This window comes from Streptomyces flavofungini (assembly GCF_014650815.1).
GTDB classification, from domain to species: domain Bacteria; phylum Actinomycetota; class Actinomycetes; order Streptomycetales; family Streptomycetaceae; genus Streptomyces; species Streptomyces flavofungini.
In genome coordinates, this window is sequence record NZ_BMVR01000006.1 from 287,418 (window position 1) to 344,159 (window position 56,742).

Genomic DNA, 56,742 nt, shown 5'->3' on the forward strand with positions numbered 1-56,742 from the left:
CCGGCCGAGCGGGGGCCGCGCGCCGACGGGGACGACGCGGACGTTGTCGAAGCGCACGCGGGCGTCCCCGGCGACGGCGCGCAGGGCGAGCCGGACGGGGCCGCCGCCTTCGGGGACAGTGAAGTACGTGAACAGGCGCTGGAAGCGGGTGCCGTGCTTGCGGTCGGCGGCGACGTGGTTGCCCGCGGTGGAGGTGTGCGTCCAGTTGGCGGCGGTGACGCCGTCGGCGGTGCGGACCTCCAGGGCGGCGCGGCGCCGCTGTCCGGCCTTCTCCCCCACCTCGACCTGCGCGGAGGCGGCGTAGGTGCCGGGCTTGAGGCGGCGCAGGCGCTGGCTGACGGAGGCCGCGGCGCCCGCGGCGAGGACGAGTTCGTAGTCGCCGAGCTTGCTGCGTTCGACCGACGCGGGGCCGCTGACCTGCCAGGCGTCCAGGTCGCCCGCGTGGAAGCCGGGGTCGCGCAGGGCGGTGCCCTGGCCCCAGTCGGGGTCGGGGGCGGCGCGGCGGACGCGGGTGCAGTGGACGACGTAGGGCTGCTTGGCGGCGGCGTCGAGGGTGATCTTCCCGGCGCGTACGGGGACGTCGGCGACGAAGACGCGGCCCTGGTCGGTGAGGCGGTACAGGGCGACCTTGCGGGCGCCGGACCAGCCGCGGGGCAGGGCCCAACTGGTCTTTCCGCCAACGGGGTTGAAGTGGTAGAGCTTCGTGGGGTCGGTGGCCCGGCGCGGCTCCCAGGGCAGCAGATAGCTGCCGCCGTCGTAGACGAGGCGGCCGTCGGTGGTGATGCGGCGCGTGCCGCCGTCGGCGTCGGAGACGGAGGTGGCGCCGGGGCCGAAGAACGTGATCTCGTGCTCGCCCCAGGTCTTGATGGGCTGCGCCTGGAGGTACTTGGCAGGCAGGGCGTGCGTCCAGATCAGTTCGTAGAACTTCGTCCAGTCGGTCTTGCCGGTCCAGCCGGTGAAGTTGCCCATGCGGGCGATGCCGAGCAGCGTGGGCCACTTGTCGGCGAAGACGTCCTTCTGGTGGTGCCGGATGAAGCGGATGAGCTGGGAGTTGATGCCGCGCGAGGTGTCGGGGCCGTAGTCGGTCTCGGTGGCCCAGTGCGACCACAGGGCCGAGCGTTCGAAGCCGTGGCCCCATTCGCTGGTGATCATCCAGCCCTGGTCGCGGAAGGTGCGCTGGAGGCGGTCGGAGGTCCAGCCGGACTCGCGGAACACGTCGATGTAGAGGGTGTTGAGGGCCGGGTGGGCGTCGCGGCGCAGGTCGGCGAAGCGGCGCACGATGTCGCCGGAGACCAGGTCGCGGCGCTGGTCGATGCGGTAGCTCTGGTCGAGCCAGTCCCACTGCTCGTTCTTCTTGTCGACGAGCGTGTCGGAGAAGGCGTTGGCCACGGGGTACGACTCGGTGGCGTTGACGTGGACGCCGAAGTCGCTGTTCCACTTCGAGCCCTCGCGGACCAGGGTGTTGAGGTCTTTGATGCCGCCCGCGCGCTGGTTGTAGTTGCCCGCGTAGTCCGGGTGCGCGGAGTCGTGGCCCTCGGACTGGTAGCCCTTGAGGAGCGTGTACTGGCGCAGGCCGTCGGTGGCCAGGTGGATCCGCTTGACGTCGTCGAGCGTGGTGAGGAACGGGTTGGTGGCCTGCGAGGCGAAGTTGAACGGGATGTGCGGGACGACCCGGAGGTGCTGCTCGTCGGCGCCGAGCGGGGTGACCATGATGTCCCGGAAGGCGATCGCTGCGTCCTGCCAGTCGACCTTGCCGTCGCCGTTGCGGTCGCCGGTGACGACGACGGTCGCGTACGGCAGGGGCTCGGTGGCGCCGACCGGGGAGGTGGCGGCGCGGTGGGTCCACTGGCCGGGGGTGAGGCGGGCCTCGACGTGACCGTCCTTGCGCACGGTCTGGCGCCACAGGCGGCCGTTCTCCCAGTTGGTCTCCGCGGTGGGCTTGTCGTAGACGGTGTTGGTCTCGACGGCGCCGCCCAGTTCGTCGTGCGCGAGCACCGCGTACGCGCAGCCGCCGGCCGCCTCCGCGGGGGTGTCCGGCGTGAGCCGCACCAGGGTGTCGCCGCTCTTGGCCTTGTCGAGCTGCACCTTCGCGGCGAGCAGCGCGGCGCCGGGCTGGTCGCTGCGGACGGAGAGCAGGGCGAGGCCGGGGACGCGCAGGGTGCCGACGCGCAGGGCGGCGGTGTCGGCGATCTTCGTGACGCGCCAGTGCACCTGGCGGCCCTTGACCGCGATCTCCACGTCGATGCGGGTGCCGCCGTCGAGGGTCAGGGTGTACGCGGCCCGGTCGCCGCGCACGTCCGCGGTGACCTTCGGCGTGTGCTCCTTGTCGTCGATGAGGAGCGTGGTGACCGGGTCGGGCTGGCCGTGCAGGACGGCGCGGCTCTTGCGGTCGGTGTACGACACGACGCGCGGGAAGCCGGTGGCGACGCGCACTTCGAGGGCGGCCGAGCGCAGGATCGCCTCGTCCGCCGCGGCGGCGGCGGACGAGGCGGGCGGGGCCGCGTGCGCGGAGCCGGTGCCGACTCCGACAGCGGCCCCTATCCCGGCGATCGCTCCCGAGGCGACCACGGCTCTGCGGCTCGGCCCGGACCCGGACCCGGACGTCTGTGACGGCAGCATGAACGCACCCCTCCGTGGGACGGAACTCGTGACGGAACGGAATTCGCGACGGGACGGATTCCGTGACGTGAATTCGTGACGGTCACGATGCGCCGCACGGGACGAGGGCGCCCATGGACAAAGGAGGGAGAGGTGTTGGACTAACGTCCCGGGGCGGCCGGGCGGGGCGGGCCCGCATGGTCGGCCCGGTCGGCCCGGGTCGGCGCCACCATCGCCGTGACAGCCCCGCTACCCCGCCCCCTTCGCCGCGGCAGCCCCCGCTACCCCGCCGCTCCCTGCCCGTACGGCAGCACGGCCCGCACCTCCCACCCGCCCTCCGTGCCGGGCCCCGCGGTCAGCGTCCCGCCGAGCGCCGTGACCCGCTCCTCAAGGCCGACGAGCCCGAACCCGCCCCGCTCGCCCGGGCCCCGGGCCGCGCCCGCCTCGGGCTCCGGCACCGGCCCGCCCGCCCCGCGCCGCCCCCCGTCGTCCGCCACCCGCACCTCCACGCCGCCCTCGACGACCCGCACGCCGACCCGCACCGCCGAGACGCCGGTGGCGTGTTTGCGTACGTTCGTCAGTGCCTCGCGGACGATGTGGTGTGCGGTGGCCGCGAGATCGGCCGGAAGCCGCTCCTGAAGGCCGCGTTCCACCTGCACCGTGACCGGCGGGCCCGTGACGGTGAACGCCTCGGACAACTCGCGCAGTTCGGCCAGACCGGCCACGGGCACGGTGCGGGCCTCGCCTTCGCGCAGGACCCGCACCAGGCGCCGCATCGCGCCGAGCGCCTCGTCGCCCGCGTCCGCGATCCGCACGAAAGTGCTGGTGGCGGCGTCGGCGCCGACTTCGGTGAAGGACGCGGCACGGGCCTGCACGACGATTCCGGTGACGTGGTGGGCGACCAGATCGTGCAGTTCCCTGGCGAGTTCGAGCCGTTCGGCGGCGCGCACGGCCTCGATGTCGCGGACGCGCTGCGCCTGCTGGGCGCGTAGGAGCAGTGAGAAGGCGCTCACCACGGCGGCCAGCGCGGAGAACAGGAGCGTGAACCGGCCCGGAGAGGCGTCGCGCACCGGCGCGGCCACGCAGGCGAGCGCCAGGAGCGGCCCGAGGACGGCGGCCCGGCGGGCGGGCAGTCGCAGCAGGACGCCGGTGAGCAGCACCAGCAGGGCGATGGCCTCGCCCATGCCCCAGACGAGCTGCGGCCGGGCGCTGACGAACACGTACAGGGTGGCCGCCCAGGAGACGCAGGCGGCGAGCCACGCGCGGGTGGCGAGGGCCGGGCGGCCCCAGGGGACGGCGCACAGGCAGCAGAGGATGCCCGCCGTCCAGATGGCGGCGCGGGGCCCGGTGGGCTGTCGGGCCAGGGTCAGGCCCTCGACGGTGACGAGCAGGACGAGGACGGCGGCGAGCAGCAGGCGGGCGGCGGTGCGGCGGGCGGGGTGCCGGTCGAGGAGGCGCGCGTACCGGTCGAGGATCTCGGTGGTCACGGCGTGCGGGTGGCGAGGCCGGACTCCCAGGCCCAGGCGGCGATCTCGACGCGGTTGCGGGCGTCCAGTTTGGCCTGGACGTTGGCGAGGTGGGACTTGACCGTGGACAGGGAGACGAAGAGTTCGGCGGCGATCTCGTTGTTGGTGCGGCCGCGGGCGAGCGCACGGACGACGTCCTGCTCGCGCTGGGTGAGGGGTTCGGAGGGGGCGGGGGTGCCGGTGTCCGTGGCGGCTCCGGCTGCCAGTTCCCGCAGCAGTCGTACGGTGATCGCGGGCGAGACGAGCGCGTCGCCGACGGCCGCCGCGCGCACCGCCTCCACCAGCATGGCGGGGCTCGCGTTCTTCAGCAGGAAGCCGCTGGCGCCGGCGCCCAGGGCCGCGTGCACGTACTCGTCAAGGTCGAAGGTGGTGACGATGACGATGCGGGGGCGGACCCCGGCGCGGGCGGCCAGGCGGCGGGTGACTTCGAGGCCGTCGAGGCGCGGCATGCGGATGTCGAGGAGCAGCACGTCGGGGTCGTGGCGGGCGACGGCGGCGAGCGCGGCCTCGCCGTCGGTGACGTCGGCGAGGACCTCGATGTCGGGCTGGCTCTCCAGGATCATGCGGAAGCCGGTGCGGACCATGTCCTGGTCGTCCGCGATGACCACCGTGATCGCCATGTGCCGTCGTCCGCCCTTGCCGCGCCTGTCACGTACGCCCCCGAGTGTCCCATATATGGGCATACGAAGCGGGGGCGGGGCAGGCGGGCGCGGCCGGGCGCGGGCACGAGGCCGGGCCGGGCGCGAGCGCGAGCGCGGAAACGGGACCGGGTCGTCGTGACCCGGCCCCGCGGCTCAGCCGTTCACCGCACGGGCGCCCGGGGCGCCCGGGGTGTCAGAGCTGGCCCGCGTACTTGGTTATGTCGGCCGCGAAGGTCGACACCTCGGTGTAGACACCGGGGAACTTCGGGCGGGCGCAGCCGTTGCCCCAGCTGACGATGCCGACCTGGATGTACTGACCGGCCTCGTCCTTGCGGAACATGGGGCCGCCGGAGTCGCCCTGGCAGGTGTCGACGCCACCCACGTTGAGCTTGCCGGCGCAGATCTCCTCGCCGGGGATGATGTCGCCGCTGTAGGCGGACTGGCAGTCGGCGTCGCTCACGAAGGGCACGGTGGCCTTGAGCAGGTAGCGCTGCTGCGCGCCGCCCTCGCGGTCGGCACCCCAGCCCGCGACGGTGAAGTCGCCGTTGTTGTACTTGTTCGTGGTGGCGATCTTCAGCGTGGGCTGGTTGATCGGCTTGGCGAGCTTGATCAGCGCCCAGTCCTTGCCCTTGCCGTTGTAGCCGGGGGCCTGCAGGACCTTGGTGGACTTGACCTTGACCGCGCTGGAGCTCTGCAGGTCGACGACGCCACCGGTGGCGGTGATGGAGGTGTTGTTGCCCGAGCCGTCGACACAGTGTGCCGCGGTCAGGACGACGTCCTTCTTGAGCAGGGAGCCGCCACAGCCCATGGAGAGCCGGACCATGAACGGGAATTCACCCTGCTTGGCCTTCACGCCGCCGACGACGCGCTCGCCCGGGTTCGGGCCGGGGTGCGGGGCCGCCTGGGCGGCGATGGGCTGCAGGCTGGCGAACCCGAGGACGACGGACCCGAGGACCGCGGCTCTCTTGACTCCACTGAACTTCTTCAACGTCTTGCCCCTTCGTGGGAGTTGTGGGGGGTTGCGCACGCGGCGGGCCCATGCCGCACGTGCCAGAGACACACTGCGTGGCATGAGCCCGCCAAGCGTTGTTGGATTATGAGGAGGGCCGCGCGGGGGCGACAAGGGGCGGTTTTCGGCCAGGCGTTGGCGCCCGGGCTGGTTACCGGTGCGAACAACCCCCGTACAGTGGGGACGAATCGGACGGTGCGCGAGGGGTGAGGGCGTGGCGAACGGCGGCCCGGTGGAGCACGGCTATCCGCATCTGGAGACGGTGCACGCGGCCATCACCGCGCTCTACCGACGGCTCTCGTACGACACCGTGCACACCTTCGACACCAGCGTCGCCCCGGCCGACGTGGCCTTCTGCGACCAGGACGATCTGTATCTGGGCGCACAGCGCGTCGCCCGGGAAATGGTGCGGCAGCTGCGGCTTCCGGACGCCCGGATGATCGTGTCGTTCCGGGAGATGCAGCACGCGGCGTCCGTCGAACTGGCCGCGGGCCCCGAGTACTTCATCGAGCTCAACGACCGTTTCCGCACGCACCGCAGGGACATCGGCGCGGCCCTCGCGCACGAGGTGATGCACGTGTATCTGCACCGCCTCGGCCTGTCGTTCCCGGGCACGCGCGCCAACGAGATCCTGACCGACACGGCGACGACGTACCTGGGCGCGGGCTGGCTGCTCCTGGACGCCTACCGCGAGGACCGCGCCTCGTCGCAGAAGCTCGGCTACCTGACGCCGGAGGAGTTCGGGTACGTCCTCGCCAAGCGGGCGATCGCGTTCGGCGAGGCCCCCGAGACGTGGTTCACCAGCCCGCAGGCGTACACGGCGTATACGAAGGGCCTCGCCCGCGCCCGGCAGGACGAGCAGCAGCCCCCGCTGACGGCGGCGGGCTGGGCGGGCCGGCGGCGGTACGCCAAGGACCGGCGCTACGCCCAGGACCACGGCACGGCGACGGGGCCCCGGCCCGGTGGCCCGTACGCCTTCTCGCCCGCGGACGGCACCGGGCCGCTGCGGGTGTCGTTCCCGTGCCCGACCTGCCACCAGCGCATCCGGGTGCCCGCGCGGGGGCGGATGCGGGCGCGGTGCGGGCTGTGCCGGACGGTGCTCGACTGCGACACGTGAAACGCGCGCGTGCCGCGTGGGACGGCTGCGCTTGCCGGGACACGACGGCGATACGCGAAACGGCGTGGGCTCGCGCCCACGCCGTTTCGCGTCATTCGGCTGCCCCTGGGTGTCAGGCGGCGTTGCGGCTCCGGCCGCCCCCGCGGCCACGGCCGCCGCGACGGCGGGCACCGCCACCGGCGCCACCCGCTCCCCCGGCTCCGGCGCCCGCGGCCCGGCGCTGCGCGGGGGCCTTGCGCTGCGCCACGACCTGCACGGGCGGCGCGATGACGACCGGCACGCCGGAGGGCTCGCGCGCCCCGGTGATGGTGACGAGTTCCGCTGAGGACGAGCGGACGGCGACGGCCTCCGGCTTGATGCCCGCGTCGGACATCAGGCGGGCCACCTCGCGCTTCTCCTCGGGCAGGACGAGCGTGACGACGCGCCCGGACTCCCCGGCGCGGGCGGTGCGGCCGCCGCGGTGCAGGTAGTCCTTGTGGTCGGCGGGCGGGTCGACGTTCACGACCAGGTCGAGGTCGTCGACGTGGATGCCGCGGGCGGCCACGTTGGTGGCGACGAGCGCGGTGACCTCGCCGCTCTTGAACTGCTCCAGGGTGCGGTTGCGCTGCGGCTGCGAACGGCCGCCGTGCAGGCCGGAGGCGCGCACGCCGTTGGCGAGGAGCCGCTTGGTGAAGCGGTCCACGGCACGCTTGGTGTGCAGGAACAGGATGACGTTGCCGTCGCGGGCGGCGATGCGCAGGGCGACGGCCTTCTTGTCGGTCTCGTCGGCCACGTACAGGACGTGGTGCTCCATCGTGGTCACCGCGCCCGCGGAGGGGTCGACGGAGTGCACGACGGGGTCGCTCAGGTAGCCGCGGACGAGCCGGTCGACGTTGCGGTCCAGGGTCGCCGAGAACAGCATCGTCTGGCCGCCCGGCGCCACCTGCCCGAGCAGCGCGGTGACCTGCGGCAGGAAGCCCATGTCGGCCATCTGGTCGGCCTCGTCGAGGACGGTGACGCGGACCTGGCCGAGGGCACAGTCGCCGCGCTCGATGAGGTCCTTCAGACGGCCCGGCGTGGCCACCAGGACCTCGACGCCGCGGCGCAGCGTCGCGGCCTGCTTGTTGATCGACATGCCGCCGACGACGGCCGCGACGCGCAGGTTCACGGACGTGGCGTACGGCGCGAGGGCGTCGGTGACCTGCTGCGCCAGCTCGCGCGTGGGTACGAGGACCAGGGCGAGCGGCTTGCCGGGCTCGGCGCGACGGCCAGCGGTGCGGCCGAGCAGCGCCAGGCCGAAGGCGAGGGTCTTGCCGGAGCCGGTGCGGCCGCGGCCGAGCACGTCGCGTCCGGCGAGGGAGTTCGGCAGGGTCGCGGCCTGGATCGGGAAGGGGGTGGTGACGCCCTGCGCGGCGAGGGTCTTCAGCAGCGCCTCGGGCATGTCGAGGTCTTCGAACCCCTCGACTGCGGGCAGTGCGGGGGTGGTGCTCTCGGGCAGCGCGAAGTCGGCGGGCGCGGTGCGCGCGGGGGCGGGGCGGGCGGACTTGCGGCCGCCTCGGCCGCCGCCGTTCGCGGGGCGCTTGCCGCCGTCGGCGGTGCTCTTCGCGTTGCGCGTGCCGTTGGAGTTGGCGCCGCGGGTGCCGTTGGAGCTGGCGCCGCGTGTGCCGCTCGCGTTCCGGGTGCCGTTGGTGCCGCCCGTGGTGGCGCCGCTCTTCCGACCGGCGTCGCCCGTGGCCTGCCCGCGGGTGGCCGAGCCGGCACCGCCGCGGGTGGTCTGGCCTGCCGAGCCGCGGGTGGCCGAGCCTGCCGTGCGGTCATTCGATGAGCGCCGACGGGCGGGGCGCGCGGGACGGTCGGGGCGATTCATGGGGCAAGCCTTCCTGGCCGGTGACAGCACACAAGCCGGGACCCGCACCGTGGTGGTGCGGGCCCCGGCTGCGAGGTTCGCGAGAAGCGACGATCAGGCGGGAACGATGTTCTCGGCCTGCAGGCCCTTCTGGCCCTGGGTCACCTCGAAGGAGACCTTCTGGCCCTCCACGAGCTCACGGAAGCCGGAGCTGGCGATGTTGGAGTAGTGGGCGAAGACGTCGGGGCCGCCGCCGTCCTGCTCGATGAAGCCGAAGCCCTTTTCCGAGTTGAACCACTTCACGGTTCCAGTTGCCATGTCAATCTCCTCAACAGGGGCAGATTAAGGAGAGCCACGGAATTGTGGTTCTCCCAAGCGCTGCAAGGACCCCCATCCGGAGAGACCGGGGTCCGGCCCGCAAAAGAGCCGGAAAAACAAAATAATGCGCCCTCGGAAGCGTTCCGTCAGGCGCACATAAAGTTCATGGGTACCAAAACTGCAACGGTTAACCTTAACATGCGCCCGGCTCCCGCAAGCAGGAGCCTTCCGGGAACCGGGCAGCGAGGGCGGCGTACGCCTCATTCGGGCCGCTCCACCGCCCGCCCCGGCAGCGCCGGACACAGCAGCGCGCAGAGCGCGAAGGCGGCCACCACCCACGGCATCGCGGCACCGAGCGCGTCGGTGAGCCCCGTCGCCGCACCCGCGGCGCCGTGCGCGCCGGACGGTCCCGACGCCCCGGACGGTCCAGCCGATCCAGCCGATCCAGCCGATCCAGCCGCGACATGGTTGAAGAACACGGTCCCGATGATCGCCGCGCCCAGCGCCCCGCCGAACTGCTGGGCCGTGGCGAAGATCCCGGACGCCCCGCCCGCGAGGTCGCCGGGCACGGCCGAAAGGACCACGTTCACCAGCGGTACGACCAGCAGGCCGAGCCCCGCGCCCGCCACGACCAGGCCCGGCACCAGCGGCCACGCCCCGGTGTGCCCGGGGCCCGCGTCCGCCACCGCCGACCACACCCAGGCGAAGCCGCCCGCCATCAGGAGCGACCCGGCGGCGAGCACGAGCCGTCCGAAGCGCAGGGCGAGCGCGTCCGCGGCGGGCGCGGTCAGGAAGCCGCCGACGGAGAACGCGACGGTGACGAGTCCGGCCTGCGTCGGCGTGTAGCCCTCGCCGCCCTGCAGCCAGATCGCGAAGACCAGGAAGAAGCCCTGCATGCCGACGGAGAAGAGGAGCTGCACGAGGACGCCCACGGAGAACGCGGGCAGCTTGAAGGCGCGGGCGGGCAGCAGGGGTACGACGCGACGGGAGGGGTGCGAGCGGCGCCGCCCTTCGGCCACGCCGAGCCCGGCGAGCGCGGCGACCCCGGCGCCCAGGCACACCCAGCCCCACACCGGCCAGCCGTTGGCGCGGCCCTGGGCGAGCGGCAGTACGACGGCGACGAGCGCCCCGGCGAGGACCAGGCTGCCGAGCACGTCGGGCCGTCCGGCGGAGCGCTCCCGGGTGGCCGGTACGAGGACGGCCCCGGCGACGAGGGTGGCGGCGGCCACGGGGATGTTCACCAGGAACACCGAGCGCCAGCCCCAGCCGAACAGGTCGGCGTCGGTGAGCACCCCGCCGAGGAGCAGCCCGATCGCGGACGCGAACCCGGCGACGGCCCCGTACATCCCGAAGGCCGCACCGCGCTCCTTGCCCCGGAACAGGGTGCGGAACGAGCCGAGGACCTGCGGCATCAGGAGCGCGGCCATGACGCCCTGCACGGCGCGCGCGGCCACCAGCTGTCCCGGCGTCTGCGCGATCCCGCAGGCCAGGCTCGCCAGGCCGAAGCCGCCGGTACCGGTCAGGAACAGGACCTTGCGGCCGTACCGGTCGCCGAGGTGCCCGGCGACGATCAGGGTGGCGGCGAAGCCGAGCAGATAGGCGGAGACGATCCACTGCAGCGCGCTCTCGGACGCGCCGAGGTCCCGCCCCATCGACGGGATCGCGACGTTCACGATCGTCACGTCGAGCAGGTCCATGAGGGCGGCGACCATCATCACGACGGCGGCCGCCCAGCGCCGGGGGTGCGGGGCCGCGGCGTCGGCTCGCGGCGTGGTCAGGTTGGCGGTCATGTCGGGCTCCCGGGCTCCTCGGATTTATTTCGTTCGGACGAACGAAAGAGTTGCACGGGGCGACCACCCTCCACAAGTCTTTCGTTCGACCGAACGAACTTTTTGCTAGGCTCGGGCCATGCCGAAGAGCCGTACGCAGCAGGACCAGTCGCCGGAGGCGGGGCGGGAGCGGACGCCGGAGCGCGCCGATGTCGTCGCCCGGCTCTCCGCCGCGGGCCGGGCCAACAGCGCGGTCACCGTGATGTTCCACTCGGCCGTCGCCGCCCGGCAGGGCCTGAACGCCACCGAGAGCAAGACCCTCGACCTGCTCATGCGCAAGGGCCCGCTCACCGCCAAGGACCTCGCGGCCGAGACAGGCCTCGCACCCGCGTCCGTGACGGGCCTCGTCGACCGCCTGGAGTCCAAGGGCTTCGCCCGCCGGGTGAAGCACCCCACCGACAAGCGCCGGGTCCTCGTGGAGTTCCGCACCGAGAAGATGGCGGGCCTGTCGGAGGTCTTCGCGGACTGGGCGCGCGAAGTGGAGGCGCTCTGCGAGGAGTTCACGGTCGAGGAGCTGGAGACGGTGATCCGCTTCCTGGACGGCGCGGCGGACCGCCAGCGCCGGGCGGCGGCGCGGCTCGCCCAGTAGGCACCCCCGCCCCCACCCGCCCCGCACCACCTCCCCCGTATTGACGCTCCGTCAAATAACCTTCGTACGCGCCTTCCCCCTTCGACGGGCCGCCGTTACCGTCCCACCCGATCCCGGCCAAACAATTGTTTGGCCGGACGGCGACAGGTACGGAAAGGCGGCCCGATGCGCAGCACTCGCACCCGTACGGCGGCCACGGTCGCGGTCCTCACGCTCGTCCTCGGCACCGCACCGACGCTGACGGCGCACGCCGCGCCGACGGCACCCCGGCCCTCGTACACGCACCCCCACACCTCCGAATCACCCCGGCAGATCCCGCTCCGGGGGGCCGTCAACGTCCGTGACGTGGGCGGCTACCGCACCTATGACGGCGAGCGGGTGCGGCACGGCCGGGTCTTCCGCGCGGACGCGCTCAGCAAGCTCACGGACGGGGACGTCGCGACGCTGGCCGGGCTGCGGCTGCGGAAGGTGGTGGACTTCCGGGTCGCGGAGGAGGTCCGCCACGACGGCCCGGACCGGCTGCCCGCCGGGCTCGCGGTGACGGCGCGGCCCGTCACCGACAACGGCCTGTTCCAGCAGCTCATGACCGTGATCGGCTCGCGGGACCCGGTCCGGCAGGAGGAGCTGCTGGGTGGCGGGAAGGCCGAGGCGTTCATGCGGGACGTGTACCGCACGTTCGTCACGGACGCCACGGACCGCGCGCAGTTCGGCGCGACGCTGCGCGACATCGCGGCGGGCGGCTCGGCCGCGCCGCTCCTCTACCACTGCACGTCGGGCAAGGACCGCACGGGCTGGACGACGTACGTCCTGCTGCGCGCCGTGGGGGTGCCCGAACGCACCGCCGTTGACGACTACTTGGCGTCCAACACCTTCCGTGCGGCGTACGACGCGAAACTGCGCGAGACGCTCCAGCAGACGGGCATGATGCAGAACCCGGATCTGCTGATCCCGCTCCAGGAGGTCCGCGGCGGCTATCTGGACGCGGCGCTCGCCGAGGTGACGAGCCGGTACGGGGGCTTCGGGGGCTATCTGACGAAGGGGCTCGGGTTGGACGCGGGCACGCTGGTCACGTTGCGGCGGGCGATGGTGGGTTGAGCCGGGGCGGGTCGAACTAGGGAGCCGTGGTGCGGGGCGCGACGATGCCGTGCTCGCGCGCCGCGGCCAGCCACTGCGGGAACTCGGCGACGAGGTGGTCGTACAGGAAGTCGTCCGAGACGGCGACCGGGTCCTTGCCGAGGTGGAAGAACCCGGCGTTGTCGACGACGCGGCGCCCGGGGACGGGCAGTTCGTCGAGCCTGCGCAGATAGTCGAACTGCTTGCTGGCGGGGTTGCCGAAGCCGATGAACTGCCAGAACAGCGGCAGCTTCGCCGCCTTGCACAGGTACCGCTCGGCGGCGGCCCTGTTCAGCGGGCCGCCGTCGGTCTGGAAGACGACGAGGGCGGGGTCGGTGGCGCCGCAGTCCAGGTAGTGGTCGATGACGGCGTCCATGGCGACGTGGTAGTTCGTCCGCCCCATGTGGCCGAGTCCGGCGACGATCTGTGCGACACGGCCCTGGTGGCCGGTCAGTTCGACGTCGACGACCGCGTCCACGTCCGTGGAGAAGAAGACGGCGGGTACGACTCCGTCGTCGTCCAGGTGCGCGGAGAGGCCGAGCACGCGGTCCGCGAGGCCCTGCACGCTGCCGTCGTCGAAGTACGGCCGCATCGAGCCGGAGTGGTCGACGACCAGATACACGGCGGCGCGCTCACCCTCCAGGCCGTGGGCCCGCAGCCGCTCGCCCGCCGTCTTGTAGAGACTGACGAGGCCGGGCGCCACGGCCCGCACCTTGTCGAGACTGATCGCCGCGCCCATCCCTCCAGGGTACGGGCCGGGCGGGGCGCCCCGGTCAGCCTTCGAGGAACCGGTCAGCCTTCGAGGAAGTCGACGGCCAGGCGCAGGAATTCCGCCTCCCGCTCCTCGTACGCCAGATGTCCGCACCGCGGGAACACGTGCAGCCGGGCGTCGGGCATCGCCTTCAGCGCGACGAACGCCCCGTCGACGGGGTTGACCCGGTCCTCCCGGCCCCACGTCAGCAGCGTCGGCCGGGTGACACGGTGCGCCTCGCGCCACAGCATGGACCCCTCGGGCCACTTGGCGAAGGCCGCGCCGAGCCGCTGGGCGCCGAGGCGGGCGCCCGGGTCGAGGGCCGCCGCGTACCGCTCCTCGACGAGTGCGTCGGTCACGCGGGACGGGTCGTGGACGAGCGAACCGAGGAAGGCCCGCACGTGCTCGCGGGTCGGTTCGGGGGCGACGCCGAACTCGATGAGCCGCTTGACGCCTTCGGTCGGCTCAGCGGTGAAGAGGTTGAGCGAGAGCCCCGCGGGCGCGGTCAGCAGCAGCCGGTCAACCATCTCCGGCCGGTCGAGCGCCACCCGAACGGCCACCCCGCCCCCCAGCGACACCCCCGCGAAGTGCGCCTTCTCCACCCCGAGCCCGGCCAGCAGCCCCGCCACGGCCTCCGCCCCGAACGAGAACACGTCCTTGTCCAGCTCGGGCTTGTCCGACCGCCCGAACCCCGGCAGATCGACGAGCAGCGTCCGAAACCGCCCGGCGAACACGGGCAGCAGGCCCCCGAAGGCCCCCCAGGCACTGGCCCCCGGCCCACCCCCGTGCAACATCACCAACACGGGCACGTCCCGCCCGACGGGCCCGGCCTCATGGAAATGCAGCCCCACCCCAGCTCCCCGCCCAACCCGCGAGGTGCCCTCGTACGTCAACAAAGCCCCACCCTCAACAGTCACCCCCACATGCTCCCCCACCCACCACCGCCCCCACGCATCCCCCCCTCCGCTACCGCACACCCCCCCCTGACCCGCGCCCCCGCCCGCCCCAACCCGGGGCCAGGCCAGCGCGGGCAGAGCCCGTCCGGCGCTTGAGGACGAGCCCGCAGGGCGACCGGCGCCGACCCCGGGCAACGTACAGCGGAAAACAGCCCGTCCGGCGCTTGAGGACGAGCCCGCAGGGCGACCGACGCCCGCCCCGGGCAACGCCCAGACACACCCGGCCTCTTCAGACCCCAGGCCCCCGCCCCCCGGAGGGGAGAAGGGCGGGCGGGTGGGGAAAGCAGCCCGTCCGGCGCTTGAGGACGAGCGCGCAGCGCGACCGGCGCCCGCCCCGGGCAACGTGCAGACGAAGCGGCCAGGGCGCCCCGCGACCAGGAGGGCCGCTTAGGCAGGGCGGTCCTCGAACGCCGGGAGGGCGAAGATCCTGACCTTCGCCGCGTCGTCCATGAGCTCCACGAGGGGCAGCACCAGGTCCCAGAGGTCCCGCTTGCCGACCTCGCGGACGAGGGCGTCCAACTCCGCGTCGGAGAGCATCGCGGCGCGCGCGGCGACGACCCGCCGGGAGTCCGAGGGCAGCACCTCCACGAGGGGCAGGAACTCCCCCCAGAGCCCGGTGGCGACGACCGCGGGGACGACCCCGCCGAGGACATCGGGGTCCCGCAACGACGGCAGCCCGGCTACCGTACGGAGTTCCCCCTCCCCCAGCAGCGCGACCAGCGGGAGCAGCGACTCCCAGAGCCCCTGCCCGGCCACGGTCACCACGAGCGGGTCGAGCCGCTCGGGCGGCTGCGCGGCGGCGAGGGACGCGATCCGCCCGCGCTGCTCGCCCGTCACCATCCCGGCGACGGCGAGGGCTTCGGGCCAGAGCCCGTCGGCGGCGGCCGTCCCGATGACGGCGGCGAGCCGCTCCGCACCCATCAGCTCGACGATGTGCCCGAGCCGTTCGGGGCTGTCGACGAGGAAGCCGGTGCGCAGCACCACCGCGTCGGCGACCTGCGGCAGGATCCGCCGCAGCGCGCCGTCGCGCAGGTGCCCGACGAACCGCCCCATGGTGATGTGGTCCGCGCGCTCGGCGAGGGCGACGGCGATGCGGACGAGCAGGTCCTCGTCGAGGCGGTCGACGATGCCGCTGATGCGCCGGGGGTCGAGGTGGGCGCACGACTCGGCGGTGAAGGAGACGGGCAGCTTCTCGATGATGTCGGCGGCGCGGGCGGGTTCGAGGCGCCCGGCGACGGCGGCGGCGAGCCGCGGCCCGAGGGCCTTCTGGGAGATCGCGGCGGCGACCCCGGCGGGCACGAGCTTCGTGGCGGAGGCGATCCGGTCGAGCATGTCGGGCGCCCGGTCGTGGAGCGTCGCGACGCAGTCGCCGCGGAAACGGCGTACGTCCTCGGCGGGCAGCTCCCCCAGGAACGCGAGCGCGTCGGGCTCGACGTCGAGGAGGCGGGCGGTCTTCAGAGTCTCGGCCCTGGCGCGCAGCTTGTCCATGCGGTCCTCGCCCCCGGCTACCGGAAGAGGATCCGGCGTACGGGCCCGCGGGCCAGCGCGGGCACCAGCTTCAGGGCTTCCTCGGCCGCCTGGTTCAGGCCGGCCGCCCTGCTCTCGCGCTCCCGGCGCAGCGCGTCGGCGAGCAACGCGAGCCGTTCGGGCGGGACTTGGGCGAAGGACTCCGGGGGCCGGGCCCCCAGTTCCGTCGTCAGTTTCTCCAGTGCTTCGGTGCTCACGGGACCTCCCGGAGGTGCGCTGGGCTTCAAGGTCCCGAGAGTGGAGCGAAATTGAATAATAGTCAATAGCGGGGGCGGGGAGCGGGGCGAGCGCGTGGGACAGCACGCGGCAGCGGGACAAGCGGAAGGGGGGTACGGGGCCGGGTGCCGTCCCGCGGCACCCGGACCCGTACCCCCCCTCGCGGACGTCAGCCCTTGACGGCCCCCGCCGCCAGGCCCGAGCCGAGCCTGCGGTGGACGACGACGAAGAAGAGCATGACGGGCACCGTGACCAGCGTGGAGCTGGCCATGACGGGACCCCAGGACGTGGTGTTCTCGCCGAAGAACTGGAAGATGCCCACGGCCGCCGTGTACTTGTCGCTGCCCTTCATGAAGGTGTACGCGAACACGAACTCGTTCCACGCCGTGATGAAGGCGAAGATCGAGGTGGCGACGAGCCCCGGCGCGACCAGCGGCAGCAGCACCGACCAGAACATCCGGAACCAGGACGCCCCGTCGATGTACGCGGCCTCCTCGACCTCCTTCGGCACCGCGGCCACGAACCCGCGCAGGGTCCAGATGGCGAACGGCAGCGACAGGGCGATGTAGACGATCGACAGGCCGAGCAGCGAGTTGAGCATCTCGTAGTCCCGCATCTGGATGAACAGCGGGATGACGAGGGCCTCCAGCGGCACCATCTGCACGATCAGGATCATGATCAGTACGGAGGTGCGGAACTTGAACTTGAAGCGGGCCACGGCGATCGCCGCGAACAGCGAGAGCAGCGCCGCCGCCAGGATCGTGGCGAGCCCGACGATCGCCGAGTTCAGCAGGTACTGCCCGAAGTTGCCCCGGTCGAAGACGAAGTCGAAGTGCTCGAAGCTGATGCCGCTCGGCAGCAGGTCCGAGCCGCGGGTGAGCGCCTTCGGGTCGAAGGCCGTGGAGACCATCCAGTAGACGGGGAAGAGCGTGAAGACCAGCAGCGCGGCGACGGCGAGCGGCAGGCCGACGCGCGAGGCGAGCGTGGGGCGACGGGTGCTCACAGATCCTCCTCCCCCTGCCGGAACAGTGTCCGGATGTAGACGACGGTGATGGCGAGCAGGAGCAGCGTCAGGAGGACGGCCGCCGCGGCGCCCGCGCCGTAGTCGTTCTTGGCGAACGCCTCGATGTAGGAGTACACGCCGAGGTTGTAGACGTCCGGGTTCTCGCCGCCGCCTCCCGGCATCAGGAAGATCTGCGTGAAGACCTTGAAGTCCCAGATGGTGGAGAGGATGGTCACCACCAGGAAGACGGGCTTGATGGTCGGCACGGTGATCTTCCAGAACCGCTGCCAGGCGTTGGCGCCGTCGATCTCCCCGGCCTCGTACAACTCCTTGGGAATCGTCAGGAGCCCCGCGAGGACGGTGATCGCCACGAACGGGAAGCCGTGGTGCACCACGTTGATGGTGGCGATGCCGTAGAACGGCAGCCGTTCGGTGAACCAGTTCGTGGTCTCGGCGTCGATCAGGCCCATGGAGTCGGCGAGTTGGCTGACCATGCCGTCCTCGGGCGAGAACAGCCAGATCCAGACGTACGTCCCGGTCACCGCGGGCATCGCCCAGGCGGCCAGGATCGACACCGAGCAGATCAGCTTCCAGGTCGGGCCGAGGCGGTTGAGGAGCAGCGCCACGGCCGTGCCGAGGGCGACGGTCAGACCGACACAGGCGAACGCGAAGAACACCGTGTTCGGCAGGACCGTCTTCCACAGCAGATCGCCGGTCAGCAGGTCCGTGTAGTTGTCGAAGCCGGTGTACGTGCCCTTGCCGCCGCCGAATTTCACGACGTAGTCCTGCAGCGACAGCTTGCCGACCTGGATCAGCGGCCACAGCAGCAGGCCGATGAGCACGATCAGTGCGGGCGCGAGGAGCAGCCAGGGGCGGGTGAGGGTGGTGAGCTTCTTGCGGCGGCGCGCGCGCTCACCGTCGTCGGACGGGTGGGAGCGAAGGCTCGAAGAGCCGGACGAACCGTCCTTCGAGCCGTCGCTGACGAGCATGTCTTTCACGTTGGTACTCGTCCCTGTTGCCTACTTGTCCTTGGCGAAGATCTCGTCCATGTCCTTGGCCGCCTTGTTCGCGGCGTCCTTCACGGACGACTTGCCCGTGATGATCGACTGGACCATGCCGGTGACGACCTTCGAGGCCTGGATCTCGCCGTACGCCTTGGTCTTGGGCACCGTGGCGCCGGCCTCGATCATCTGCTTCGCGAACGGCTCGACCAGCGGGTCCTTCTGGGCCTCGATCTTCTTCAGCTCGGAGTTCTGGCCGGGGAAGTAGTTGGTCTGCTTGGCCCACTTCGCGGCGAACTCACCGGTCGTCATGAGCTTGACCAGCTCCCAGGCGAGTTCCTTCTTGTCCGTGTTGAACGCGGACAGGTAGGAGCCGCCGAGGAAGGACTTGCTCATCCCGCCGTTCTGGCCGGGGATCGGGACGGCGCCGAGTTTGCCCTTGAGCTTCGGGTTCGCGTCCGTGATCGCCTTCGGGGTCCAGTTGCCGCCGATGGCCATGGCGATCTGGCTCTTGTTCCAGGCGTCGCCGACCTCCTTCTCGGTCCAGGTGTTCACCTTGGCCGGGGAGACCTTGTCCTTGGTGGCGAGGCCCGTGTAGAACTCGATGCCCTTGATCGACTGGGGCGAGTTGATGGCGGACTTCCACTTGTCGCCGTCCTGGGTGGCGAGGTCACCGCCCGCGCCCCAGATGAAGGGGGTCGCGAACATCTCCGCGCCGCCCGCCACCGGGAACGGGATCAGGTCCGGCTCCTTCTCCTTCAGCGTCTTCGCCGTGGCCTGGAGTTCCTTCCAGGTCGTCGGCGGCTTCAGCTTGTGCTTCTCGAAGATGTCCTTGCGGTAGACGATGGAGCGCACGCCCGCGTACCACGGCATGCCGTACTGCTTGCCGTCCAGCGTGCCCGCGTCCTTCAGGCCCTCGACCAGGTCGTTGGCCAGGCCGGACTTCTTCACGTCGTCGGTGACGTCGACGAGCGCGTCGGTCTCGGCGAACTGCGGCACCCAGGTGGTGCCGACCTCGGCGACGTCGGGGACCTGGTCCTCGCCGCCCTCGATGGCGGTCGTGAACTTCTTCTGGGCGGTCGCCCACTGCTGGTACTCGACCTTGATCTTGGCGCCGGTCTTCTTTTCGAAGGCCGCGCCGACCTCCTTGAAGAAGGGCCGGGGATCGGGGTTCGTGCCCTCCATGATCCACACGGTGAGCGTCTTGCCCTTGCCGTCAGCCTTGCCGCCGCTGTCGCCGTCGCCGCCGTCATCGCCACCGCACGCGGTTGCGGTCAGACCGAGCGTCAAGGCGATACAACCCGCCGCGATGACACGTCGCTTCATGCCGGCCCCCTTCAGGTTCCTTTGGTGAAAGCGATTCTGGTCACACAGAGTGTGGGCGGTCTAGACCCTTTCGGCGAAGCGGCCGAACCGTAATCACCGTTGCGCGGTGCGCTACGGCGTGCAACTGGCGTTGCGTATGACGCAATGGCGGTGTGCGTACCGGGAGCAGGGCACACAAAAGCGCGACGCCCACCCAAGGTCCGGTCGGGGACAAGGCAGGCGTCGCGCCAGTTCCGTACGCCGTTGTACGGGACGTGTGAAGGGGCCGGACGGGCTACACCGTCAGCGACCGGTCGGTCGGGCGAATGGGCGCGGGAAGATCACTCGCACCGGTGAGGAAGCGGTCCACGCCGCGCGCGGCCGAGCGCCCCTCGGCGATGGCCCAGACGATGAGCGACTGCCCGCGCCCGGCGTCACCGGCGACGAACACGCCGGGGACGTTGGTCTGGAACTCGTCGTCCCGGGCGACGTTGCCGCGCGCGTCGAGGTCGAGCCCGAACTGCTCCACGAGGCCGTTCTCCCGGTCCGTGCCGGTGAAGCCCATGGCGAGGGTGACGAGCTGCGCGGGGATCTTCCGCTCCGTGCCGGGCTTCTGCGTGAGCTTGCCGTCCACGAACTCGACCTCGACCAGGTGCAGGAACTGCACGTTCCCGACCGTCTCGCCCTCTTCGGGGGCGGACCCCTCGAAGTGCGTGGTCGAGACGGAGTAGACCCGCTCGCCGCCCTCCTCGTGGGCCGAGGTGACCTTGTAGAGCATGGGGAAGGTCGGCCAGGGCTGCCCGGCGGACCGCTCGTCTCCCGGCCGGGGCATGATCTCCAGCTGGGTGACGGAGGCCGCGCCCTGCCGGTGGGCGGTGCCGACGCAGTCCGCGCCGGTGTCGCCGCCGCCGATGACGACGACGTGCTTGCCCTCGGCGGAGACGGGCGTGGTGACGTAGTCGCCCTCCTGCACCTTGTTGGCGAGCGGCAGGTACTCCATGGCCTGGTAGACGCCCTTGAGCTCGCGTCCGGGGACGGGCAGGTCACGGGCGGTGGTGGCACCGGCGGCGATGACCACGGCGTCGTACCGCTTGCGCAGCTTCGCCGCGTCGATGTCGCGGCCGATCTCCACGCCGGTGCGGAACTTGGTGCCCTCCGCGCGCATCTGCTCGATGCGGCGGTTGATGTGCCGCTTCTCCATCTTGAACTCGGGGATGCCGTAGCGGAGCAGGCCGCCGATGCGGTCGGCGCGCTCGTAGACGGCGACGGTGTGCCCGGCCCGGGTGAGCTGCTGGGCGGCGGCCAGACCGGCCGGGCCCGAGCCGATGACGGCGACGGTCTTGCCGGACAGGCGCTCGGGCGCCTGCGGCGCCACGTCACCGGTCTCCCACGCCTTGTCGATGATGGAGACTTCGACGTTCTTGATGGTGACGGCGGGCTGGTTGATGCCGAGGACACAGGCCGCCTCGCAGGGGGCGGGGCACAGCCGGCCGGTGAACTCCGGGAAGTTGTTCGTGGCGTGCAGCCGCTCGGAGGCGGCGGACCAGTCCTCGCGGTAGGCGTAGTCGTTCCACTCGGGGATGAGGTTCCCGAGCGGACAGCCGTTGTGGCAGAACGGGATGCCGCAGTCCATGCAGCGCGAGGCCTGCTTGGAGATGATCGGGAGCAGCGAGCCGGGGACGTAGACCTCGTTCCAGTCCCGCAGCCGCTCGCCGACCGGGCGGGTCTGGGCGACCTCGCGGCCGTGGTTCAAAAAGCCCTTGGGATCAGCCATTGGTCGCCGCCTCCATCATCTTCTCGGTGATCTCGGACTCGGAGAGTCCGGCTCGCTCGGCGGCGTCCTTGGCGGCGAGCACTGCCTTGTACGTGGTGGGGATGATCCTGCTGAAGCGGGTCACCGCGGTGTCCCAGTCGGCGAGCAGCTTCTCGGCGACGGTGGAGCCCGTCTCCTCCTGGTGGCGGCGCACCACGTCGTGCAGCCACCGCTCGTCGGTGTCGTCGAGGGGCTCGACGGCGGCCAGGTTCCCGGAGTTGACGTTGTCGCGGTCCAGGTCGATGACGTACGCGATGCCGCCCGACATGCCGGCCGCGAAGTTGCGGCCGGTCTCGCCGAGCACGACCGCGTGGCCGCCGGTCATGTACTCGCAGCCGTGGTCGCCCACGCCCTCGGACACCACGAGGGCGCCGGAGTTGCGCACGCAGAACCGTTCGCCGGTGCGGCCGCGCAGGAACAGCTCGCCGCCGGTCGCGCCGTAGCCGATGGTGTTGCCCGCGATGGTGGAGTACTCGGCGAGGTGGTCGGCGCCGCGGTCGGGGCGGACGACGATGCGGCCGCCGGAGAGGCCCTTGCCGACGTAGTCGTTGGCGTCGCCCTCCAGACGCAGGGTGACGCCGCGCGGCACGAAGGCGCCGAAGGACTGGCCCGCGGAGCCGGTGAAGGTGATGTCGATGGTGTCGTCGGGCAGGCCCGCGCCGCCGAACTTCTTCGTCACCTCGTGGCCGAGCATGGTGCCGACCGTGCGGTTGATGTTGCGGATGGCGACCTGGGCGCGGACCGGCTGGGCGTCCGCCTGGGAGTCGGCGGCGAGGGCGTCGGCGGCGAGCTTGATCAGCTCGTTGTCGAGGGCCTTCGCCAGGCCGTGGTCCTGGGCGACGACGCGGTGGCGCACGGCGCCGCCGGGCAGGTCCGGGACGTGGAACAGCGGTTCCAGGTCCAGGCCCTGGGCCTTCCAGTGGTTCACGGCCCGCTCGGTGTCGAGGAGTTCGGCGTGGCCGACGGCCTCCTCGATGGAGCGGAAGCCAAGATCGGCGAGGAGCTCGCGGACCTCCTGCGCGATGAACTGGAAGAAGTTGACGACGTACTCGGCCTTGCCGCTGAAGCGCTCGCGCAGCGCCGGGTTCTGTGTGGCGATGCCGACCGGGCAGGTGTCCAGGTGGCAGACGCGCATCATGACGCAGCCGGACACGACCAGCGGCGCCGTCGCGAAGCCGAACTCCTCGGCGCCGAGCAGCGCGGCGATGAGCACGTCACGGCCGGTCTTGAGCTGGCCGTCGGTCTGCACGACGATGCGGTCGCGCAGGCCGTTGAGCAGCAGGGTCTGCTGGGTCTCGGCGAGGCCGAGCTCCCAGGGGCCGCCCGCGTGCTTGAGCGAGGTGAGCGGCGAGGCGCCGGTGCCGCCGTCGTGGCCGGAGATGAGGACGACGTCCGCGTGCGCCTTGGAGACACCCGCGGCGACCGTGCCGACGCCGACCTCGGAGACCAGCTTCACGTGGATCCGCGCCTGCGGGTTCGCGTTCTTCAGGTCGTGGATGAGCTGGGCGAGGTCCTCGATGGAGTAGATGTCGTGGTGCGGCGGCGGGGAGATCAGGCCGACGCCGGGGGTGGAGTGCCGGGTCTTGGCGACCCACGGGTAGACCTTGTGGCCGGGGAGCTGGCCGCCCTCGCCGGGCTTGGCGCCCTGGGCCATCTTGATCTGGATGTCGTCGGCGTTGACCAGGTATTCGCTGGTCACGCCGAAGCGGCCGGAGGCGACCTGCTTGATGGCCGAGCGGCGCGCCGGGTCGTAGAGGCGGTCGGCGTCCTCGCCGCCCTCACCGGTGTTGGACTTGCCGCCGAGCTGGTTCATGGCGATGGCGAGGGTCTCGTGCGCCTCGCGGGAGATCGATCCGTACGACATGGCGCCGGTGGAGAAGCGCTTGACGATCTCGGAGACGGGCTCGACCTCCTCGACGGGGATCGGCGCCCGCCCCTCGCTCTTGAAGCCGAACAGGCCGCGCAGCGTCATCAGGCGCTCGGACTGCTCGTTCACGCGGTCCGTGTACTGCTTGAAGATGTCGTAGCGGCGGCTGCGCGTGGAGTGCTGCAGGCGGAAGACCGTGTCGGGGTCGAACAGGTGCGGCTCGCCCTCGCGGCGCCACTGGTACTCACCGCCTATGTCGAGCGCGCGGTGCGCGGACGGCACGCCGGAGGCCGGGTAGGCCTTGGCGTGGCGGGCGGCGACCTCCTTGGCGACGACGTCGATGCCGACGCCGCCGATCTTGGAGGCGGTGCCGTTGAAGTACTTCTCGACGAAGGCCTGCTCCAGGCCGACGGCCTCGAAGACCTGCGCGCCGCGGTAGGAGGCGACCGTGGAGATGCCCATCTTGGACATCACCTTCAGCACGCCCTTGCCGAGGGCGTAGATGAGGTTGCGGATGGCCTGCTCCGCCTCGATGCCCGGCAGGAACGTGCCCGCGCGCACCAGGTCCTCGACCGACTCCATCGCCAGGTACGGGTTGACGGCCGCGGCGCCGAAGCCGATGAGCAGCGCGACGTGGTGCACCTCGCGCACGTCGCCCGCCTCGACGAGCAGGCCGACCTGGGTGCGCTGCTTGGTGCGGATGAGGTGGTGGTGGACGGCCGCCGTGAGCAGGAGCGAGGGGATCGGGGCGTGCTCGGCGTCGGAGTGCCGGTCGGAGAGCACGATCAGGCGGGCACCGGCCTCGATGGCGGCGTCGGCCTCGGCGCAGATCTCCTCGATGCGGGCGGTGAGCGCGTCGCCGCCGCCGCTGACCCGATAGAGGCCGGACAGGGTCGCGGCCTTCATACCCGGCATGTCGCCGTCGGCGTTGATGTGGATGAGCTTGGCCAGCTCGTCGTTGTCGATCACCGGGAACGGCAGGGTGACGGAGCGGCAGGAGGCGGCCGTCGGGTCCAGGAGGTTGCCCTGCGGGCCCAGCGAGGAGCGCAGGCTCGTCACCAGCTCCTCGCGGATCGCGTCCAGCGGCGGGTTGGTGACCTGCGCGAAGAGCTGGGTGAAGTAGTCGAAGATCAGCCGGGGGCGCTCGGAGAGCGCGGCGATCGGGGTGTCCGTACCCATCGAGCCGATCGGCTCGGCACCGGCCTTGGCCATCGGCGCGAGCAGGATCCGCAGCTCCTCCTCGGTGTAGCCGAAGGTCTGCTGGCGGCGCGTGACGGAGGCGTGCGTGTGCACGATGTGCTCGCGCTCGGGCAGGTCGGACAGCTCGATCTCGCCGGCCTCAAGCCACTCCGCGTACGGCTTCTCGGCGGCGAGGCCGGCCTTGATCTCGTCGTCCTCGACGATGCGGTGCTCGGCGGTGTCGACGAGGAACATCCGGCCGGGCTGCAGGCGGCCCTTGCGGACGACCTTCGCCGGGTCGATGTCCAGGACGCCGACCTCGGAGCCGAGGACGACCAGGCCGTCGTCGGTGACCCAGTAGCGGCCGGGGCGCAGGCCGTTGCGGTCCAGGACCGCGCCGACCTGGGTGCCGTCGGTGAAGGTGACGCAGGCCGGGCCGTCCCAGGGCTCCATCATCGTGGCGTGGAACTGGTAGAAGGCGCGCCGGGCCGGTGCCATGGAGGCGTGGTTCTCCCAGGCCTCCGGGATCATCATCAGGACCGAGTGCGGCAGCGAGCGCCCGCCGAGGTGGAGGAGTTCCAGGACCTCGTCGAAGGAGGCGGAGTCGGAGGCGTCCGGCGTACAGACGGGGAAGATCCGCTCCAGCTTGTCCCCGGCGCCGTTCCCGAACACGTCGGAGACGAGCTGCGACTCGCGGGCCCGCATCCAGTTGCGGTTGCCCTTGACGGTGTTGATCTCACCGTTGTGCGCCACGAAGCGGTACGGGTGGGCGAGCGGCCAGCTCGGGAAGGTGTTCGTGGAGAAGCGCGAGTGGACCAGGGCGATGGCCGTGGCGAAGCGGCGGTCGGACAGGTCCGGGAAGAAGGGCTCCAGCTGGCCGGTGGTCAGCATGCCCTTGTAGACGATCGTGCGGGCCGAGAGCGACGGGAAGTAGGTGGCCGCCTCGCGTTCGGCGCGCTTGCGCAGCACGAACGCCTTGCGGTCCAGGTCGAGCCCGCTGCTTTCGCCGTCCGCGACGAAGAGCTGGCGGAAGACCGGCATCGTCGAGCGGGCGGTGGCGCCGAGCAGCGTCGGGGCGACGGGCACGTCGCGCCAGCCGAGGACGGTGAGGCCTTCTTCGGCGGCGATCGTCTCGATCCGTGAGACGGATTCCTCGGCGGAGTCCTGCGGCAGGAAGGCGATGCCGACGGCGTACCCGCCCGCCTCGGGGAGGCTGAAACCAGCCACTTCGCGCAGGAACGCGTCCGGGACCTGCAGGAGGATTCCGGCGCCGTCGCCGGAGTCGGGCTCGGAGCCGGTGGCGCCGCGGTGTTCGAGATTGCGCAGTACGGTCAGCGCCTGCTCGACGAGCTCATGGCTCGCCTCACCGGTGAGGGTGGCCACGAACCCGACGCCACAGGCGTCGTGCTCATTACGGGGGTCGTACATCCCTTGCGGGGCGGGGCGACCGTCCATGGGCGACCAGGCGTCGGAACGCATCGGCACTCCCGTCGTCGTGATGGGGGCAACCTCCCGGGCGACTGGGGCTCCGGGGGCGCGAGCGGCGATAGGGACGACGTTGGCCCTGGCTAAATTTCGTGCAGGTTACATGATGGACCGCTTCTCGAAAAGCGGATAGTTCATTCCAGCATGTGGACGCGCTCTGGGGGGGTTGAGAGCGGCGGAGACGGGACCGGAAGCGGACAGATCGGTGACCGCGGGCCCGGAGCGCCGGGGGCTTCATTGCCCGCAGCGCTTACGGCTCATGCCCAGCGGTCAAGGAATCGAAACCGCACGGTAACGACTACTTATGCAGTATCCCGCATACACCTGCACAGTCGCCTATCCTACGGCCGTCCCGAACACGCTGCCCAGGGCGTACGTCACACCCGCCGCCGCCCCGCCGAGCGCGAGCTGCCGCAGCCCGCTGAACCACCAGGACCGTGCCGTCACCCTGGCCACGATCGCACCGCACGCGAAGAGCCCGATCAGCGCGAGCAGCAGCGCGGGCCACAGCGATCCGGCCCCCAGCAGATACGGCAGTACGGGCAGCAGCGCGCCCAGCGCGAACGCGCCGAACGAGGACACGGCGGCGACCAGCGGCGAGGGCAGGTCGCCCGGGTCGATGCCCAGCTCCTCGCGGGCGTGGATCTCCAGGGCCTGCTCGGGGTCCTTGGACAGCTGCCGGGCGACCTCGCCCGCGAGCTCGGGCTCGACGCCGCGCGACACGTACAGCGCGGCCAGCTCCCGCTCCTCGTCCTCGGGGTGCTTGCGCAACTCCCCGCGCTCCACGTCCAGTTCCGCCTCGACCAGCTCGCGCTGCGAGGCGACGGAGGTGTACTCGCCCGCGGCCATCGAGAACGCACCGGCCGCGAGCCCCGCGAGTCCGGTGATCACGATGGTCTCCCGCGACACCGCGCCGCCCGCGACACCGGTCATCAGCGCCAGGTTGGACACGAGACCGTCCATGGCGCCGAAGACGGCGGGGCGCAGCCAGCCGCCGTTGACATCACGGTGGGTGTGGTTGTCCCGGTGCGCCTCGTGCAGCGGGGCCTCGGTCTCGATGATCGCCATGACGGCCGGTACTTCCTCTCCTACGCGGACGGGGGGCCACTCGGACGGGGGCATACGTCACCCCGGTACGGAGCTTGCCCGCCCCGGTCCCGCCCCCTCGGACAACCTCGAAAGTACGCGCGAAAAATCGCTCCCGCCAGCAAGGAAGGCCGTACTTACCTGCGCAAACGCGCCCCGGCGGGACCGCTCGGACGAGCCCTTGGAGATGCCGAAGGGGTGACGCTGAGCGGGCTGATGCTCACATGAGTGCCACCGCGTGGCAGGGATGCTCCAACGCACTGCAACCCGGCAGTCAGCGTGACAGGGAGGCACGGCATGGCATCCGTCGCATGCGTTCCCTCGGTCCCGGCGCCCGGTGACGCCGGCGGACTCCGCGAGCGGGCCCGCGGGGCGATGCTCGGCCTCGCGGTCGGCGACGCCCTCGGCGCGCCCGCGGAGAACATGAAGCCCTCCGAGATCCGCCGCCGCTGGGGCCGCATCACGGGGTACGTGGCCGAGCATCCGGCGGGCACGGACGACACCGAGTACGCCATCTTCTCCGGTCTGCTGCTCGCCCGGCACGGCTCCGCGCTCACCGTCGCACACGTCGAGGCGGCCTGGCACCAGTGGATCGCCGACCTGGACGAAGGGCCGTTCCGCGGCGCGGGGTTCAGCGAACGCGGCACCCTGGAGAACCTGCGCCGGGGCCTCGCCGCGCCCATCTCGGCCCAGCACCGGCACGCCTGGAGCGACGGCCTCGCCATGCGGGCGGCGCCCTTCGGGGTGTTCGCGGCGGGCGCCCCCGGGGAGGCGGCGCGGCTCGTCGCCGTCGACGGCACGGTCAGCCACGAGGGCGAGGGCATCCACGGCGGCCGGGCGGTGGCGGCGGGGGTGGCGGCGGCGATGGCGGGGGCGCCGGTGGAGTCGGTGGTCGCTGCGGCCCTGTCCGTCATCCCGGCCGACAGCTGGACGTCCCGTTCCCTGCGCCGTGCCGTGGCCGTCGCCCACCGCGGCGAACGCGCGGTCCGCTCGGCGGTCGTCATCGGCGGCTACCCGTGGACGGACCTGGCCCCCGAGGCGGTGGGCCTCGCCTTCGGCGCGTACGCGGCCGCCGGGGGCGACTTCGCGACGGCGGTCCTCACGGCGGTGAACATGGGCCGCGACGCGGACACCACAGCGGCGGTGGCAGGCGCCCTCGCGGGCGCCACCTGCGGCGCGACAGCGATCCCCGCGGAGTGGTCCACAGCCATCGGCCCGGCCCTCGGCACCTGCCTCCCCTCCATGCGAGGCCACCACGTCCTGGAAATCGCCCACCTCCTCACCCCGGACGAGGAGCCCTGATGCCCTCCGACACCCCTGCCGCCTCCCCCGCCCTGAGCGACGCGGCGGCCACCGCGGCGCCGCGCGACCCCTTCGCCCCGCCCCCCGCCCCGGCGCCGCACACCCCGGCAACGGCCCCCATCGAAGGCCTCCTGCTCGGCCTGGCCGCGGGCGACGCCGCCGGCTGGCCCGCGGCCCGCCACCGGGCAACCCGCATGCCCCACTGGACCCGCCGCCTCACCCGAGAACTGGACACCTTCGCCGAACACAACGCGATCACCACCCTCCCGGTCCCCATCGCCCTGAACCAACCCCCGGAACCCCTCTGCCTGGGCCCCTCCGACGACGCCGACTGGGCGGCCTTCACAGCGGAGTCCGTACTCCGGGCAGCGGACGGCACCCTGGACCCCGCCCTCACCAGGGACCGCCGCACCCGAGCCACCCTCGCGCTGGCGTGGAACACCCTGGCCAGCGAGGTGGCCGCGGCGGCAGCCAGAGCCCCGGAGGTGGAGTCCGCCCTCCTCCCGCTGCGCGCCCGCATCTCCGTACGGGCGGGCCTGGGCAACCTGGCCGCCGGCCTGCGCCCACCCGCCACCGGCCACGACAACCCCCACTTCTTCGACGACGCCGCCTGCGTACGCGCCTGCGTCCTCGCCGTGGTCCACCCGGGCGCCCCCGAACGGGCCGCCGCCCTGGCCGAGTTCGACGCCCGCTACACCCAGGACGGCGACGGCGTGCACGGCGCCCGCGCGATGGCCGCGGCGATCGCGACGGCCCTGGCGGGCGCGACGCCCGAGGAGGCCGTGGCCGCCGCCCTGGCCCAGCTCCCCGCGCACACGGAGATCGGCCGCAACGCCCGCCACGCCCTGGACCTGGCCCGCGACTGCGCCCGGTCGCCGCACCGCGCCGACGCCACCTTCGCCCTGGTCCCGCTCCTGGAGCACCAGATCGTCGACCACGTCTACAGCTACGGCATCGCCGCCGCGGAGACCGTCCCGGTGGCCCTGGCCCTGGCCGTAGCGTCGCGGGGCCGGATCCGCGAGGCGGTACCGGCCGCCGCCTGCCTGTCCCGGGTGGCGGATTCCGCACCCGCGCTCGCCGGTGCGCTGACGGGCACCCTCGCCACGGCCGCCGCCATCCCGTACACCTGGCGCGAGACCTGCCGCACCCTCTCCGGCTGTGCCCTGCCGCGCCTCGCGGGCACCGACCTGGTGGAGCTGGCCGGGCAGTTGGCGCGGGCGCACACCGAACCACCCACCCCACAGGAGGACTCGGGACATGCCACCACTGGATCCGACACCGGGGGCCGCCGCCCGGCCCTGCCACCCGACCCCGACCCTCACCGACCGCGTCACGGGCAGCCTGGTCGGCGCGGCGGTCGGTGACGCGCTCGGCGGCCCCGTGGAGGGCTACTCCCCCGACCGGATCGCCGAGCGCCACGGCGGCCGCGTCCAGGGGATCGTCGGCCCCTGGAACGGGGACGACTGGCGCACGGCCCGCCCCATCGCCCCGTACCACAAGGGCGATGGACACATCACCGACGACACCCTCATGACCCACGCACTCGTCCGCGTCTACGCCACGGTCCGCGACCACCTCGACGCGTACGCCGTCGCCGACCACCTGGTCCCCGACCTCATCACCACCCCCCGCTGGATCCCCGAACTGGAGGCGGAGGCCCTCCCCCTGCAACGCGTCTTCCTCGCCGAAAAATGGCTCGTGGCCCGCCTGCACTACGGCCATGTGGACCCGCGCGAGGCGGGCTCGGGCAACATCGTCAACTGTGGCGCGGCGATGTACATGGCACCGGTCGGCCTGGTCAACGCGGCGAATCCGGCGGGTGCGTACGCCGAGGCCCTGGACGTCGCGGGCGCGCACCAGTCGTCGTACGGCAGGGAGGCGGCCGGTGTCTTCGCGGCGGCCGTGGCGGCGGCCTGCGTCCCCGGCGCCACCCCCGCCGCCATCGTCGACACCTGCCTCGCCCTGGCAAAGGACGGCACGCGTACGGCGATCGAGGCGGTCGCCGAAGTGGCGTCCGCGTACGACGACTTCGAGCCCGCCCTCGCTCCCCTCCGCACGGCGATCGCCCCCTTCGACACGGTCGGCCCGGACTACCGCGCCCCGTCCCTGGGCGCCCGCCGCCCCTCCCGCCTGCACGCCATCGAGGAACTGCCCATCGCCCTCGCCATGCTCCTGATCGCCGACGGCGACTACCGCCACACCGTCCTCGGCTCGGTGAACTACGGCCGCGACTGCGACTCCATCGCCACCATGAGCGGCGCCCTCGCAGGTGCCCTGCGCGGCGCGGCCGCCGTCCCCGAGCCCTGGTCGACCACGGTCGCCGAGGCAAGCCGCCTCGACCTGCGCGCCCCGGCCGCCATCCTCGCCGAGGTCACCCGGGAGGTCTTCGCCAAGGACCGGACCCGCCGCCGCGCCCACGAGTCGGCGTTCACGGCCCTGACGGCCCCCGAGTGATGCGCCTGACCTGGCTCCAGCCCGAGGACCTGCTCCCGCACGAGTTCCGCCAGGCGGAGGAGGAGGGCAGAGACGTCACGTCGGCACGCTCCCGCTGGCTGGCGGCGGGCGGCTCCCCGACCCCACCGCCGTCGGGCGCGTCCCCACACCCGGCGGCACCAAGGCTGCGCGCCCTGGCCGAAGAGCTTCTGGCCGAACTGGACGATCTGGACGGATCTTTCGAGCCCGTCCGGCGATTGAGGACGAGGCGCGAAGCGCCGATGAGCGGGGGCCCAGGGGGCGGCAGCCCCCTGGGTACGGGAAGGGGCGGGACTGGGGAGAGCCCCGCAGGGCCCATCCACCGCACTCGCCTGCACGCGGCCTGGCTGGGCCGAGCCGCAGGCTGCCTCCTGGGCAAGCCGGTCGAGAAACTCCCCCTCGAAGGCATCCGCGCCCTGGCGGGATCCACCGGCAACTGGCCCCTGAACACCTGGTTCACCGCACAGGGAGTCCCACCCGAACTCACCACCGCGTACCCCTGGAACAGGCGCTCCGCCCCCACCTCCCTCGCCGAGAACATCAACGGCATGCCCGAGGACGACGACCTCAACTACCCCCTCCTGAACCTGCTCCTCCTGCGACGCCACGGCAAGAGGTTCACGACGCACGACGTGGCGGCCCTCTGGCTGGAGGAACTCCCGGCGGCGCGCACGTTCACGGCGGAACGCGTGGCGTACCGCAACCTCCTGAACGGCGTACCGCCGAACCGCACGGCCCGCCACCGCAACCCGTTCCGCGAGTGGATCGGCGCCCTGATCCGCGCGGACGTGCACGGCTGGACCAACCCGGGCGCCCCGGCGGAGGCGGCCGAGCAGGCGTACCGGGACGCGTGTCTGACGCACACGGGCAACGGCGTGTACGGGGCGATGTTCGCGGCGGCGACGATCGCGACCGCGGCGTCGGGAACAGCCGACGTGCACGAGAGCCTGGCGGCGGGCCTGGACGTGGTCCCGCCGGACTCGCGCCTCGCGGAGGCGGTCCGCCGCGGCATCGAACTGGCGGGGGCGCACCGGGACTTCGACGCGGTGGTGGACCGGCTGCACGCCGAGTACGGCAGGTACCACTGGGTCCACGTGGTCCCGAACGCGGCGCTGCTCGCGGCAGCGCTGACGCACGCCGACGGCGACTTCACCGCGTCGATCACGCGCGCGGTGTCGGGCGGCTGGGACACGGACTCCAACGGGGCGACGGCGGGTTCGGTCGCGGGCCTGCTGTCCGGCCACCCGGACGCGCTCCCGGACCGCTGGACGGCCCCGCTCGGGAACCGCCTCGCCACCTCGGTCGGCGGCTTCCACGGCACCGGCTTCGACACCCTCGCGGACCTCACCGCACACCTGACCGCCGACCCGGCGCCCCAGGCCGACGCCCGCACCCCCCAACCGGGCAACCCCGCCCCGCGGCCCGCCGACCCCATCCCCCAGGAGGCACCCCGCCCATGACCCGCCCCCACATCGCCGTCCTCGGCAGCACCAACATGGACCTCGTCGCGTACGTCGCCAAGGCCCCGCAGCGCGGGGAGACCGTCACCGGCCGCGAGTTCCGCACCCTCCCCGGCGGCAAGGGCGCCAACCAGGCGGTCGCCGCGGCCCGCGCGGGCGCCACCGTCGCGATGATCGGCGCGGTCGGCAACGACCCCTTCGGCACGCAACTGCGGTCCGCACTCGACCACTCGGGCGTGGACACCGACCTGCTGCGCACGGTCGAGGGCCAGAGCGGCACGGCCCATATCGTCGTCGACGACGACGGCGGCAACGCGATCGTCGTCATCCCGGGCGCGAACGCCACGCTCACCGCGCTGTCCGCGGGCGACAAGGCCGAGATCGCGTCCGCCGCCGCGCTCCTGCTCCAGTTGGAGGTCCCGCTGGAAGGCGTGCTCGCCGCCGCCCGGACCGCCCGCGAGCACGGCGTCCGCACCCTCCTCACCCCGGCACCCGCCCAGCCCCTGCCACCCGAACTCCTCGCCGCCACCGACCTGTTGCTCCCCAACGAGCACGAGGCCGCCGCCCTCACCGGCATCACCGACCCGGCCGCCGCGGCCCGAGCGCTGCTCTCCCAGGTCCCGGAGGTCGTGGTGACACTCGGCGCGGCGGGCAGCCTGTACGCGGCGCGCGGCGCCGAACCCGTCACGGTGCCCGCGCGACGGGTCACGGCGGTGGACACGACGGGCGCGGGCGACACCTTCGCAGGCGCGCTCGCGGTGGCGCTCTGCGAGGGCAAATCCCTTCCAGGTGCGCTCAGTTGGGCGTCTGCCGCGTCCGCGCTGGCCGTGCGGCGACCGGGCGCGTCGACCTCCATGCCGTACCGCTCGGAGATCGACGCCGAGGCGGGAGCGACCGCATGACATCCGCACCACCCCCGCCGCCCCTCGCAGGGCTGCGCGTCCTCGACCTCGCCACCCTCTTCGCGGGCCCCCTCGCGGCCACGTTCCTCGGCGACTTCGGCGCGGACGTCGTCAAGGTCGAGCACCCCACCCGGCCCGACCCGTCCCGGGGACACGGCCCGGCGAAGGACGGCGTCGGCCTGTGGTGGAAGCTGCTCGGCCGCAACAAGCGCACGATGACCCTCGACCTCTCCACCCCCGGCGGCCGCGCCACGCTCCTGCGCCTCGCCGCCGAAGCGGACGTGATCGTCGAGAACTTCCGTCCGGGCACCCTGGAGAAGTGGGACCTGGGCTGGGCGGAGCTGAGCGCCGCGAACCCGCGTCTGGTGCTCGCCCGGGTCACCGGCTTCGGCCAGTTCGGCCCGTACGCGCGCCGACCCGGATTCGGCACCCTCGCGGAGGCGATGAGCGGCTTCGCCGCCGCCACCGGGGAGCCGGACGGGCCGCCGACGCTGCCACCGTTCGGCCTCGCGGACTCCATCGCGGGCCTGGCGACGGCGTACGCGGTCATGACCGCCCTGGCCGCGCGCGCGAGCACGGGCCGCGGCCAGGTCGTCGACATGGCGATCATCGAGCCGATCCTCACCGTGCTCGGCCCCCAGCCCCTCTGGTACGACCAGCTCGGCCACGTCCAGCCGCGCACCGGCAACCGCTCCGCGAACAACGCGCCCCGCAACACCTACCGCACGGCCGACGGAAAATGGGTCGCCGTCTCCACCTCCGCCCAGTCGATCGCCGAGCGCGTCCTGCGCCTGGTGGGACGGCCCGACCTGGCCGCCGAGCCGTGGTTCGGCTCCGGCACGGAGCGCGCCGCGCACGCGGACGTCCTGGACGAGGCGGTCGGCGCGTGGATCGCCGACCGCACCCGTACCGAGGTGATCGAGGCGTTCGAGAAGGCGGAGGCGGCGGTGGCGCCCGTCCAGGACGTACGCGATGTCATGACCGACCCCCAGTACGCGGCCCTCGGCACCATCACCACCGTCCCCGACGACCCGGAGCTGGGCGACCTGCGCATGCAGAACGTGCTGTTCCGCCTCAGCGAGACCCCCGGCGCCATCCGCTGGGCGGGCCGCCCGCACGGCGCCGACACCGAGGCGGTCCTCACCGAGCTGGGCCTCACCGACGGCGAGATCACCTCGCTGCGCAAGGCGGGCGCCCTGTGAGACCGATCCCGCTGACCTGGCTGTACGTTCCCGGGGACCGGCCCGAGGTGGTGGCGAAGGCGCTCGTGGCGGGCGCGGACGTGGTGGTGGTCGACCTGGAGGACGCGGTGGCCCCGGCCCGCAAGGCGTACGCCCGCGCGGCCACGGCGGAACTCCTCGCCGAGCCGCAGTCGCCCTCGCCCGGCCACGTCCGCCCCGCCGTCCAGGTCCGCGTCAACGCCCTCGGCACCCCGCTGTCCGACGCCGACCTGCGGGCCCTCGCCCCGCTGCCCGGCCTCGCCGGACTGCGGCTGCCGAAGGTCACCTCACCGGCCGACGTGATCCGCGCGGCCGAGCGGGCGGCGCCGCACGACGGCGGGGCGCCCGCGCTGCACGCCCTCCTGGAGACCGCCCTCGGCATCGAGCGGGCCCACGCCATCGCCACCGCCCACCCGGCGCTGCGGGGGGTGTCCATCGGGGAGGCCGACCTCCGCGCCGACCTGGGGGTACGGGAGGACGCGGGGCTCGACTGGGCGCGCTCGCGGGTGATCGTGGCCGCGCGGGCGGCGGCGCTCCCGGCGCCGCCGCAGTCCGTGCATCCCGACATCCGCGACACGGACGGCCTCGCGGCGTCCTGCGCGCACGGCCGCACCCTGGGCTTCCTGGGCCGGGCGGCGATCCACCCGCGCCAGCTCCCGGTGATCGAGCGCGCCTACCTGCCCACCGCTCAGGAGATCGAACAGGCGGAGTCGGTGCTCAAGGCGGCGGCGTCCGAGGAGGGTGCGTTCGCCCTCCCGGACGGCCGCCTCGTCGATCGGGCGGTGGTGGAGCAGGCCCGCAGGACGCTGACGCTTGCGGGGAGCAGGCCGTAGGGGCTGGTCAGCCCTTCTCGGCCGTCGCGCCCTTGGACTTGGTCAAGGACGTGGTCTTGGTGTCGCCGCCGGGCTCGGCGTCGGCGGGCTCCTCGTCCCCGGCCCCGGTGCCGTCGGCCTCGGCGGCACCGCTGTCGGCGTCATCGGAACCCGCGAGCTGCTTCTCCTCCGCCGCCCCGGGTTCGACGATCTCCTCGCGGCCCGGCCGGGTCCGCGCGGACACCACGAGGTAGACGACGGCGAGGACGAAGACCAGCAGCGCCGTCCAGTTGTTCAGGCGCAGGCCGAGGACCTCGTGCGCGTCGTCGACACGCATGTACTCGATCCAGAAGCGGCCGACGCAGTACGACGCGACGTACAGCGCGAAGGCGCGGCCGTGGCCGAGCTTGAAGCGGCGGTCGGCCCAGATGACCAGGACGGCGACGCCGATGCACCACAGCGACTCGTACAGGAACGTCGGGTGGTACGTGCCGGGGACCCGGCCGTCCTCCGCGGACGTGATCTTCAGCGCCCACGGCACGTCGGTCTTCTTGCCGTACAGCTCCTGGTTGAACCAGTTCCCCCAGCGGCCGATGGCCTGGGCGACGGCGATGCCGGGCGCGAGGGCGTCGGCCCACGCGGGCAGCGGGATGCCGCGGCGGCGACAGCCGATCCAGGCGCCGACGGCGCCGAAGGCGATCGCGCCCCAGATGCCGAGCCCGCCCTCCCAGATCTTGAAGGCGTCCACCCAGTCACGGCCGTCGCTGAAGTACAGCTGGTAGTCCGTGATCACGTGGTAGAGGCGGCCGCCGACGAGTCCGAAGGGCACCGCCCACACGGAGATGTCGGCCACGGTGCCGGGTCGGCCACCGCGGGCGATCCACCGTTTGTTGCCGAGCCACACGGCAACGAAGACGCCGATGATGATGCAGAACGCGTAGCCGCGCAGCGGAATCGGGCCGAGATCGACCACTCCGCGCGACGGGCTGGGGAGGTAGGCAAATTCCATGGCAGGGTCGACGCTACCGTGCCGGGTGGGGGCGACGGCAGCCAGCCCCGCAACGGGTCCATAACGGGGCGCGGCAGCGGCGGGCCCGGAACCGGAGGCCGAAGCCCCGGCCCCGGGCCGGACGAACCGCTGCCGACGCGCGCCTGCCCGCCTACTGGTTCGCCTTCTCCACCATGGCCTTCAGCTTCTGCGGGGTCAGCGGGTTCTGCTGGTCACCGAAGATGTCCTTGCCGTCGAGCAGGACCGTGGGCGTGCCGCGCAGCTTGGCCTTCTGGAAGGCCTCGTGGGACTTGGCGACCCAGCTGTTGTGAGTGCCGTCGTTCACGCACTTCTTGAACGGGGCCGTCACCAGTCCTTCGACCTTGCCCGCGATGTCGATCAGCTTGGCGTTGTCGGCGAAGGCGTCGTCGGGCTCCGGCGGCTGGTTCTTGAACAGCTCGTCGTGGTACGGGGCGAACTTGCCCGCGTCCTGGGCGCAGACCGCGGCGTTGGCGGCGTGCAGGGAGCCGCTGCCGCCCATGTTCCCGTCGATGAGGGTCGCGAGGTGGTAGTCCACCTTCAGCATGCCCTTGGCGGCGAGGTCGTTGATCGTCGAGCGGTACATGTCCTCGAACTGCTTGCAGGCCGGGCAGCGGAAGTCCTCCCAGACCGTGAGCGTGGACTTCGCGCTGTCCTTGCCGAGGGGGATGGACAGCCTGCCCTCGCCGCTCGCCCCCTTGGGCACGACGACGGGACCCGCGGTGTCCTTGTCCTTCTTGTCGTCGCCCGCGTTGGCCGCGAGCACGCCGACGACCGCGGCCAGGCCGAGCACGCCGACGACGGCCGCGCTGACCAGGACCGCGCGGCGGCGCTTGTCGCGGGCCTTCTGCCGGTCTCGCTCTTCCGCCAGCTTCTCGCGGGCCGTTCGCTTACCTTCTCGGTTCTTCTCGCTCACATCCGGGCAAACGAACCGGGGAGGCCGCAGCGGCCTCCCCGGTCCCAGGTCCACCCTTAAGGATTACGCGTGTTCGCGTACGCCCTTCGCCAGTTCACCCGCGAGCTCGCGGACCGCGGCGAGGCCGGCCGCCTCGTCGTCGGCGTCCAGCATCCGCTGGACGAAGGCGGAGCCGACGATGACGCCGTCGGCGAAGCCCGCGACCTCGGCGGCCTGCGCGGCGTTCGAGACGCCGAGGCCGACGCAGACCGGCAGGCCGGTGGTGGCGCGGGTGCGCCGCACCAGGTCCTGCGCCTGGGCGCCCACGGACACGCGGGTGCCGGTGACGCCCATCAGCGAGGCCGCGTACACGAAGCCCGAACCGGCCGCCGTGATCGTCGCGAGCCGGGCGTCCTTGCTGCTCGGCGCGACGACGAAGACGGTGGCGAGGTCGTGCTTGGCCGCGTGCTCGCGCCACAGCGCGGACTCCTGGACCGGCAGGTCGGGCAGGATGCAGCCCGCGCCGCCCGCCGCGGCGAGCTCCGCGGTGAAGCGCTCCACGCCGTAGCGGTCGATGGGGTTCCAGTACGTCATGACGAGCACCGGCTTGCCCGTCGCCGCGTGGGCCTCGCGCACCGTGCGGAACACGTCGGCGATCTTCACGCCGCCGCGCAGGGCGATGTCGTCGGCGGTCTGGATGACCGGCCCGTCCAGGACAGGGTCGCTGTGCGGCAGGCCGACCTCGACGACGTCGGCGCCGCCGTCGAAGACCGCCTTGATGGCCGCGATGCCGCCGTCCACGGTGGGGAAGCCCGCCGGCAGGTAGGCGATGAGGGCGGAGCGGCCCTCGGCCTTCGCGGCCGCGAGGGTGTCGTTCAACAGCTCGATGTTCCCGCTCACTTGACGTCCCCCTCGATCTCGGCGCTCTCGCCGGCCGCGTCCGCCGCGACGGCGGCGTCCGTGTCGTACAGGTTGAAGTAGCGCGCCGCGGTGTCCATGTCCTTGTCGCCCCGGCCCGACAGGTTGACGATGATCAACCCGTCCTTGCCCAGCTCCTTGCCGACCTCGAGGGCCCCCGCGAGGGCGTGTGCGCTCTCGATCGCCGGGATGATGCCCTCGGTGCGCGAGAGCAGGCGCAGGGCGTCCATCGCGGCTTCGTCGGTGACCGCGCGGTACTCGCCGCGGCCGCTGTCCTTGAGGAAGGCGTGCTCGGGGCCGATGCCCGGGTAGTCGAGTCCGGCGGAGATCGAGTACGGCTCGGTGATCTGGCCCTCCTCGTCCTGCAGGACGTAGCTGCGCGAGCCGTGCAGGATGCCCGGCTCGCCCGCCGTCAGCGTCGCCGCGTGCTCGCCCGTCTCCACGCCGTGCCCCGCGGGCTCGCAGCCGACGAGGCGTACGTCGGCGTCCGGGATGAACGCGTGGAAGAGGCCGATGGCGTTGGAGCCGCCGCCGACGCAGGCGATGGCCGCGTCGGGCAGGCGGCCCGCGCGCTCCAGGATCTGGCGGCGGGCCTCGACGCCGATCACGCGGTGGAAGTCGCGGACCATCGCCGGGAAGGGGTGCGGGCCCGCCACCGTCCCGAACAGGTAGTGGGTGTGGTCGACGTTGGCCACCCAGTCGCGGAACGCCTCGTTGATGGCGTCCTTGAGCGTACGGCTGCCGGACTTCACGGCGATGACCTCGGCGCCCAGCATGCGCATCCGGGCCACGTTCAGGGCCTGGCGCTGGGTGTCGATCTCGCCCATGTAGATGGTGCATTCGAGGCCGAACAGCGCGCAGGCCGTGGCCGTCGCCACGCCGTGCTGGCCCGCGCCCGTCTCGGCGATGACGCGGGTCTTGCCCATCCGCTTGGTGAGCAGCGCCTGGCCGAGCACGTTGTTGATCTTGTGGGAGCCGGTGTGGTTCAGGTCCTCCCGCTTGAGGAACACCCGGGCGCCACCCGCGTGTTCGGCGAACCTCGGCACCTCCGTGAGGGCGCTCGGGCGGCCCGTGTAGTTCACCAGCAGGTCGTCCAACTCGCGGGCGAACTCCGGGTCCGCCTTCGCCTTCTCGAACTCGACGGCCACCTCGTCGACGGCCGCGACGAGGGCCTCCGGGATGAACTTGCCGCCGAACGCGCCGAAGTACCCTTCGGCGCTCGGGATCTGACCCTCCGGGTCGGGGATGAAGTACTCGCTGGGCATCTGGAACCTCGCGTGATGTGGGGTGGACTGTCGGTCACCGTATGCGCGAGCGCGAGCGCCTCTGGCCGGCGAGGGGACGGAAGCTGTCCCGCCGCTGCGCGGCGGACTTCCCCACCCGCCCGCCCGTGGACCTGGGACCCGGGTGCGGGAACAGACCCACCCACCCGGAGGTCCGGGGGCGGAGCCCCCGGCCTCGGGAAGGGGTGGGCTTGGGGAAGGAAGAAACCGCCGCGACGGCGAGCAATCCGCGCGGCGCTGTTCGGCGGTGCCGAGAGAGCCGCTAGCGGTGCCGCAGGCAAAGGCGCTGGCGCGCGTCGCGCGAGCGCCATCGCATGCCGTTCACCTGGCCGGGCTCGTCCCCGATGACGTACCGCACCCGCCGCCCGTGCACCCGCCGAGCAGGCGCCCTGCACCCGCGCGGACGGCAGCCACGGGCGAGGCGGGCGTAGGGATCATGAGCGCCCGACGACGGCACCGGCGCGGCCGACCGCACGCACGCCCGCCCGCCGTCCGGGCGCGGGCCCGGACGGTCGGTGGCGGCGAAGAGGTCGGCGGACATCGGGGAGGGGTCAGCTCCTGCCGTGGCGGAGGGCCGGGTGGGCCCCGGCGGCAACGAGGTCGGACACGGCGGCCCGCGGGTCCCGGCCGGTGACGAGGGACTCGCCGACGAGTACGGCGTCGGCGCCCGCGTTGGCGTAGGCGATGAGGTCGTGCGGCCCGCGCACCCCGGACTCGGCGATCTTCACGACGGAGTCGGGCAGCTCGGGCGCGACCCGCTCGAAGGTGTCGCGGTCGACCTTGAGGGTCTTGAGGTCGCGCGCGTTGACGCCGACGACCCGGGCCCCCGCGTCGACGGCCCGCTCGGCCTCGTCCTCGTCGTGGACCTCCACGATCGGGGTGAGGCCGATGGACTCGGCGCGCTCGATGAGCGATTCGAGGGCGGGCTGGTCAAGGGCCGCGACGATCAGCAGGGCGAGGTCGGCGCCGTACGCGCGGGCCTCCCAGAGCTGGTACGACGTCACGATGAAGTCCTTGCGCAGGACCGGGACGTCGACCTTGGCGCGGACGGCCTCCAGGTCGGCGAGCGAGCCGCCGAAGCGGCGCTCCTCGGTGAGCACGGAGATGGCGGCGGCGCCACCGGCCTCATAGTCGGCGGCGAGCCCGGCGGGGTCGGCGATCGCGGCGAGCGCGCCCTTGGACGGGCTGGAGCGCTTGACCTCGCAGATGACCTTGACGCCGTCGCCGCGCAGCGCGGCCGCCCCGTCCTTGGCCGCGGGGGCCTTCGCCGCGCGCTCCTTGAGCTCGTCGAGGCTGACGCGCGCCTGCCGCTCTGCGAGGTCGGCGCGGACTCCATCGATGATCTCGTCGAGCACACTCACGGGAGCGGCCCCCTTCCAGGACGGTTGAATCTACGTTCAAGCAATTTCAGAGCGGTGTTCAAGCAGTGGAGCGGTGTTCCAGCGGTACAGCGCCACTCGGTCCGCCCTCGACGGGCTTTCCCATGGTCACTGCGATGGTATCCGCAGGAGGGCGAAGGACTCGCATCCGGTTGACGCGGGTCCCACGACCTGGACATTTGTCAGGCGTGCGGCGCAGTGCTAGGGATGCAGCGCGCCGCCGAACGGCAGGTTCCGTACGAGGGTGAAGAGGGCGACGACGATGCCGACACCCCATAGCTCCGCGCGGCCCAGTTCGAGCCGCAGTGGCCTGCCGCGCGCCGTCCGCAGCGCCCACAGGGCCCACACCACCGCGAACACGCCGTAGCCCACGACGGCCAGCGCGTTGGCGCCGAGGGCCGTCGACAGGTCGCCGTGGGCGAGGGCGTGGGCACTGCGCAGGCCGCCGCAGCCGGGGCAGAAGAGGCCGGTGTAGTGCAGGAGCGGGCAGGCCGGGTAGTGGCCGGGGTCGTTCGGGTCGACCGTGGCGACGTAGGCGAAGGCCGCGGTGACCGAGCCGAGCAGTCCGAGCGGCACGGCCAGGCGCTTGAGCGCCCCGGCCGGGCCCGGGGGCGCGGTGGTCTGCGGTTCTGGGGTCACTCCGGCATTGTCTCCCGAGCGGGGCGCGTGCGCCCGGGTGGTACGCCGACAGAGGGGCGAAGTGGTCTGGCTCCGGGATGGTCCGGGGTCGGGTACGCCGGTTACGCCGGGTACGCCGGGTACGCCGGGTACGCCGGGTACGCCGGGTACGCCGAAGGGGCGGCCGGAACATGTTCCGGCCGCCCCTTCGGCGTAGGTGCTCTCCGCTGTCGCGGTCAGCTCTCGGAGCCCGCCACCTGCGGCGCGCGCTGCGGCTTCTGGCCGAGGCCCGCGAGGCGCATGGCGCCGCCCACGACGCCACCGGCGAGGGTGAGGGCCATGCCGGCCCAGAAGCCGAGCGGGTTGTCCAGCACCATGAAGGCGCCCGCGACACAGAAACCGATGAAGGCGATGATGACGCCGGTCCAGGCGGCCGGGGTGTGACCGTGTCCGTGGCTGCTGCCCGCCATGACTTGCTCCTCGTAGCTATGCGTGTGGGTGGTGCGCCGGTCCGGGCGGATCGCCGGTCCCGCGCCACCGTGAGTCGGACGCTCGGGTCCATTGTCCCGTACCCGGGCGCATGCCCCGAGCGCGGGGTCGGGGCGCGCCGGCCCGTCGGGCAGACCCTAGGCCTCGCGGGTCGGGTCCTCGCCCCGGTCGATGGCCTTCCACAGCTCCTCGGGCCGGTCCGGGTCGGGGGCGACGCGGGGGGCCCGGGGGCGGGGGGCGCCGTCGCGTTCGTAACGCCCGGACATCGCGGGCCAGTTGCGGCCGCAGAAGAGGGCGAGCAGTCCGGCGGCGAGGATGAGGGCGCCCGCGGCGACGGCGGCGTAGGGCCAGCCGGTGTGGCTGAGCCCGGCGATCTGCGAGGCGGCGTCGCCGGAGGTCTCGGCGGCCTTCTCGTCGAGGGCGTCGCTGTCGTTCGCGCCGAGCAGCGCGGCGACGACGATGCCGACGCCGCTGAACGCGAGCAGCAGGGACACCAGCAGGCGTCCGGCGCGGCGCACGGCGAAGACGGCGACGAGCGCGGCCAGGCCGACTATGGCGAGGGCCGCGGGCACGCCGGTGACGTCGCTGCCCTTGGCCGTCAGCGGGAAGTCGCCGCCCGCGACGGCGGCGGTGCCGTGCGCCCAGGACTGCCGGGACGCGAGCAGCGCGAGGGCCGCCCCGGCGGCGCCGAGCAGCAGGGCGGCGGCGAGGCTGCGCCGGCCGCCGCGCGGGGCGGGGTCGGCGGCCACCTGCGGCGCCCCGTCGGAACGGGACGACACGCCGTCGGTACGCGGTGTTGGCACTGCAGAAGTCACCCGTCCACTATCCCTCACGGCCCGCGGCGGCGTGCAGCCGGTTCGCGGTGTTGATGGCGCGGAGCACGGCGGCGGCCTTGTTGCGGCACTCGGTGTCCTCGGCGACGGGGTCGGAGTCGGCGACGACCCCGGCTCCGGCCTGCACGTACGCGGTGCCGTCGCGGAGCAGCGCGGTGCGGATGGCGATGGCGGTGTCGGAGTCGCCCGCGAAGTCCAGGTAGCCGACGCAGCCGCCGTACAGGCCGCGCCGGGACGGTTCCAGCTCGTCGATGATCTGCATGGCGCGGGGCTTGGGGGCGCCGGAGAGGGTGCCCGCGGGGAAGCAGGCGGTGAGCACGTCGTAGGCGGTGCGGCCCTCGGCGACGCGGCCGGTGACCGTGGAGACGATGTGCATGACGTGGGAGTACTTCTCGATGGACATGAAGTCCACGACCTCGACGGAGCCGGGTTCGCAGACCCGGCCCAGGTCGTTGCGGCCCAGGTCGACGAGCATCAGGTGCTCGGCGCGCTCCTTGGGGTCGGCGAGGAGTTCCTCGGCGAGCGCCTGGTCCTGCTGCGGGGTCGCGCCGCGCGGCCGGGTCCCGGCGATGGGGTGCACCATGGCGCGCCCGTCCTCAACTCTGACCAGTGCTTCCGGAGAGGACCCCACTACGTCGAATCCGTCGAAGCGGAACAGGTACATGTACGGCGACGGGTTGGTGGCCCGCAGCACGCGGTAGACGTCCAACGCGCTTGCCTCGCACGGGGTTTCGAAGCGCTGCGACGGGACGACCTGGAAGGCCTCGCCCGCGCGGATGCGTTCCTTGATGTCGTCGACGGCGTCCTGGTACTGCTTGCCGCCCCACAGCGCGGTGTACTCGGGCAGTTCGGACGGCGGCAGCGCGGCCGGGGGCTGGGAGAGCGGCCGGGAGAGGTCGGCCTCCATGGCGTCGAGGCGGGCGACCGCGTCCGTGTACGCCTGGTCGACGCCGGTGTCGAGGTCGTTGTGGTTGATCGCGTTGGCGATCAGCAGGACCGAGCCGTCCCAGTGGTCGAGCACGGCGAGGTCGCTGGTCAGGAGCATGGTCAGCTCGGGCAGCTTGAGGTCGTCGCGCTCGCCGGGGCCGATCTTCTCCAGGCGGCGCACGATGTCGTAGCCCAGGTAGCCGACCATGCCGCCGGTGAACGGCGGCAGGCCCGTCCCGGCCAGGTCGCGCGGGGTGTGCAGGGCCTCGACGGTGGCGCGCAGGGCTTGCAGGGGGTCGCCGGTGGTGGGGACGCCGACGGGCGGGGTGCCGAGCCAGTGCGCCGCGCCGTCGCGGACGGTGAGGGTCGCGGCGCTGCGGACGCCGACGAAGGAGTACCGGGACCACGACCGGCCGTTCTCCGCGGACTCCAGGAGGAACGTGCCGGGGCGCTCGGCGGCGAGCTTGCGGTAGAGCCCGACCGGGGTGTCCCCGTCCGCGAGGAGCCTGCGGCTGACGGGGATCACTCGGCGGTCGGTCGCGAGCTTGCGGAAGGTCTCCAGGTCCATGGGCCAGACCCTACTGACCCGGTGCCGGGGCGTCGGCCACCGGAAGCACGTCGGCGTCGAAGCAGGTGCGGGTGCCCGTGTGGCAGGCGGCGCCGACCTGGTCGACCTGGACGAGGACGGTGTCCGCGTCGCAGTCGAGGGCCACGGACTTCACGTACTGGAAGTGGCCGGAGGTGTCGCCCTTGACCCAGTACTCCTGACGGCTGCGCGACCAGTAGGTGCAGCGGCCGGTCGTCAGGGTGCGGTGCAGGGCCTCGTCGTCCATCCAGCCGAGCATCAGCACCTCGCCGGTGTCGTACTGCTGGGCGATGGCGGGGACCAGGCCGTCGGCGCTGCGCCTGAGGCGCGCGGCGATCTCCGGGTCGAGGCTGCTGGGCTGCGGCGATGCGGTCATGGGGCCATTGTGCCGCCCGCGCGCCGCTCACCCGGCGGACGTCCACTGTCCGGACCGGGCACCCGGTCGTAGGCTGGCTCCATGTCGACCCATGCCAAGCGTGAACGGCTCCTCCTCGCCGATCTGTTGGAGGCGGCCGGTCCGGACGCACCGACCCTCTGCGACGGCTGGAGCACCCGAGATCTCGCGGCCCACGTGGTGGTGCGCGAGCGGCGCGCGGACGCCGCGGGCGGAATCCTGATCAAGCAGCTCGCGTCCCGGCTGGAGCGGGTGCAGGCGGAGTTCGCCGCGAAGCCGTACGAGGAGCTGATCCAGCTGATCCGTACGGGGCCGCCGCGGTTCTCGCCGTTCAACCTGAAGCAGGTCGACGAGGCCTCGAACGCCGTGGAGTTCTACGTCCACGCCGAGGACGTGCGCCGGGCGCAGCCCGACTGGACGCCGCGCGAGCTCGACCCCGTCTTCGCCGAGGCCCTGTGGTCGCGGCTGGAGCGGATGGCCCGGGTCGTCGGCCGCAAGGCGCCGGTGGGCCTGGTCCTGCGCCGCCCGGACGGCCAGACGGCGGTGGCCCACCGGGGCACCCCCGTGGTCACGGTGACGGGCGGCCCGGCCGAGCTCCTGATGTTCGCCTTCGGCCGCCAGGAGGCGGCGGAGGTGGAGCTGGAGGGCGACAAGGACGCGATCGCGCGGCTGCACGAGACGAAGCAGCTGGGTCTCTGAGGCTCTCCGCGACCGGCGGCCCGGTGTTCGAGACCCGGGGAAACGCGTGACGGCTGCGGCAGGCGCGGTGAACGCCTGCCGCAGCCGTGTCACGTGCGCGGTGCGGGGTCGCGGCGGGCCTCAGCGCCGCCGGTCGGCCCCGACGGGCACGACGGGAAGCCGCAGCGTCACGCCTGGGGAGGCTGCTGGTCGCGTCCCAGCTGGTCCTTGAGCTTGTCCTGGGCCGTGTCGACCTGGCTGCTGTACTTGCCCTGGGTCTTTTCGTCGACAAAGTCACCGGCCTTGTCGATGCCCTGTCCCGCCTTGTCCTCGTGACCCCTGAGCATCTGCTTCAGCTTGTCCATCACAGACATCGCCGGCCTCCTTGCTGTTCGTCGGTCACCTCCAGCATGGGCTCCGAGTACGCAGCGCGCATCCGCAGGACCCCGCAGTCACCGCGCCAGCTCGGCCGCGCGCAGCCACCGGAGGCCCACCAAGCCGCCCACCCCGGTCACCACGGCCCCCGCCACGAACACCGGCGCCACCCCCCACAGCCCGATGGCGACCCCGGTGAGCGGGTAGCACAGCGGCGGCACCCCGAGCGTGAGCAGGCTCGCGACCGAGGTGACCCGCCCCAGGTACGCGGGCGCGGTGACCGTCTGCAGGAGGGCACCGCCGAGCGCCCCGCCGAGCCCGAGGAGCAGCCCCACCAGGAACGCCGCGAGCACCGCCCACGCGACCGACGGCACGAACGCCAGGGCCGCGATGGCCGCCGCCCCCGGCAGCGCCGTCCAGGACAGGACGGCCCCGGCCCGCCGCACCCGCCCCCGCACGGCCACACCGAGCGCGGCCGTCCCCGCCCCGGCGCCGAACCCGGAGACGATCCACCCCATCCCGGCCGCGCCCCAGCCCCGCTCGTCGGCGAGCAGCACGATCCCCACGTTGCCCGGTCCGGCGAAGCCCATCTCGGTCACCGCGATGACGACCATGAGGGGCGCGAGGACCGCGTGCCCGCGCACGTACCGCAGGCCGCTCAGCAGCTGCCGTCCGGCGGACTCCGCGGCGTCGGCCCGGTCGTCGGCGGGCAGCTCGCGCACCCGCACGGCGAGCAGGAGCGGCAGCGAGAGGGCGAACAGCACGCCCGCCACGGCGAACCCCGCCGCGGGGCCACCCAGGGCGACGGCCGCGCCGCCCGCCGGGGCCGCCGTCACCGTCGCCACCCGCTGGGCGAGCACCCGCATGCCCTGCACCCGGGCCAGCTCCCCCGGCACGGTGAGCCGCGGCGGCAGCGCCCCCACGCTGGGCAGGAACAGCGCGTCCACCACGCCGAAGAGCAGCGCCGCGACCACCAGCAGCCAGACCCCGGGCGTCGACACCAGCAGGACCCCGGCCAGGGCGAGGATCACCAAGCAGCGCGCGGCGTCGCTGCCGATCACCACGCGGCGCGGCCCGAAGCGGTCGGCGACGACTCCCCCACCGAGCATCAGGGCGGCGCGCGGCACGGCGCCGACGGCGAGGACGAGGCCGGTCTGGGTGGCGCTGCCGCTGCGGGCGGCGGCCCAGGACAGGGCGGCGAAGTAGACGCTGTCGCCGATCATCGAGGCGGTGTAGGCGGCGAGCCAGCGCAGGACGTTGCCGTCGCGGTGGGCGGGTGTCCCGGTGGCCGGGACGGTGGCGGTGCGCGGTGCGGTGGCGGTCACGCCCGATCAGCCCTTCAGGTCCGGAACGGGAAGCTGTAGAGGTGCAGGGCGACGTTCTCGCGCCCCGCGGCGTCCTCGCCCGCCTCGTGTGCGGCGCTGCCCGCCTCGTGTGCGGCGTTGCCGGAGTCGACGTACTTCTTGATGACGGCGCGCAACTCGGCGGAGAGCGCGGCGAGTTCGGGGGCGGTGAGGCGGAGCAGGTAGTCCGAGCCGTCGGCCGCCTCCTGCCACTCGGGGCTCCAGGCGGGCTGCTCGTCGAGGTAGCGCAGGTAGGCGTCGGTGCGCTGGTCGACGATCGCGCGGGCCACGGCGGTGTGCGCGGCGAGCTTCTCGGGGGCGTCCTCGAAGTCGCGCCGGTGCAGGCTCAGGCCCTGCTGTGCGGGCTGCCACCAGCGCTCGCGGCCGTCGCCGCGGGTGGCTCCGGGTGCCTCCTCGATGAGGCCGTGCTCGGCGAGTTTGCGCAGGTGGTAGCTCACCAGCGAGACGGCTCCGTCGACCTCTTCGGCGAGCTGCGAGGCCGTCGCCCTGCGGCGCACGTACAGGGAGCGGTAGAGCTTCAGGCGCAGGGGGTGGCCGAAGGCCTTCAGCGTGCCGAGGTCGGTGATGCGGCGGTCCTCGGGCTGGTCGCCCGTGCTCCGCCCGTCCTGTTCGGGCTTGTCGTTCATGCCCGCCACGCTAGACAGGAAGGAAAAGTTGCGCAATCATTTTTGCGCAACTTTTCCTTCGCATCTGGACGTGACAAGGCCCCGGCCACCCAGAGGTGCGCCGGGGCCTGTCAGCGCGGAACTACCGGACGGGGTGCCCCGCCGACCGCAGCGTCTCCTTGACCTCGCCGATCCGCAGGTCGCCGAAGTGGAAGACGGAGGCGGCGAGCACCGCGTCCGCGCCCGCCGCGACGGCGGGCGGGAAGTGCTCCAGGCGGCCGGCGCCGCCCGAGGCGATGACGGGGACGCTGACGTGCTTGCGGACGGCCTCGATCATCTCGATGTCGTAGCCGTCCTTGGTGCCGTCGGCGTCCATCGAGTTCAGCAGGATCTCGCCCGCGCCGAGCTCGGCCGCCCGGTGCGCCCACTCGACGGCGTCGATCCCGGCGGACCTGCGCCCGCCGTGGGTCGTGACCTCGAACGTGCCCGCGTCCGTGCGCCGCGCGTCCACCGACAGGACGAGCACCTGGCGCCCGAAGCGCTCCGCGATCTCGCGGATCAGGTCGGGCCGGGCGATGGCGGCGGTGTTCACGCCGACCTTGTCCGCACCGGCCCGCAGGAGCTTGTCGACGTCCTCGGCCGCCCGCACGCCGCCGCCGACGGTGAGCGGGATGAAGACCTGCTCGGCGGTGCGGCGGACCACGTCGTACGTCGTCTCGCGGTCGCCGGAGGACGCCGTGATGTCCAGGAAGGTGAGCTCGTCGGCACCCTCGGCGTCGTACACCTTGGCCATCTCGACGGGGTCGCCCGCGTCGCGCAGGTTCTGGAAGTTGACGCCCTTGACGACCCGGCCGTTGTCCACGTCCAGGCAGGGGATGACCCGTACGGCCAGCGTCATGCGGCAGCACCGTCCCCGGCGGGCGCGTACGCCTCCACCTCGACCTCGACGACCAGGCTGGGGTCGATGAAGCCGGAGACGATGAGCATGGACGCGGCCGGGCGGACGGCGTCGAACAGCTCCTTGTGGGCGCGGCCCACGTCCTCGACGTCCCGGGCGTGCGTGAGGTACATGCGGGTACGCACCACGTGTTCGGGGCCGAGGCCGAGCTTCTTCAGGGCGTCGAAGGCGACCTGGAAGGCGTTGACGGTCTGCTCGTACGGCGTGCCCGCGTCTATCGTGCCGTCCACCACGGACGTGCAACCCGACACCAGGACGAGGCCGTTGGGCAGCGCGACCGCGCGGGAGTAGCCGACGGCCTCCTCCCACGGCCCGCCCGAACCCACCCGGCGGATGGCCCCGGTCATGACGACGCCACCGCCGCGAGAGCCTCCTCCAGCGTGAACGCCTTCGCGTACAGCGCCTTGCCGACGATCGCGCCCTCGACGCCCTGCGGCACCAGCTCGGCGATGGCCCGCAGGTCGTCCAGGGACGAGACGCCGCCGGAGGCGACGACGGGGCGGTCGGTGGCCGCGCACACGTTCTTCAGGAGCTCCAGGTTCGGGCCCTGGAGGGTGCCGTCCTTGGCGATGTCGGTGACCACGTAGCGCGCGCAGCCCTCGGCGTTCAGGCGCTCCAGGGTCTCGTACAGGTCGCCGCCGTCGCGGGTCCAGCCGCGGCCGCGCAGCGTCGTGCCGCGCACGTCGAGGCCGACCGCGACCTTGTCGCCGTGCTCGGCGATGACCTTGACGACCCACTCGGGGGTCTCCAGCGCCGCGGTGCCGAGGTTGACGCGGGTGCAGCCGGTGGCGAGGGCGGCGGCGAGGGTGTCGTCGTCGCGGATGCCGCCGGACAGCTCGACCTTGATGTCCATGGCGGCGGTGACCTCGGCGATCAGGGCGCGGTTGTCGCCGGTGCCGAACGCGGCGTCCAGGTCGACCAGGTGCAGCCACTCGGCGCCCGACCGCTGCCAGGCCAGGGCGGCCTCCAGCGGGGAGCCGTAGGAGGTCTCCGAGCCGGACTCGCCGTGGACGAGGCGCACGGCCTGGCCGTCTCGGACGTCGACGGCGGGGAGGAGTTCGAGGGTGCTCACAGGGTTCCGATCCAGTTGGTGAGGAGCTGGGCTCCGGCGTCGCCGGACTTCTCGGGGTGGAACTGGGTGGCCCACAGGGCGCCGTTCTCCACGGCTGCCACGAACGGCTCGCCGTGCGTGGCCCAGGTGACGAGCGGGGCGCGCAGGGCCGGGTTCACCGTCTCCAGGGACCAGCCGTGGACGGCGTAGGAGTGCACGAAGTAGTAGCGCTCGTCGGCGCCGAGGCCCTTGAACAGCTCGGAGCCCGCGGGCGCTGAGACGGTGTTCCAGCCCATGTGCGGGACTATGTCGGCCTTCAGCGGCTCGACCGTGCCGGGCCACTCGTCCAGGCCCTCGGTCTCGACGCCGTGCTCGATGCCGCGGGCGAAGAGGATCTGCATGCCCACACAGATGCCCATGACGGGCCGCCCGCCGGAGAGGCGGCGGCCCACGATCCAGTCTCCGCGCGCCTCGGTCAGGCCCTTCATGCAGGCCTCGAAGGCGCCGACGCCCGGCACCAGGAGGCCGTCGGCGTTCATGGCCGTGTCGTAGTCACGGGTGATCTCGACGTCGGCGCCCGCGCGGGCCAGGGCCCGCTCGGCGGAGCGGACGTTGCCGAAGCCGTAGTCGAAGACGACGACGCGCTTGGAGGGGCTCAATTCCACACCTCCAGGCGGACGATGCCCGCGATCAGGCACATCCCGGCGCCGATGGAGAGCAGCGTGATCAGGCTCTTGGACTGCTTCTGCTTGACGAAGGAGTAGACGCCGCCGAGCAGGAAGAGCCCGACGAAGAACAGCAGGGTGGAGGTACCGCTCATGGCTTACAGCGCGCCCTTCGTGGAGGGGAGGATGCCGGCCGCGCGCGGGTCCCGCTCGCTGGCGTAGCGCAGCGCCCGGGCGAGGGCCTTGAACTGGCACTCCACGATGTGGTGCGCGTTGCGCCCGTACGGCACGTGGATGTGCAGCGCGACCTGCGCCTGGGCGACGAAGGACTCGAAGATGTGCCGGGTCATCGTCGTGTCGTACTCGCCGATCATCGGCGCCATGTTCTCCGGCTCGGTGTGCACCAGGTAGGGGCGGCCGGAGAGGTCGACGGTGACCTGGGCGAGGGACTCGTCGAGGGGGACCGTGCAGTTGCCGAAGCGGTAGATGCCGACCTTGTCGCCGAGCGCCTGCTTGAAGGCGGCGCCGAGGGCGAGCGCGGTGTCCTCGATGGTGTGGTGCGAGTCGATGTGCAGGTCGCCGTCGGTCTTGACCGTGAGGTCGAACAGGCCGTGGCGGCCGAGCTGGTCGAGCATGTGGTCGTAGAAACCGACGCCGGTCGACACGTCGACCTTGCCGGTGCCGTCGAGGTCGATCTCGACGAGGACCGAGGTCTCCTTGGTGGTCCGCTCGACTCTGCCAACGCGGCTCATGCGCTCTGCTCCTTCTTCAGTTCGCGTACCGCATCGAGGAACGCGTCGTTTTCGGCGGGGGTTCCCGCGGACACCCGCAGCCACCCCGGCACTCCGTTGTCCCGGACCAGGACGCCCCGGTCGAGGATCCGCTGCCAGGCGGCGTGGGTGGCCCCTTCGCCTTCGAATCGCCCGAACTGCACGAAGTTGGCGTCGGAATCGGTCACTTCATAGCCCGTCGCGCGCAGCTCGGCGACGAGGCGGTCGCGCTCGGCCTTGAGCTGCTCGACGTACCCGAGGAGCGTGTCCGTGTGCTCCAGGGCGGCCAGCGCGGTGGCCTGGGTGACGGCCGACAGGTGGTACGGCAGGCGGACGAGCTGCACCGCGTCGACCACCGCCGGGTCGGCGGCGAGATAGCCGAGGCGAAGACCGGCCGCGCCGAAGGCCTTCGACATGGTGCGCGAGACGACGAGGTGCGGCCGCCCCTCGATCAGCGGGAGCAGCGAAGCGCCGTGGCTGAACTCGACGTACGCCTCGTCGACCACGACGACCGACGGCTTGGCGGCCTGCGCGGCGTCGTGCAGGGCGAGGACCGTCTCGGCGCTCACCGCGTTGCCCGTCGGGTTGTTGGGCGTCGTGATGAACACGACGTCCGGCCGGTTCTCGGCGATCGCCTTCGTGGCCGCGTCGACGTCGATCGTGAAGTCGTCGTCGCGCGGTCCGGAGATCCAGCCGGTGCCGGTGCCGCGGGCGATCAGGCTGTGCATCGAGTACGAGGGCTCGAAGCCGATGGCCGTACGTCCGGGCCCGCCGAAGGTCTGCAGGAGCTGCTGGATGACTTCGTTCGAGCCGTTCGCCGCCCACACGTGGGCGCGGGTCACCTGGTGGCCGCCGGTGCGGGTGAGGTAGCGCGCGAGCTCGGTGCGCAGTTCCACCGCGTCGCGGTCGGGGTAGCGGTTCAGGTCGCGGGCCGCCGCGCGCACACGCTCGGCGATGCGCTCGACGAGCGGCTCGGGCAGCGGGTAGGGGTTCTCGTTGGTGTTCAGCCGGACGGGGACGTCCAGCTGGGGCGCGCCGTACGGGGACTTGCCGCGCAGCTCGTCGCGGACGGGGAGGTCGTCGATCCTGGTCACTGGTTCGGCACCTGCCATCCGAACCGTGCCTTGACGGCCGCGCCGTGCGCCGGCAGGTCCTCGGCCTCGGCGAGCGTCACCACGTGGTGGGCGACGTCGGCGAGCGCCTCGCGGGTGTAGTCCACGATGTGGATGCCGCGCAGGAAGGACTGGACGGACAGGCCCGAGGAGTGGCACGCGCAACCGCCCGTGGGCAGCACGTGGTTGGAGCCCGCGCAGTAGTCGCCGAGGGAGACCGGCGCCCACGGACCGACGAAGATCGCGCCCGCGTTCTTGACGCGGTCGGCGACGGCGGCGGCGTCCCGGGTCTGGATCTCCAGGTGCTCGGCGCCGTACGCGTCGACGACCCGCAGGCCCTCGTCCAGGCCGTCGACCAGGACGAGCGCGGACTGCCGGCCAGCGAGCGCGGGGGCGATCCGGTCCTCGACGTGCTTGGTCGCGGCGACCTGCGGCTCCAGCTCCTTGGCCACGGCGTCCGCGAGGTCGGTGGAGTCGGTGACCAGGACGGCGGCGGCCAGCGGGTCGTGCTCGGCCTGGCTGATCAGGTCGGCGGCGACGTGCACCGGGTCGGCGGTGTCGTCGGCGAGGATCGCGATCTCGGTCGGCCCGGCCTCGGTGTCGATGCCGATGCGGCCGGTGAAGTACCGCTTGGCGGCGGCGACCCAGATGTTGCCGGGGCCCGTGACCATGTTGGCCGGGGCGCAGGTCTCCGTGCCGTACGCGAACATCGCGACGGCCTGGGCGCCGCCGACCGCGTACACCTCGTCGATGCCGAGCAGCGCGCAGGCCGCGAGGATCGTCGGGTGCGGCAGCCCGCTGAAGGCACCGCAGTCGGCCTGGGGCGGGGACGCGAGCGCCATGGAGGCGACACCGGCCTCCTGCGCGGGCACGGCGTTCATGATCACGGAGGACGGGTAGACGGAGCGGCCGCCCGGTGCGTACAGGCCGACGCGCTCGACCGGCACCCACTTCTCGGTGACCGAGCCGCCGGGCACCACCTGCGTGGTGTGCGGGGCGCGGCGCTGGGCGCGGTGGACGGTGCGGGCGCGGCGGACGGACTCCTCCAGGGCCGCGCGGACGTCCGGGGCGAGACCGGCGAGGGCCTCGGTGAGGGCGGCGGCGGGCACGCGGACGTGCGCCAGCTTCACACCGTCGAATTTCTCCGCGTACTCGATCAGCGCCGCGTCGCCACGATGATGCACGTCTTCGCAGATGGGCCGCACCTTCTCCAGGGCGGCCGCGACGTCGAAGTCGGCACGGGGCAGCAGGGCGCGCAGGGCGGGGCCCTCGGGGAGGGCGTCGCCGCGCAGATCGATTCGAGAGATCACATGGCCAATTCTCTCAGACCGCCTTCGGCGCCCGGTCGCCCGTATCAGTGGCTGATACAGGCCCCCCGGACCCGGTCGTTCCCCTCGGCGATTAACGGAAGACCGCGTTCACCACTAGCGTTCAGGCGGTCACGGAGCGGGCATGAACAGGTGTACGAGGCACGAGTGCGCCGGCGAACGTAACGGGAGGACATCAGCAGTGGTCGACGACACCGGCATCGGGGACCCGCCGGACGGGCTGACCGCAGCGGAGATCGGCATGTGGCAGGCGTTCCGCAACGGCAGCGTGTACGACCTGAGGTCGGGGGACGCCGCCGTGGACGACCCGCACGGCGGGTATCCCTGGGGCCCCGAGCGCAGTGTCCGGGCCCGCATCGTGTGCTGGCTGCTGCTCGACGGGCCGCCCGCGCTCGCGGGACGGGTGTCGTCCCTGAAGCTGGCCGGGGTGCAGATCACGGACGTGCTCGACCTGGCGGGCGGCACGGTCGTGCCGTACACGGAGCTGAAGGGCTGCCGCTTCGAGAAGGAGGTGCTGCTCCCGGAGGCGCGCTTCACCACCCTGCGCCTGGTCGACTGCTCCGTCCCGCGCCTGGAGGCGGCCCGCCTGCACACCGAGGGCGACCTGCACCTGCCCCGCTGCCGGCTGCACAACGGCATGCGGCTCACCGACGCCCACATCGGCACCGACCTGCTGCTCAACCAGGCCGTGGTCTACCGCGACCGGCGCGGCCGCTCGATCATGGGCGACGGCATGACGGTCGGCCAGGACCTCCAGGCCGAGATGCTGGAGTCGCACGGCGAGCTGAGCCTGCGCGGCGCGAAGGTCGGCGTCAGCCTGAGCCTGCGCGGCAGCCGCCTCGCCAATCCGTACAGCCGCCGCGCCCTGAACGCCCCCCAGCTCACCGTCGAGCGCACCCTGTACCTGACCCCGGCGGGCGTCGGCAATCCGCCGCAGACCAGCGGCACGACGCCCGCGCGCGGCACCCGGGTGCAGCGCTTCGAGTGCGAGGGCGGCATCCGCCTGGACGACGGCCGCTTCGGCGACGCGGTGGATTTCGGCCAGGCCCGGTTCACGCTGCAGAACGACCAGGAGGTGTCGCTGCGCCGCGTCCAGACGCCCGAGCTGCGCTTCCTGTCCGAGGCACCCCGGCGCGGCAAGATCGTGCTGTCCGGCGCGCGGGTGGTGAACCTGATGGACCGCGCCTCCAGCTGGCCCGGCCCCGGCAACCTCCAGATGGGCGGCTTCACGTACGAGAACCTCATCCCGCAGGGCAGCTTCCCGCTGTCGCGGCGCCTGGCGTGGGTGGCCGCGGCCACCCCCGAGTACAACCCCGAGCCGTACGAGAAGCTCGCCACCGTCCTGCGCAACGGCGGCGAGGACGCCGACGCCCGCGAGGTCCTGCTCGCCAAGCAGCGCCGCCGCCGCGAGACGCTGCCCCCGGCCGCCAAGCTCTGGGGGTACGCCCAGGACTGGACGGTGGCCTACGGCTACCGGCCGGGCCGGGCCGCGCTGTGGATGGCGGTGCTGTGGGCGGCCAGCGCCATCGCCTTCTCCCGCGCCGACCACCCCCCGCTCAAACCGGGCGAGCACCCCCACTGGAACCCCGCCCTCTTCGCCCTCGACCTGCTCCTGCCCGTCATCGACCTGGGCCAGGACAACTACTGGCAGCTCCGCGGCGGCTGGCAGTGGCTGTCCACGGTCCTGATCCTGCTCGGCTGGATCCTGGCCACGACGGTGGCGGCGGGGGCCACGCGGCTGCTGCGGCGGAGCTGAGGGGGGCGCCGGGCGCGCCGGGCGCGGGTGCCGTGCGAGCGCCCGTTGGTTCGCGGCTGAACCGTTATCCGACGGGGGGCAACCATCGGCCCACTCCGTCCGTCAACACACGCGACCAGCAAGAGAACCGCTCGCGGACCACGAGCGGACCACCACACCTGTACGGTGACCGGCGCCCCGCCCCACGGAGCGGCGCCGGCCGGGCGCGAAGGGGGACAGCCGGATGCCGCTGCTGCGCGCCTTCGTCCGGACCGCCCGCATGATCCGGCACACCCCCCGCCTGGCCGACGGCCTGACCCCCGACGACGAGGTCCTGCTCGACGTACCGGACGACCGCCTGGGGCCCGCCCTGGTCGCCGCGGGCCGCGGTGAGTACGGCCCGGCGGCCAAGCTGCTCGCCACCACCCGCGAGGCCGCCGAGTGGGAGAACCGCGACCGGTACGCGACCCGCCTCGCCGCCTTCGCCCGGTCCCGCTCCGAGTGGTTCGACGACTGGCTGTCCGCCGCCCCGCACGACCCGGACGCGCTGCTGCTCAAGGCCGAGCTGGCCGTCGTCCGCGGCTGGGAGTCGCCCGCCCGCGCGGAGCTCCTGCGCGAGGTCAGCCCGCTGCTCACGGCCGCCGCCGACGCCGACCCGCGCGACCCGGTGCCGTGGCGCATCGCGCTCGACCACGCCCGCGGCACGCACGCCTCGCACACCGAGTTCGAGGAGCTGTGGGCGCAGGCGGTGCGCCGCTCCTCGTACCACTACGGCTGCCACGCCTCGGCCCTGATGTACCTGTCGGCGGACTGGTACGGCTCGCACACCGAGTGCTTCCACTTCGCGGAGCGGGCGGCGGCCGACGCGCTGCCCGGCTCGCTGATACAGGCACTGCCGGTGCGGGCCGCCTTCGCCTACCTGACCAGCGCCGCCGGGAACCTGCCGCGCGAGCGTCTGGACCAGGCCGCCGATCTGGCCATCGCCCTGTCGGGTGAGTACGCCGCCGCCGACCCCTGGCCGGCCGAGGTCCGCAACCTCCTGCTGGCCGTCCTGATCCGCCTGGAGCGCTGGCACGACGCCCTCGACCAGCTCCGCCTGATCGGCCCGTACGCCACGTCGTTCCCCTGGGACCGGCTGTCCGACGACCCGCTCGGGCAGTTCCTGGAGCTGAGGGACGGGGTCCGCATAGAGGTCGCGGCACGCACGCCGCTGCGCCCCCGGCAGGGCGACGCGGACGGTCGGGGTGCCGACGGCCGTTAGGCTTTCGGATCGTGACGACCGTCCGGCTTCCGCTCTTCCCGCTCAACTCGGTGCTGTTCCCGGGGCTCGTGCTGCCCCTGAACGTCTTCGAGGAGCGTTATCGCGCCATGATGCGCGAACTCCTGAAGGTTCCCGACGACGAGCAGCGGCAGTTCGCGGTGGTGGCGATCCGGGACGGCCGGGAAGTCGCGCCCAGCGCGCCCGGCCTGCCCGACCAGACCGCGACCCCCGAGCAGGGCCCCGCCGCGGGCTTCGGCGACGACCCGCTGAAGGCGTTCCACGAGGTGGGCTGCGTCGCGGACGCGGCGACCATCCGGGAGCGCGAGGACGGCGGCTTCGAGGTCCTGGCCACGGGCACGACCCGGGTGCGGCTGCGCTCGGTGGACGCCTCCGGGCCCTACCTCGTCGCCGAGCTCGAACCGCTGGCGGAGCAGCCAGGCGAGGAGGCGGGCGCGCTCGCCGAGGGCGTCCTGCGGGCCTTCCGCTCGTACCAGAAGCGCCTCGCGGGCGCCCGCGAACGCTCCCTGTCCACCACCGCGGAACTCCCCGACGAACCGTCCGTCGTGTCC

Annotated in this window: 52 protein-coding genes and 1 pseudogene (2 of these 53 running past the window's edge); 14 read left to right on the plus strand and 39 right to left on the minus strand. The window is 72.8% G+C overall.

Features of this window, described 5'->3' with window-relative positions; genetic code table 11:
* The 4 genes from IE274_RS17750 to IE274_RS17765 all read right to left on the minus strand — a co-directional run.
* A protein-coding gene (locus IE274_RS17750; protein ID WP_190116752.1) for an endo-alpha-N-acetylgalactosaminidase family protein crosses the window boundary here: on the minus strand, positions 1–2,619 show its 5' portion. It extends 498 nt beyond the left edge of the window; the window shows 2,619 of its 3,117 coding nt (coding positions 1–2,619); it begins with the start codon at positions 2,617–2,619; its stop codon lies off the left edge, out of view.
* A 260-nt stretch (positions 2,620–2,879) separates the two neighbouring features.
* Entirely contained in the window at positions 2,880–4,085 is a 1,206-nt protein-coding gene (locus IE274_RS17755; protein ID WP_190116753.1) for a sensor histidine kinase, read from the minus strand.
* The gene (locus tag IE274_RS17760) at positions 4,082–4,744 is read right to left on the minus strand and encodes a response regulator (RefSeq protein WP_190116754.1); all 663 of its coding nucleotides are present in this window, start codon (positions 4,742–4,744) and stop codon (positions 4,082–4,084) included. The genes IE274_RS17755 and IE274_RS17760 overlap by 4 nt, the downstream gene beginning before the upstream one ends.
* A 214-nt stretch (positions 4,745–4,958) precedes the next feature.
* Positions 4,959–5,753 carry a S1 family peptidase gene (locus IE274_RS17765; RefSeq protein WP_190116755.1) on the minus strand — a complete coding sequence of 265 codons (795 nt, stop codon included), beginning with the start codon at positions 5,751–5,753 and terminating at the stop codon, positions 4,959–4,961.
* A gap of 235 nt (positions 5,754–5,988) precedes the next feature.
* Here IE274_RS17765 and IE274_RS17770 point away from each other — a divergent pair, with 235 nt between their 5' ends.
* Positions 5,989–6,891 (plus strand): hypothetical protein, encoded by a 903-nt coding sequence (locus IE274_RS17770; protein ID WP_190116756.1) that lies wholly within the window; start codon positions 5,989–5,991, stop codon positions 6,889–6,891.
* Between the two features lie 112 nt (positions 6,892–7,003).
* On the opposite strand, the gene IE274_RS17775 is transcribed toward IE274_RS17770, so the two are convergent.
* The 3 genes from IE274_RS17775 to IE274_RS17785 all read right to left on the minus strand — a co-directional run bounded on the left by IE274_RS17775 (position 7,004) and on the right by IE274_RS17785 (position 10,824).
* Positions 7,004–8,737: a DEAD/DEAH box helicase gene (locus tag IE274_RS17775; protein ID WP_229909622.1), complete on the minus strand. Its 1,734-nt coding sequence runs from the start codon at positions 8,735–8,737 to the stop codon at positions 7,004–7,006.
* 93 nt (positions 8,738–8,830) lie between these two features.
* Entirely contained in the window at positions 8,831–9,034 is a 204-nt protein-coding gene (locus IE274_RS17780; RefSeq protein WP_055556530.1) for a cold-shock protein, read from the minus strand.
* A gap of 260 nt (positions 9,035–9,294) precedes the next feature.
* Positions 9,295–10,824 (minus strand): MFS transporter, encoded by a 1,530-nt coding sequence (locus IE274_RS17785; protein ID WP_190116757.1) that lies wholly within the window; start codon positions 10,822–10,824, stop codon positions 9,295–9,297.
* A gap of 118 nt (positions 10,825–10,942) precedes the next feature.
* Between IE274_RS17785 and IE274_RS17790 the strand changes: the two genes are divergently transcribed.
* Both IE274_RS17790 and IE274_RS17795 read left to right on the plus strand, forming a co-directional pair.
* Positions 10,943–11,452, plus strand: coding sequence for a MarR family winged helix-turn-helix transcriptional regulator (locus tag IE274_RS17790; protein ID WP_190116758.1), 510 nt, complete (start codon positions 10,943–10,945; stop codon positions 11,450–11,452).
* Between the two features lie 165 nt (positions 11,453–11,617).
* Positions 11,618–12,547 (plus strand): tyrosine-protein phosphatase, encoded by a 930-nt coding sequence (locus tag IE274_RS17795; protein WP_190116759.1) that lies wholly within the window; start codon positions 11,618–11,620, stop codon positions 12,545–12,547.
* Positions 12,548–12,563: 16 nt separating this feature from the next.
* Here IE274_RS17795 and IE274_RS17800 read toward each other — a convergent pair whose 3' ends face one another.
* From IE274_RS17800 to IE274_RS17845, 10 genes are all read right to left on the minus strand, one after another.
* Complete coding sequence (locus IE274_RS17800) at positions 12,564–13,304, minus strand: VWA domain-containing protein (RefSeq protein ID WP_190116760.1); 741 nt, start codon at positions 13,302–13,304, stop codon at positions 12,564–12,566.
* Between the two features lie 53 nt (positions 13,305–13,357).
* Entirely contained in the window at positions 13,358–14,167 is an 810-nt protein-coding gene (locus tag IE274_RS17805; protein ID WP_268255578.1) for an alpha/beta fold hydrolase, read from the minus strand.
* Between the two features lie 492 nt (positions 14,168–14,659).
* Positions 14,660–15,760 (minus strand): hypothetical protein, encoded by a 1,101-nt coding sequence (locus IE274_RS17810; protein WP_190116761.1) that lies wholly within the window; start codon positions 15,758–15,760, stop codon positions 14,660–14,662.
* Between the two features lie 17 nt (positions 15,761–15,777).
* Positions 15,778–15,996, minus strand: coding sequence for a hypothetical protein (locus tag IE274_RS17815; protein WP_190116762.1), 219 nt, complete (start codon positions 15,994–15,996; stop codon positions 15,778–15,780).
* A 188-nt stretch (positions 15,997–16,184) separates the two neighbouring features.
* Positions 16,185–17,018 (minus strand): carbohydrate ABC transporter permease, encoded by an 834-nt coding sequence (locus IE274_RS17820; RefSeq protein WP_190116763.1) that lies wholly within the window; start codon positions 17,016–17,018, stop codon positions 16,185–16,187.
* Positions 17,015–18,007 carry a carbohydrate ABC transporter permease gene (locus IE274_RS17825; protein WP_190116764.1) on the minus strand — a complete coding sequence of 331 codons (993 nt, stop codon included), beginning with the start codon at positions 18,005–18,007 and terminating at the stop codon, positions 17,015–17,017. The genes IE274_RS17820 and IE274_RS17825 overlap by 4 nt, the downstream gene beginning before the upstream one ends.
* Positions 18,008–18,037: 30 nt before the next feature.
* The gene (locus IE274_RS17830) at positions 18,038–19,309 is read right to left on the minus strand and encodes a sugar ABC transporter substrate-binding protein (protein ID WP_229909623.1); all 1,272 of its coding nucleotides are present in this window, start codon (positions 19,307–19,309) and stop codon (positions 18,038–18,040) included.
* A gap of 310 nt (positions 19,310–19,619) precedes the next feature.
* Entirely contained in the window at positions 19,620–21,098 is a 1,479-nt protein-coding gene (locus IE274_RS17835) for a glutamate synthase subunit beta (protein ID WP_190116766.1), read from the minus strand.
* On the minus strand, positions 21,091–25,611 hold the full coding sequence (gene gltB, locus IE274_RS17840) for a glutamate synthase large subunit (protein ID WP_190117049.1): 4,521 nt from the start codon (positions 25,609–25,611) through the stop codon (positions 21,091–21,093). Before gltB ends, IE274_RS17835 begins: the two co-directional genes overlap by 8 nt.
* Positions 25,612–26,004: 393 nt before the next feature.
* Positions 26,005–26,736, minus strand: coding sequence for a VIT1/CCC1 transporter family protein (locus IE274_RS17845; protein ID WP_190116767.1), 732 nt, complete (start codon positions 26,734–26,736; stop codon positions 26,005–26,007).
* A 315-nt stretch (positions 26,737–27,051) separates the two neighbouring features.
* Here IE274_RS17845 and IE274_RS17850 point away from each other — a divergent pair, with 315 nt between their 5' ends.
* From IE274_RS17850 to IE274_RS17880, 7 genes and pseudogenes are all read left to right on the plus strand, one after another.
* Positions 27,052–28,056 (plus strand): ADP-ribosylglycohydrolase family protein, encoded by a 1,005-nt coding sequence (locus IE274_RS17850; protein ID WP_190116768.1) that lies wholly within the window; start codon positions 27,052–27,054, stop codon positions 28,054–28,056.
* Positions 28,056–29,420, plus strand: a complete 1,365-nt coding sequence (locus tag IE274_RS17855; protein WP_190116769.1) for an ADP-ribosylglycohydrolase family protein — start codon at positions 28,056–28,058, stop codon at positions 29,418–29,420. The genes IE274_RS17850 and IE274_RS17855 overlap by 1 nt, the downstream gene beginning before the upstream one ends.
* On the plus strand, positions 29,314–30,510 hold the full coding sequence (locus IE274_RS17860) for an ADP-ribosylglycohydrolase family protein (RefSeq protein WP_190116770.1): 1,197 nt from the start codon (positions 29,314–29,316) through the stop codon (positions 30,508–30,510). The genes IE274_RS17855 and IE274_RS17860 overlap by 107 nt, the downstream gene beginning before the upstream one ends.
* Before the next feature lie 14 nt (positions 30,511–30,524).
* Positions 30,525–31,988 (plus strand): annotated as a pseudogene (locus IE274_RS17865) (ADP-ribosylglycohydrolase family protein); the annotation flags it as partial.
* Complete coding sequence (rbsK, locus tag IE274_RS17870; protein ID WP_190116772.1) at positions 31,985–32,890, plus strand: ribokinase; 906 nt, start codon at positions 31,985–31,987, stop codon at positions 32,888–32,890. The pseudogene IE274_RS17865 and the gene rbsK, both read left to right, overlap by 4 nt.
* Positions 32,887–34,092: a CaiB/BaiF CoA transferase family protein gene (locus IE274_RS17875; protein WP_190116773.1), complete on the plus strand. Its 1,206-nt coding sequence runs from the start codon at positions 32,887–32,889 to the stop codon at positions 34,090–34,092. Before rbsK ends, IE274_RS17875 begins: the two co-directional genes overlap by 4 nt.
* Complete coding sequence (locus IE274_RS17880) at positions 34,089–34,943, plus strand: HpcH/HpaI aldolase/citrate lyase family protein (protein ID WP_190116774.1); 855 nt, start codon at positions 34,089–34,091, stop codon at positions 34,941–34,943. The genes IE274_RS17875 and IE274_RS17880 overlap by 4 nt, the downstream gene beginning before the upstream one ends.
* 7 nt (positions 34,944–34,950) lie before the next feature.
* Here the strand turns inward: IE274_RS17880 and lgt are convergent, their stop codons facing one another.
* The 11 genes from lgt to hisI all read right to left on the minus strand — a co-directional run bounded on the left by lgt (position 34,951) and on the right by hisI (position 44,253).
* Entirely contained in the window at positions 34,951–35,931 is a 981-nt protein-coding gene (gene lgt, locus IE274_RS17885; RefSeq protein WP_190116775.1) for a prolipoprotein diacylglyceryl transferase, read from the minus strand.
* Between the two features lie 151 nt (positions 35,932–36,082).
* Entirely contained in the window at positions 36,083–36,865 is a 783-nt protein-coding gene (locus tag IE274_RS17890; RefSeq protein ID WP_190116776.1) for a DsbA family protein, read from the minus strand.
* 63 nt (positions 36,866–36,928) lie between these two features.
* Positions 36,929–37,744 carry a tryptophan synthase subunit alpha gene (gene trpA, locus IE274_RS17895; RefSeq protein WP_190116777.1) on the minus strand — a complete coding sequence of 272 codons (816 nt, stop codon included), beginning with the start codon at positions 37,742–37,744 and terminating at the stop codon, positions 36,929–36,931.
* Entirely contained in the window at positions 37,741–39,027 is a 1,287-nt protein-coding gene (trpB, locus tag IE274_RS17900; RefSeq protein WP_190116778.1) for a tryptophan synthase subunit beta, read from the minus strand. The genes trpA and trpB overlap by 4 nt, the downstream gene beginning before the upstream one ends.
* 280 nt (positions 39,028–39,307) lie before the next feature.
* Positions 39,308–39,586: a tryptophan biosynthesis modulator TrpM gene (trpM, locus tag IE274_RS40225; RefSeq protein ID WP_233102868.1), complete on the minus strand. Its 279-nt coding sequence runs from the start codon at positions 39,584–39,586 to the stop codon at positions 39,308–39,310.
* A 10-nt stretch (positions 39,587–39,596) separates the two neighbouring features.
* Positions 39,597–40,406 (minus strand): indole-3-glycerol phosphate synthase TrpC, encoded by an 810-nt coding sequence (gene trpC / locus IE274_RS17905; RefSeq protein WP_190116779.1) that lies wholly within the window; start codon positions 40,404–40,406, stop codon positions 39,597–39,599.
* A 219-nt stretch (positions 40,407–40,625) separates the two neighbouring features.
* Complete coding sequence (locus IE274_RS17910; RefSeq protein WP_190116780.1) at positions 40,626–41,063, minus strand: DUF2752 domain-containing protein; 438 nt, start codon at positions 41,061–41,063, stop codon at positions 40,626–40,628.
* Positions 41,064–41,278: 215 nt separating this feature from the next.
* Positions 41,279–41,512, minus strand: a complete 234-nt coding sequence (locus tag IE274_RS17915) for an HGxxPAAW family protein (protein WP_190116781.1) — start codon at positions 41,510–41,512, stop codon at positions 41,279–41,281.
* 156 nt (positions 41,513–41,668) lie between these two features.
* Complete coding sequence (locus tag IE274_RS17920; RefSeq protein ID WP_190116782.1) at positions 41,669–42,346, minus strand: TIGR02234 family membrane protein; 678 nt, start codon at positions 42,344–42,346, stop codon at positions 41,669–41,671.
* Between the two features lie 7 nt (positions 42,347–42,353).
* Positions 42,354–43,859: an anthranilate synthase component I gene (locus IE274_RS17925; protein WP_190116783.1), complete on the minus strand. Its 1,506-nt coding sequence runs from the start codon at positions 43,857–43,859 to the stop codon at positions 42,354–42,356.
* A 10-nt stretch (positions 43,860–43,869) separates the two neighbouring features.
* A complete protein-coding gene (hisI, locus tag IE274_RS17930; RefSeq protein WP_190116784.1) occupies positions 43,870–44,253 on the minus strand; it encodes a phosphoribosyl-AMP cyclohydrolase in 384 nt (127 codons plus the stop codon).
* Between the two features lie 81 nt (positions 44,254–44,334).
* Between hisI and IE274_RS17935 the strand changes: the two genes are divergently transcribed.
* The gene (locus IE274_RS17935; RefSeq protein WP_190116785.1) at positions 44,335–44,970 is read left to right on the plus strand and encodes a TIGR03085 family metal-binding protein; all 636 of its coding nucleotides are present in this window, start codon (positions 44,335–44,337) and stop codon (positions 44,968–44,970) included.
* Positions 44,971–45,137: 167 nt separating this feature from the next.
* Here IE274_RS17935 and IE274_RS17940 read toward each other — a convergent pair whose 3' ends face one another.
* From IE274_RS17940 to hisD, 11 genes are all read right to left on the minus strand, one after another.
* Positions 45,138–45,323: an antitoxin gene (locus IE274_RS17940; RefSeq protein ID WP_190116786.1), complete on the minus strand. Its 186-nt coding sequence runs from the start codon at positions 45,321–45,323 to the stop codon at positions 45,138–45,140.
* Positions 45,324–45,401: 78 nt separating this feature from the next.
* Complete coding sequence (locus IE274_RS17945) at positions 45,402–46,649, minus strand: MFS transporter (protein WP_190116787.1); 1,248 nt, start codon at positions 46,647–46,649, stop codon at positions 45,402–45,404.
* Positions 46,650–46,663: 14 nt separating this feature from the next.
* On the minus strand, positions 46,664–47,314 hold the full coding sequence (locus tag IE274_RS17950) for an ArsR/SmtB family transcription factor (protein WP_190116788.1): 651 nt from the start codon (positions 47,312–47,314) through the stop codon (positions 46,664–46,666).
* 121 nt (positions 47,315–47,435) lie between these two features.
* Positions 47,436–48,191, minus strand: coding sequence for an imidazole glycerol phosphate synthase subunit HisF (gene hisF / locus IE274_RS17955; RefSeq protein WP_190116789.1), 756 nt, complete (start codon positions 48,189–48,191; stop codon positions 47,436–47,438).
* Positions 48,188–48,598 carry a RidA family protein gene (locus tag IE274_RS17960; RefSeq protein ID WP_190116790.1) on the minus strand — a complete coding sequence of 137 codons (411 nt, stop codon included), beginning with the start codon at positions 48,596–48,598 and terminating at the stop codon, positions 48,188–48,190. Before IE274_RS17960 ends, hisF begins: the two co-directional genes overlap by 4 nt.
* Entirely contained in the window at positions 48,595–49,323 is a 729-nt protein-coding gene (gene priA, locus IE274_RS17965) for a bifunctional 1-(5-phosphoribosyl)-5-((5-phosphoribosylamino)methylideneamino)imidazole-4-carboxamide isomerase/phosphoribosylanthranilate isomerase PriA (RefSeq protein ID WP_190116791.1), read from the minus strand. Before priA ends, IE274_RS17960 begins: the two co-directional genes overlap by 4 nt.
* Positions 49,320–49,967 carry an imidazole glycerol phosphate synthase subunit HisH gene (gene hisH / locus IE274_RS17970; RefSeq protein WP_190116792.1) on the minus strand — a complete coding sequence of 216 codons (648 nt, stop codon included), beginning with the start codon at positions 49,965–49,967 and terminating at the stop codon, positions 49,320–49,322. Before hisH ends, priA begins: the two co-directional genes overlap by 4 nt.
* On the minus strand, positions 49,958–50,122 hold the full coding sequence (locus tag IE274_RS17975) for a CG2302 family histidine operon protein (protein WP_190116793.1): 165 nt from the start codon (positions 50,120–50,122) through the stop codon (positions 49,958–49,960). The genes hisH and IE274_RS17975 overlap by 10 nt, the downstream gene beginning before the upstream one ends.
* Positions 50,123–50,125: 3 nt before the next feature.
* Positions 50,126–50,719: an imidazoleglycerol-phosphate dehydratase HisB gene (hisB, locus tag IE274_RS17980; protein WP_190116794.1), complete on the minus strand. Its 594-nt coding sequence runs from the start codon at positions 50,717–50,719 to the stop codon at positions 50,126–50,128.
* Complete coding sequence (locus IE274_RS17985; RefSeq protein ID WP_229909624.1) at positions 50,716–51,831, minus strand: histidinol-phosphate transaminase; 1,116 nt, start codon at positions 51,829–51,831, stop codon at positions 50,716–50,718. The genes hisB and IE274_RS17985 overlap by 4 nt, the downstream gene beginning before the upstream one ends.
* Positions 51,828–53,159, minus strand: a complete 1,332-nt coding sequence (gene hisD, locus IE274_RS17990; protein WP_190116796.1) for a histidinol dehydrogenase — start codon at positions 53,157–53,159, stop codon at positions 51,828–51,830. Before hisD ends, IE274_RS17985 begins: the two co-directional genes overlap by 4 nt.
* A gap of 259 nt (positions 53,160–53,418) precedes the next feature.
* On the opposite strand from hisD, the gene IE274_RS17995 reads away from it, so the two are divergent.
* The 3 genes from IE274_RS17995 to IE274_RS18005 form a co-directional block, all read left to right on the plus strand.
* Positions 53,419–54,933 (plus strand): oxidoreductase, encoded by a 1,515-nt coding sequence (locus tag IE274_RS17995; protein ID WP_233102918.1) that lies wholly within the window; start codon positions 53,419–53,421, stop codon positions 54,931–54,933.
* A 223-nt stretch (positions 54,934–55,156) separates the two neighbouring features.
* The gene (locus IE274_RS18000) at positions 55,157–56,173 is read left to right on the plus strand and encodes a hypothetical protein (RefSeq protein ID WP_190116798.1); all 1,017 of its coding nucleotides are present in this window, start codon (positions 55,157–55,159) and stop codon (positions 56,171–56,173) included.
* 11 nt (positions 56,174–56,184) lie between these two features.
* Positions 56,185–56,742, plus strand: partial view of an LON peptidase substrate-binding domain-containing protein gene (locus IE274_RS18005; RefSeq protein ID WP_190116799.1) — the 5' portion only. It continues 183 nt past the right edge of the window; only the first 558 of its 741 coding nucleotides appear in the window; the start codon lies at positions 56,185–56,187; its stop codon lies beyond the right edge, outside the window.

Excerpts from the sequence above, each read along its gene's own strand:
- IE274_RS17875 (WP_190116773.1), top strand. The coding sequence starts at position 32,887 with ATGACATCCGCACCACCCCCGCCGCCCCTCGCAGGGCTGCGCGTCCTC.
- IE274_RS17785 (WP_190116757.1), bottom strand. The coding sequence starts at position 10,824 with ATGACCGCCAACCTGACCACGCCGCGAGCCGACGCCGCGGCCCCGCAC.
- IE274_RS17790 (WP_190116758.1), top strand. The coding sequence starts at position 10,943 with ATGCCGAAGAGCCGTACGCAGCAGGACCAGTCGCCGGAGGCGGGGCGG.
- IE274_RS17855 (WP_190116769.1), top strand. The coding sequence starts at position 28,056 with ATGCCCTCCGACACCCCTGCCGCCTCCCCCGCCCTGAGCGACGCGGCG.
- IE274_RS17915 (WP_190116781.1), bottom strand. The coding sequence starts at position 41,512 with ATGGCGGGCAGCAGCCACGGACACGGTCACACCCCGGCCGCCTGGACC.
- lgt (WP_190116775.1), bottom strand. The coding sequence starts at position 35,931 with ATGGAATTTGCCTACCTCCCCAGCCCGTCGCGCGGAGTGGTCGATCTC.
- rbsK (WP_190116772.1), top strand. The coding sequence starts at position 31,985 with ATGACCCGCCCCCACATCGCCGTCCTCGGCAGCACCAACATGGACCTC.
- IE274_RS17825 (WP_190116764.1), bottom strand. The coding sequence starts at position 18,007 with ATGCTCGTCAGCGACGGCTCGAAGGACGGTTCGTCCGGCTCTTCGAGC.
- IE274_RS17775 (WP_229909622.1), bottom strand. The coding sequence starts at position 8,737 with ATGAATCGCCCCGACCGTCCCGCGCGCCCCGCCCGTCGGCGCTCATCG.
- IE274_RS17850 (WP_190116768.1), top strand. The coding sequence starts at position 27,052 with ATGGCATCCGTCGCATGCGTTCCCTCGGTCCCGGCGCCCGGTGACGCC.
- IE274_RS17780 (WP_055556530.1), bottom strand. The coding sequence starts at position 9,034 with ATGGCAACTGGAACCGTGAAGTGGTTCAACTCGGAAAAGGGCTTCGGC.
- IE274_RS17810 (WP_190116761.1), bottom strand. The coding sequence starts at position 15,760 with ATGGACAAGCTGCGCGCCAGGGCCGAGACTCTGAAGACCGCCCGCCTC.
- trpB (WP_190116778.1), bottom strand. The coding sequence starts at position 39,027 with ATGCCCAGCGAGTACTTCATCCCCGACCCGGAGGGTCAGATCCCGAGC.
- IE274_RS17925 (WP_190116783.1), bottom strand. The coding sequence starts at position 43,859 with ATGGACCTGGAGACCTTCCGCAAGCTCGCGACCGACCGCCGAGTGATC.
- IE274_RS17835 (WP_190116766.1), bottom strand. The coding sequence starts at position 21,098 with ATGGCTGATCCCAAGGGCTTTTTGAACCACGGCCGCGAGGTCGCCCAG.
- hisI (WP_190116784.1), bottom strand. The coding sequence starts at position 44,253 with ATGACCGCATCGCCGCAGCCCAGCAGCCTCGACCCGGAGATCGCCGCG.
- IE274_RS17975 (WP_190116793.1), bottom strand. The coding sequence starts at position 50,122 with ATGAGCGGTACCTCCACCCTGCTGTTCTTCGTCGGGCTCTTCCTGCTC.
- hisF (WP_190116789.1), bottom strand. The coding sequence starts at position 48,191 with ATGACGCTGGCCGTACGGGTCATCCCCTGCCTGGACGTGGACAACGGC.
- IE274_RS17860 (WP_190116770.1), top strand. The coding sequence starts at position 29,314 with ATGCCACCACTGGATCCGACACCGGGGGCCGCCGCCCGGCCCTGCCAC.
- IE274_RS17995 (WP_233102918.1), top strand. The coding sequence starts at position 53,419 with ATGTGGCAGGCGTTCCGCAACGGCAGCGTGTACGACCTGAGGTCGGGG.
- trpM (WP_233102868.1), bottom strand. The coding sequence starts at position 39,586 with ATGTCCGCCGACCTCTTCGCCGCCACCGACCGTCCGGGCCCGCGCCCG.
- IE274_RS17795 (WP_190116759.1), top strand. The coding sequence starts at position 11,618 with ATGCGCAGCACTCGCACCCGTACGGCGGCCACGGTCGCGGTCCTCACG.
- IE274_RS17950 (WP_190116788.1), bottom strand. The coding sequence starts at position 47,314 with ATGAACGACAAGCCCGAACAGGACGGGCGGAGCACGGGCGACCAGCCC.
- gltB (WP_190117049.1), bottom strand. The coding sequence starts at position 25,611 with ATGTACGACCCCCGTAATGAGCACGACGCCTGTGGCGTCGGGTTCGTG.
- hisB (WP_190116794.1), bottom strand. The coding sequence starts at position 50,719 with ATGAGCCGCGTTGGCAGAGTCGAGCGGACCACCAAGGAGACCTCGGTC.
- IE274_RS17935 (WP_190116785.1), top strand. The coding sequence starts at position 44,335 with ATGTCGACCCATGCCAAGCGTGAACGGCTCCTCCTCGCCGATCTGTTG.
- IE274_RS17960 (WP_190116790.1), bottom strand. The coding sequence starts at position 48,598 with ATGACCGGGGCCATCCGCCGGGTGGGTTCGGGCGGGCCGTGGGAGGAG.
- IE274_RS17940 (WP_190116786.1), bottom strand. The coding sequence starts at position 45,323 with ATGTCTGTGATGGACAAGCTGAAGCAGATGCTCAGGGGTCACGAGGAC.
- IE274_RS18000 (WP_190116798.1), top strand. The coding sequence starts at position 55,157 with ATGCCGCTGCTGCGCGCCTTCGTCCGGACCGCCCGCATGATCCGGCAC.
- IE274_RS17760 (WP_190116754.1), bottom strand. The coding sequence starts at position 4,744 with ATGGCGATCACGGTGGTCATCGCGGACGACCAGGACATGGTCCGCACC.
- IE274_RS17845 (WP_190116767.1), bottom strand. The coding sequence starts at position 26,736 with ATGGCGATCATCGAGACCGAGGCCCCGCTGCACGAGGCGCACCGGGAC.
- IE274_RS17800 (WP_190116760.1), bottom strand. The coding sequence starts at position 13,304 with ATGGGCGCGGCGATCAGTCTCGACAAGGTGCGGGCCGTGGCGCCCGGC.